The following is a 53,784-nucleotide window of genomic DNA, read 5'->3' as shown; positions in this document are numbered from 1 at the left end:
GGAACCATGTCCGAGAGGTACATCTCAGTCGTCAGGCGCGCGACGTCGTTGGCCTTGTAGAAGCTGTGGATCTGACCGCAAAGGTCCTTCAGGCCGACCTTTTCGTAGCGGGGGTGCTTGGCGATGAACTCCGGCATCACGCGCCATAGCGGTTGATTGCGGTCGTAGTCGTCCTTGAATTGCTGCAGTTCGGTCACGAGGGTGTTCCAGCGCCCCTTGGTGATGCCGATCGTGAACATGATGAAGAACGAGTAGAGTCCGGTCTTCTCGACGATGATCCCGTGTTCGGCCAGGTAGCGGGTCAAGATGCCGGCCGGGATACCCGTGTCGGCGAAATCGCCGTCCACGTCGAGGCCCGGGGTGATGATCGTCGCCTTGATCGGGTCCAGCATATTGAAGCCCGGCGCGAGATCGCCGAAGCCGTGCCACCGGTCGCCCGCTTGCAGCATCCAGTCTTCGCGATCGCCGATGCCCTCTTCGGGCAAATAGTCGGGCCCCCACACCTGGAACCACCAGTCCTCGTCGCCGAACTCGGCATCGACCTTACGCATGGCGCGACGGAATTCGACCGCTTCGGATAGCGATTCCTCGACCAGGGCAGTGCCCGCAGGAGGCTCCATCATCGCAGCGGCGACGTCACACGACGCGATGATCGCGTACTGCGGTGACGTGGAGGTGTGCATCAGGTAAGCCTCGTTGAAGATGTCGCGATCCAGCTTGCGCGTCAGGGAATCCTGCACGAGGATCTGAGACGCCTGCGACAGGCCGGCGAGCAGCTTGTGCGTGGACTGGGTCGAGAAGATCATCGACTTTTCGCAACGCGGACGGTCGGCACCGATCGCGTGGTAGTCCCCGTAGAAATCATGGAAGGCGGCGTGCGGCAGCCAGGCTTCGTCGAAGTGCAGCGTGTCGATTTCGCCGTCGAGCATCTCCTTGATGGTCTCGACATTGTAGACGACGCCGTCATAGGTCGACTGGGTGATCGTCAGGATGCGCGGCTTCTTGTTCACGGCATCGCGGGCGAACGGATTGGCCGCAATCTTCCTCTGGATTGCTTCGGTGCTGAATTCGGCGAGCGGAATCGGGCCGATGATGCCGTAGTGGTTGCGGGTCGGTGTCAGGAACACCGGTATCGCGCCCGTCATGATGATCGAATGGAGGATCGACTTGTGGCAGTTGCGGTCGACGACGACGATATCGCCGGGCGCAACGGTGGTGTGCCACACCATCTTGTTCGAGGTCGAGGTGCCGTTGGTGACGAAATACAGGTGATCGCAGTTGAAGATTCGCGCGGCGTTTCGCTCGGATGCGGCGACCGGGCCGGTGTGATCGAGCAGTTGACCGAGTTCTTCGACGGCGTTGCAGACGTCCGCGCGCAGCATGTTCTCACCGAAGAACTGGTGGAACATTTGGCCGACCGGGCTCTTCAGGAAGGCGACGCCGCCGGAGTGGCCCGGGCAGTGCCACGAATAGGAGCCGTCCGCAGCGTAGTGCGTCAGCGCGCGGAAGAACGGCGGCGGCAGGCTTTCGAGGTAGTTCTTCGCTTCGCGCACGACGTAGCGGGCGATGAACTCCGGCGTATCCTCGAACATGTGGATGAAGCCGTGCATCTCGCGCAGCACATCGTTCGGGATGTGGCGGCTGGTGCGCGTTTCGCCGTGCAGGAAGATCGGGATGTCGGCGTTGCGGAAGCGGATCTCTTCGACGAAGGCGCGCAGGTCGGCGATCGCCTTGTCGGCGGCTTCCGGCGAGGAGAACTCTTCGTCGTCGATCGACAGGATGAAGGCGGAGGCCCGACTCTGCTGCTGCGCGAAAGATCTCAGGTCGCCGTAGCTCGTGACCCCGAGCACCTCCATCGCTTCGTCTTCAATGGCCTGGGCCAATGCGCGGATACCGAGGCCGCTGGTATTTTCCGAGCGGAAGTCCTCGTCGATGATGATGATCGGAAAGTGAAAGCGCATCCCAGTGTTCTCCAACTGCTTGCCTTGCGGCAACGGGCTTCGCCCGCATCATGGTTGCTCCCGGCTCGCCGGAAAGCACAAAGGGCCGTCAGACGGCCCCGTTGATCATTGCCTCCGCACCCCGGCGGTTCGACAGATCGATCAGATCTTCGGCAGCGTGACGCCGGTCTGGCCGAGATACTTGCCGCCCCGGTCGCGATAGGAGGTGGCGCACTCCTCATCGGACTCGAAAAAGAGCATCTGCGCAATCCCTTCATTCGCGTAGATTTTCGCGGGCAAGGGGGTGGTGTTCGAGAATTCCAGGGTCACGTGGCCTTCCCACTCGGGTTCGAGCGGGGTGACGTTGACGATGATGCCGCAGCGCGCATAGGTGGACTTGCCGAGGCACACGGTCAGCACGCTGCGCGGGATGCGGAAATATTCGACAGTCCGCGCGAGCGCAAAGGAGTTCGGCGGAATGATGCAGACATCGCCGACGAAATCGACGAAGTTGCGTGCGTCGAAATCCTTCGGGTCGACGATCGTCGAGTTGATGTTGGTGAAGATCTTGAATTCGTTGGCGCAACGGACATCGTAACCATAGCTGGACGTACCGTATGAGACGATCTTGCCGCCGTCGTTCTGGCGCACCAGCTCGGGGGCGAAAGGCTCGATCATCCCGTGCTGCTCCGCCATACGGCGGATCCACTTGTCGGACTTGATGGACATGGAGTGCGGATTCCTCGTGAACCTGCCCGGAGCGACCGGACGCGAAAAATCCGCGTAGTTTAGGGCATGCGCCGCCGGATCAAAAGCACAAATCGAGCGGCGCCTGTCCATCAGGTGTTCTTGATGACAATGTTGGGGAACTTGTGGGTCATGTCCTTGGCCTTCTCGGCGACGCGGACGGCGACCTTGCGGGCGATTTCGCGATAGATGCCTGCGATGCGGCTGTCGGGATCGGATACGGCCGTCGGCGCTCCGGCATCGGTTTCCTGCCGGATCTTCAGGTCCAGAGGAAGCGCTCCGAGGAAGGGAATATTGTAATCGGAACAAAGCTTCGCCCCGCCGCCGGTACCGAAGATCGGCTCCTCGTGACCGCAATTCGAGCAGATGTGGACGCTCATGTTCTCGATCACGCCGACGATCGGCACGCCGACCTTTTCGAACATCTTGATGCCCTTGCGCGCGTCGAGGAGCGCAATGTCCTGCGGCGTCGTGACGATCACTGCACCGGTCAGCGGCACGTTCTGCGACAGCGTGAGTTGGATGTCGCCAGTCCCCGGGGGCATGTCGACGACGAGGTAGTCCAGGTCCTTCCAGTTGGTTTCGCGCAACAACTGGGTCAGGGCCTGCGTCGCCATCGGGCCGCGCCAGACCATCGGAGTCTCGACGTCGACCAGGAAACCGATGGACATCGTCTGCAGGCCGTGGGCCTCGAGCGGTTCCATGGTCTTTCCGTCGAGCGATTGCGGACGCTGGTCGCCGATACCCAGCATCTGCGGTTGCGAGGGACCATAGATGTCGGCGTCCAGAATGCCGACTCGCGCGCCTTCCGCCGCGAGTGCCAGGGCCAGGTTTGCAGCGGTGGTGCTCTTGCCCACCCCACCCTTGCCGGAAGCGACAGCGATGATGTTCTTGACGCCAGGCAGCAATTTCACGCCCTGCTGCACGGCGTGGGCGACGATCTTGCTGGTCACGTGCGCGTCGACACGCTCGACGCCCGGCAGCGCCGCGACGACGGCGGAGACCATGTCCCGGATCGCCGTGTACTGCGTCCGCGCCGGATACCCCAACTCGACCTCGAAACTGACTTTGCCGCCAGCGACGGAGATATTGCGGATACAACGTGTCGAAACGAGGTCCTTGCCGGTGTTGGGGTCGATGACGGCTTTGAGGGCTTCGGCGATTGACTCGGGGGTCAGACTCATGGCGAACAATCCTTGACGGTCGGGCCCCGCTCCTGGGGCAGTGACATGCATCATACCTAAGGGCGCGCCGGCACTCATCCTTAACGGAAAAAGGGGCATCCGTATGCCGACGAAACGGTAAAATCGCGGTCCCGAAAATTCACGCTCCTTGCAGGAAGTACACGAGCATGCCCCGACTTGCGGCCTTGGCAGCCTGCGCGCTGATCGCGACTCTTTCCGCCTGCGCCACGCCCCCCGCCGCGCCCCGTCCCGCAGCAGCGGTCGATAACGCCGGACACGTCACGCTACCGACACCGAAGGTCGATTGGCCGGCCGAACGAGACCGGATCAAAAGCGCGCTTGGCGGGCGCGCGGACTTATCGCTTGCGGCAGCCTCCGACGAACAGCAACTGCGAATCCTCGTGCCAGGCGCCGATGCCTTTGCACGTGACGAGGCCGCACCGAAAGCCGGACTCAGGACGACGCTCGACAAGATCGCGTCCGTCCTGGCGGTAACGGCGGAGACTGAGATCGTCGTGATCGGACATACCGACAGCCTCGGCAGCGAAACCTACAACCTGCAATTATCGATCCGGCGAGCCGAAGCGGTGGTCGAGTATATTAGGACGCGCGGAATCGCCCTCTCCCGCCTCGTCGCTGACGGTCGCGGCGAAGCGGAACCGATCGCAGACAACGGCAACGAAACGGGTCGCGCCAGGAATCGGCGCATCGAAATTGTCGTGCGTCCGTTCAAATAACCGCCTTGAAGACACCTCGCGCCACGAACTGGGGCCGCGGCTTTGTTAAAATCGCGTTTTCGCTCTCGCAGACTAGCCATGCCCCGGAATATCCTCGTTACGAACGCACTGCCCTACGCCAACGGCGACATCCACCTCGGCCATCTGGTCGGCTACATCCAGGGCGACGTCTGGGTGCGCTATCAGCGCATGCGCGGGAACATGGTGCATTACGTCTGCGCGGACGACACCCACGGCACGCCGATCATGCTGCGTGCCGAAAAGGAAGGAATCACGCCCGAGACGCTGATTGGGCGAGTTCATGGCCAGCACCTGCGCGACTTCACCGATTTCGGCGTCGCATTCGACAACTACCACAGCACGCACAGCCCGGAAAACCGCAGCTATGCCGAGGATGTCTACGCGCGTTTGCAGAAGGCGGGCTTCATCGACACGCGCGCGATCGAGCAGTTCTACGACCCGGTCAAGGAAATGTTCCTGCCGGACCGTTTCATCAAGGGCGAATGCCCCAAGTGCGGTGCAGCGGACCAGTACGGCGACAACTGCGAAGTCTGCGGTGCCGCCTACGCGCCGACGGAACTGAAGAACCCTTACTCGGCGGTTTCCGGTGCAAAGCCGGTGCTGAAGACGTCGGAACATTACTTCTTCCGGCTGTCCGACCCGCGCGCGGTGGCCTTCCTGCGCGAATGGACGCGCGGCACGAGTGCCAGCGGCACTCGGCGTCTGCAGGCGGAAGCGGCGAACAAGATGAAGGAATGGCTGGGCGACGAAACGACCAGCGACGGTGAGAACACGCTGTCGGACTGGGACATTTCGCGCGACGCGCCCTATTTCGGGTTCGAGATTCCGGATGCTGCCGGCAAGTACTTCTATGTCTGGCTCGACGCACCGATCGGCTACCTCGCGAGCTTCCGCAACCTCGCCGACAAGCGCGGCGACATCGTCGTCGATGATTTCGTCGATCCGGCTCGCGCGGGCGCCGCTGGCACCGAGATGGTGCACTTCATCGGCAAGGACATCCTGTACTTCCACGCCCTCTTCTGGCCTGCAATGCTCGAATTCGCGGGTTACCGGACGCCGACGCAATTGTGCGTGAACGGTTTCCTGACTGTCGACGGGGCAAAGATGAGCAAGAGCCGCGGCACTTTCATCACTGCGCGCTCCTACGTCGATCAAGGGCTGAACGCCGAGTGGCTGCGCTACTACTTCGCGACCAAGTCGAACGGCACGATGGAGGACGTCGATCTCAACCTCGACGACATGATTGCGAAGGTGAATTCGGATCTCGTCGGCAAATACGTCAACATTGCGAGTCGCTGCGCGGGCTTCATCAGCAAGCGCTTCGACGGCAAACTGGGTTCGAGCGACGTGGCAGCGACCGCGGCCTTCAAGGAGGCGTTTGAATCCGGCGCGATCGCGCAAGCCTACGAGGAGCGCGACTACGGTCGGGCGATGCGCGAGATCATGCATCTGGCGGACCTCGCGAACCAGTATGTGAACGACAACAAACCCTGGGAGCTCGCCAAGCTGGAAGGCCAGGAAGCGCGACTTCATGTCGTTTGCAGCACCGCGCTGACGCTCTTCCGCGATCTGACGCGCTACCTCAAGCCGGTATTGCCGGCACTCGCGGCGAAGGTCGAAGCATTCCTAGCGATCGAGCCGTTGTCGTGGCAGGAAGGCTGGGCTGCGCTGCCCGCGGGACATTCGATTAACGCATACGCTCATCTGATGACGCGCGTCGAACGGAAGCAGGTCGACGCGCTGCTCGAAGCAAATCGTGAGTCGCTCGCGCCTGCGACAGTCGAAACCAAGGAGGCGAGTTCACAGCAGCGTCATGCCGAGAAGCAACAGCACGAGGTGCAGGCGGCGGAGACCGCGATGTCGCATATCTCAATCGACGACTTCACGAAGGTCGATCTGCGTATCGCAAAGATCGTCAGTGCCGAGCATGTAGAGGGCGCCGACAAGTTGATCCGTCTGCAACTGGATATCGGCGAAGAAAAGCCGCGCCAAGTCTTTGCCGGCATCAAGTCGGCCTACGATCCGGCGACGCTCGTCGGTCGGCTCACGGTCATGGTCGCCAACCTCGCGCCGCGCAAGATGAAATTCGGCATGAGTGAAGGGATGGTGCTGGCTGCCTCCGACCCCGACGGCAAGACCGGCGGGCTCTACATTCTCTCGCCGGACAACGGCGCGACTGCAGGCATGCGCGTGAAGTAGGCTCGCAGCGCAGATGCCCCTCACTCCTCCAAGCGCTGGCTCGTGCAGCAGCGCACAGCACCCGCTCGACTATCCTGCGTTGGCCAGCAATCGTCGCTGCATACCGAGGGATTGAGGAGGCTGTTTGACACGCAGTCGAACTCGGGTTGGTGCTCGCGAGCCTGTTCTTCATCTATCGCATGTCGGATCTGACGCGCATCGAAAGGATCCCGCTTGAAGACTATTATGGAGTGGATGCGTTGGCGCGGGAGGACGGAACCCGAATCATTGCCTACCGCGTCTTCGGCAGCCTCTTTTTTGGAGCGGCGAACAAGCTGGAGAACCTGCTGCTGATGCAGGACGGCCATCCCGACGCGGTCATTCTCGACATGGAAAAGGTCACCAACATCGACACGGCCGGCCTCGACATCCTGCAGACGCTGCACCGCAACCTGCAGAAACGCGGCGCAGAACTGATCCTGTGCGACCTGAATTCGCAGCCGGCATCCATCATCGAACGGTCCGGCTTCGCGGAAACCCTTGGTCGCGCCCGCCTCGCGGGCAACATCACCGACGCACTGTTCCGCGCCCAACGCGCGGACGAACTCGAGCCGGAGCTCTCCTATGCCTGAAGCTACCGCCGTCGCACGACTCGTGATGATTCACGGCCTCGTACAAGGGGTCGGCTATCGAGCCAGCGCGCAGGCCGAAGGCGTGCGACTGGGACTCCGCGGCTGGGTTCGGAACCGTCGCAGCGGTGCGGTGGAGGCACTAGTTGCCGGTCCGGCGTCGAGCGTCGACGCTTTCATTGCCTGGGCGCACCGCGGGCCGTCGATGGCGTGCGTCGAGCGCGTCGAAGTGTCTGCCGGCGAGATGCCGAAGAACGGCGACTTCGACGTTTTCCCCACTCTCTAGCGACCTTCTCGAACAGGAAGAAAAAACGCCGTTCGGGGCAAACCGAACGGCGTTTTCAATTGATGCGACCGGTCAAACCGGTCTCGGCATTACCACCACTTGTAGTAGGCGGAGACCCCGACGAAGTTCACCGTCTGCGACGGATCCTGGCGGATCGTCGTGCCATCGCCTGCGGCGGTGTTGGATAGATACTGCCAGGTCTTCCACGTCCAGTCGTCTGCGAGGCGGCGATCGTAGATGTAGTCGAAACGCAGGCCAGCGTTCTTGCGCAGCGCATACTGGCTGAACAGGCGCAGGGTCGTCGTCCGGTACTTGATGTCCGGCAGATCGCGAGCGCCGGTCGTGCCCTGCTCATTCGCCAGCAGGTATTCCGCCTTATCGTACGAGAACTCCAGGGTTGCACCGACCTGCAGCTTCTCGCTCACCTTCGCGTCACCGCCGATACCGAAGGCATCGGTGCGGTTACGCAACGCAGCAGTCCAGATGTTGAGGGTCGCCAGTTGGGCTACCGTCAGTTCGGTTTGCCCTGCAGCCGGAACAGGCGTTGCTCCGGCTGCGGTCGCCTGCTTCGAACGCGTGTCGGCGCGGGTCGCCCAGGCGTTCAGCTTCGACGACTCATCGAGCGAGTACGTTGCATCGAGCGAGTACAGCGTCGAACTGCCCTTGCGTGCGCCGAGACCAAGGTCGATACGTGCGGCGTAATCGTCACGTGTATCTTCCGCCACGACTTGAAGATTGAGCGACTCGACCGGCGTCCAGTCTGCGCTCAGGCGGACCTTCTCGCGATCGCGATCGGCCAGATGGATCGGCGCGATGAAATTCCGCGACACCGCTCCGTTCAGGAAACGATTGACCAGGAAATCCGAGCCGTTCCGGTCGCTATGGATGTAGGCAACGGCCCCATTCAGGGTCTCAGACATCGCGCGGCGAAGTTCGAGCTTCCAGGAAGCCTCGTCGGTCGACTCCCGGTGGCTGACGACGCGTACGGCAGAAGTGTTGCGCTTCTTCTCCTCGTCCTCGAAGCCGGCAACCAGACGGTAACCGCTGCCGAGGAGGTAATTCGCTTCGACCTTGCCCTGCTGCGTCTGATAGGAGCGTACTTCGTTGGTGCCGTCGTGACTGATGGCGCTTACCGGAGCATCGATGTACTTGAAGGAAGGCGTCTTGTCGTCACGATCCTCGTAGCGCAGGTTGGCAATCAGCGAGAGCTTAGGCGTCGGACGGGTGCTCAGACCGACGAACGCCAGCGTCGTATCAACATGTCCGCCGAGTCGAGTCCGGCCGGAAATGTTCCCGGTCGTCACCGTATCAACGACACCCGGCGGATTATCGATAAAGTCGTCGTTCTGAGTCGCTATCGTCTGAGCAAGCTTGAACGACGCGCGCGTGGTATCGGTGAAGTTGTACCCGCCGTCCACGTAGAACTGGTGCGCCTGATTGCTCGGAGGGAGAGCCATCGGGTTGAGCGGAACCACGCCGGGCGCGATGGTGTTGAAGCCTGCTCCGCCTCCGGTGATGTTGAGAGCCGTATTGTGATTCGAATACTGCGAACCATAGTAGCCGCCGGCCAACTGCAGCTTCGCGTCGGTGAAGGCGATCTTGGCTTCCCACGTCGTGATTCGGCTGTCGATCGGCTCGGCGAGGAAGTTGAACCAGCGGTTGGCGGCTCCGGCTCCAAAACTCGTCCCACGGCCCCAGAGACGCGCGCCGTCCTTCTCCTCGTTCGTGAAGCGGAAAGTCGTGCTCCAGTTCTCGCCGAGGTTCTTTTCAAAGCCGAGCGCGATCTTCTCGCGCTTGGTGTCGAGAATCACATCGCGCTTGTTGGCCGACGATACGTTCAGGTTGTTCGACCCGATACCCTGCAGCCCGGTGTTGATCGTGTACTGGCTGTATCGCGGAATTTCGCGATAGTCGAGCGAGAGTTTCCAGTTGCCCTGCGGTCCATACACGAGCCCGAGCTCGCGGGTGTCCAAGCCGAGATTGCGACCACGCAGCTTGTACCAGGTGCCGGTCGCATCGTCACGCCGCACGATGTCCATATCGACCAGGCCGTATAGACCGCTGTCCTGCAATGCGCGGTACTGGCCGAAGTTGTGGTTGTCCTGGTCGACATAGCCGACACCCAGCCGGACACTGCTTTCCGGACGGGTCAGCATCGTCATGTCGTCGACTTCGTCAGCCGCCATCGACTGCAGCGGGAACACGGCAGCCAGCGCCGCGGCAACGGCCGAAAGGCGGAGGGTCGTGTCAATTGCACGGTTCTTCATGTTCATTCTCCCTCCCATATCAACGGCGGAACGTCCGCTCGTTGCCGGCGTTAACCGGATTATTCGAACCGTGAATCTGCGTATGGCAGTTCAGGCAACCGCGAGCCAAGGTGTTGTTGGTTTGCGGAATGGGGGTACCGGGGAAAGTCAGTGAAGCGATGTTGCCCTGGTGGCTGCCCGGTTCGTGGCACTGTTGGCAGAGGAAGGGCGGACGGGATTTGAGCAGGTTGGCGACGTTCGAGCCGTGCGGGTTATGGCAGATCGTGCAGTCCTCGGTCACCGGCTGATGAGTCCGGATGAACGGGCCGCGCTTTTCCATGTGGCATTGGTAGCAGGTCTGCACCACGCTGTCGCGGTTCATCAGCTTCGGACCGGCGGTGCCGTGCACGTTGTGACAATCGGAACACACAACCGTCCCTTCCTTGATCGGATGGTGGGATTGGCGGTTCACGAGAACGCGCTGCTCCTTGTGGCAGCTGAAGCAAACTTCGGGCTGCGTCGCACGCTCGCGCACCGGATCCTGCGCGGAGTGGATGCGGTGACAGGACGCGCATTCGAGGTCGGCCGCCGCATGGGGGCCGGACTGCCAGTGCATGTTCACGCCGCCCTGGTGGCAGCTCAGACAGGCCTTGTTGCGCTCGGCAACCGGGGTCGTGGACTTCTTGCCGAAGTTCACGGTGGGCTTCGGACGCTCGGTCACGTCCGAGGGCTTGTTGATGTGGGTCGGGCTATCGCCGTGACAGCTGGTACAGGTGCCGGCTTTCGGGTCGGCCATCGTGCCATGGCGGGTCTTCCCGATCGACAGGATGGGCTTGGCTTCCCCTTCGTCGTGGCAACGCGTACAGACGGCGTCGCCGGCCTGGACGCTATCCTTCACTTCGCGGGCCTCGACGGACCCGACGCTCACGCAGGCAAGCAGCGCTACCCCCGCGAGCGATTTCAGCATCCAGTCGCGAACGCTGTTCAGTTTCAACTTCATGTGCTTCTCCCCTTTTTACTGCAATAAAAGGGCTGACGTCGCGCATCCCTCGCTACGTCAGCCCCGATTCCATGCCCGTCGGACTCACGCCCGACAGCCAGACCTTCGCCTATTCAGCCCCTTGCTCCGCGCTCGCGGCGAAGCGCCGCGGATCTCAGCGAGACAAAATCCACTCCACGACATTCTTGACCGCCGCTGGATCGTCGGTCTTCAGCGTCTCGTGATCCTCTTCCTTGCCGTCGACCTTCACCTTGCTCGGTACGGTGACGTGCTTGGTGAGCTTGTCCATTGCTTCGGGCTTGCCGCGGTACTTTTCCGCCGATTCCTTGAACGACGGACCATCCTTCTTCTTGTCGACCGCGTGACAGGTCAGACACTTGCTTTTGCGCACCAGCTTGTCCGCAGCATCCGCGTCCATCGCGGCGGCGGGCAGGCTGTGGACTGCCGCCGCCATTGCCAGGGCAATGACACCAAACCTTTTCATTTCAACTCCTTGTTGGGCTCCGAGCTACCGAATGCCCCTATGTATCGAATTGTTTCTTATACGGACCCGAGTAGCAAGGGGCCATCGTTGCATCCGTGCAACGTCTTGTTAAACGCGGAAGCGGCGAATTTCGTCGCGCAGATCGGCGGCCAGATGCTCGAGGCTTTCCGTCGCGCTGGCGACTCCGTCAATCGAGGTGCTGGCCTTTTGTGCAAGACCGGCGATCATCTCGACGCTGCTCGCAGCAAGACCGCTTGCCTGCATCTGCTCCTCGGTGGCGGTGGCGATGCTCGTCATGCCGTCGGCGACGCGGGTCGCCGAATCCATATTGCTTTGCAAGGCATCGGAAACACGCTGCATCGACTCGCGAATCTGGATGAGGGCAAGCGATCCCTGGGTGATCGCCGCTCGCACCTCTTCCGATCCCGCATTAAGACTGTTCGTGACATCGTCGATGTCGCTCGCCGACCGTGTGGATTTCTCGGCGAGCTTCCGCACTTCGTCGGCGACCACCGCGAAGCCTCGCCCGTGCTCGCCCGCGCGTGCTGCCTCGATCGCGGCGTTCAAGGCAAGCAGATTGGTCTGATCGGCGATCTCCTTGACGCGGGCCGTCAGGTTCGTGATCGCGCTCGTCTTCTCGATGAAGTCGCCCGCCGTGTGCGTCATCTTTCCGACGGCGGCGTCCACCTCGGAGAGCCTGCCGGTCAGCTCGACGACGTCCGTATTGCCACTTTCGGCTCGCGCCAGGCTGTTGCGGGCAAGCTCCGCCACTTCGCCGCTGGCCTGCGCGACCGACATGATGCTCGCCGCCATCTCCTCGACAGCCGACGCCGCCGATGCCGATTTCTCGGACTGCTCTCCGGCCCCGGCGCGAATTTCCGTCGTGCCGCGCTGCAGGTCGCTGGCCGCGCCGGATACCTGGTCGGCAGAGGTGGAAATCTTCCGGATCACGTCCTGAAGCTTCTCCATCATGCGGTTGAAGTAGGTCGCGGCCTGGCCGACTTCGTCCAACGCGGCAACAGGCAGGCGCTGCGTCAGATCGCCTTCGCCATCAGCGATGTCGCGCAGGCGGCTCGAAAGCACTCCCAAGGGACGGGCCACAACCGCCTGCAGAAACACGAAGATCAGCACGATCATCAGGCCGAGGGCGGCGACCGTGCCGCCGATGAGTTTGGTGCGCGCGGCAGAGACGCCGGCAGCCATGCTGTTGAGCGACACCTCCATCGTCACGGCGCCCAGCACGACGCCTTCGGGCGGCTCGTCGTGGCATTCCGTGCAGTCCTTGCCGAGGTAGCTCTTACGATTCGTGTGGGGAAAGACAGCTTTGAGGATCTTGCCCTTGGCGGGGTCGTCGCGGACTTCAAAGAACGGCTGGCCGCTCTCGATTGCAGCCTTTTCATCGGGCCCGACGTTCATTTCGTCTTCGTCGCCGTCGCCAAACTGGTTGATGACGGGCTCGGCGCGAACGACCCGCATGTCGGTCAGCCCCGAGGATTTCTTCACCTGATCGAGATAGATCGCCCGCTTCTTCATCGTCTTGGTGCTCTTCATGAACACCAGCGTGGCCATCGTCATCTGGTTGATGGTTTCTGCGAAATCATGCGACTGGCTGATTGCCATTCGCTCCTGCTCCGCCGAGACCCAAAGCACCAGAGTGGTACCGACGGCGATCAGCAAGCTCCCGATAGCCAAAATCAGGCGCACCCAGATCGGCGAATTCCTTAGTCGTTGCATCATCGCAGCCAAGTCCTGTTCTGTCCGCTGAAGCCGCCTCTCACCGCGACGGCCACAGGGCATTCTTACCCGGTTACTACGGTAACGGACTTGGGGACTTTAGCAAGGGCCGAAATCAAGGAAAAAAAGGTGTCAATTCTTCGCAGATCAACAATAGCGATTTCCTATCGAGCCCATGCAGAAAAGCCAATTTACGGCAGGATGTTGTCGGCGACATAATCGTTGTGTCATTCCACTCATCAGGAGAGTCCGAAAATGGCAGTTCTCGTTGGCAAGAAAGCCCCCGATTTCACCGCGACCACGGTGCTCGGCAACAATGAAATCAAGGACATCACCTTCTCGGAATACACGAAGGGCAAGTACACGGTGCTGTTCTTCTATCCGCTCGACTTCACCTTCGTGTGCCCGTCCGAGCTGATCGCCTTCGATCATCGTCTCGAAGAATTCAAGAAGCGCGGCGTGGAAGTGCTGGGCGTGTCGATCGACAGCCAGTTCACCCACCTCGCCTGGAAGAACACGCCGGTCAACAACGGCGGGATCGGCCAGGTTCAATACGCCCTGGTTGCCGACATCAAGCACGAAATCTGCCGTGCCTATGATGTCGAAGCCGAAGGCGGGGTCGCCTTCCGCGGCTCGTTCCTGATCGATCAAAAGGGCGTCGTGCGCCATCAGGTCGTCAATGACCTGCCGCTCGGCCGCAACATCGACGAAATGATCCGCATGGTCGACGCGCTCCAGTTCACCGAGGAACACGGCGAAGTCTGCCCGGCGGGCTGGAACAAGGGCAAGGCCGGCATGAAGGCGAGCACCAGCGGCGTCGCCGAATACCTGGCGCAGCACGCCGAAACGCTGTAATCCGCAGCTACTACGGCGAACAAGGGCCGCACCCCCGGGGTAGCGGCCCTTTCCTTTTCGGGGCCTCAGTTCGGATAGAGGATATCGACCGACTCGGGCTGCAGCCACTCGCGCAGGCTGTCGAGCAGCGCGTCCTCCAGCCTGACCTTCCACCCGTCGCCCAGGGGAAGTTCGGCTTCGGCTTCCTCGTTGCGGTAGCGCACACGAATCGGGCAACCGCCGTTGCGGTAAGGTGCGAGCAGCGCCTGCAATCGATCAGCGGCCGCGAGCGGGCCGCCGGACGCGCGAACCTCACCATTGACGCTGATCTGCAACGCTTTGGCAAAACGCGACCGAGCCTCGCCCAGCGTCAGCAGCTTGTCGGCGATGATCCGGTAGCCGCCCGTGAAATCGTCGTTGCTGACCTTGCCTTCGACCACCAGCACTTCGTCGATCACGATCTTCCCGCGCTGGTTGTCATAGTTCTCGGAGAACACCGACACTTCACGCACTTGGCTTCCATCGTCGAGGATGACGAAAGCCATCTTGCCGCGCGCGGTCATCTTGATCCGCAGGTCCGTTACTACGCCCGCCATCATGACCAGATCGCGGGACGGCTCGATCTCGGCCAGCGAACGGCGGATGAAGCGACGTACTTCTTTCTTGAATGAGTTGAACGGATGGCCGGACAGGAAGAAGCCGATGGCCGTCTTCTCTTCCTTCAGACGCTCGCGTTCCGTCCACGGGCGGGCGGCGACATATTCGGGCGCGGCGCCCGCGGCCTCCGGGACCATGTCGAACAATCCGCCCTGCATCGCGTTCGCCGCCGCCTGCTCCGCGGCTTCCATCGCGAGGCTGACGGTGGCGATCATGCGGGCACGGTCCCTGTTTCCGCTCGGCTCGATAAGGTCGAACGCGCCGGCGCGGATCAGTGCCTCGATCACGCGGCGATTAACCGCGCGCCGGTCGACACGGGCGCAGAAATCGAAGAGGTCCTTGAACGGGCCGCCCTCTGCGCGGGCAGCGAGAATCGAACGCACCGCGGGCTCGCCCGCCCCCTTCACTGCACCGAGACCGTAGCGGATCGTCTTGCGATCGGTCGGCACGAAGCGGTAGTCGGAGGCGTTGACGTCCGGCGGCAGGATCGTGATGCCGTTGGCGATCGAGTCCTCGAAGAAGATCTTGATCGTGTCGGTGTTGTCCAAATCCGCAGACATCGTGGCGGCCATGAAGGCCGCGCAGTGGTGGGCCTTGAGCCAGGCCGTGTGGTAGGTGACGACGGCGTAGGCGGCGGTGTGCGACTTGTTGAAGCCGTACTCCGCGAACTTCGTCATCAGGTCGAAGAGCTGTTCGGCGAGCGCCGGATCGTAGCCCTTCTGCTTCGCACCGTCCGCGATGGTCTCGCGGTGCTTCGCCATCTCCTCGGGCTTCTTCTTGCCCATCGCTCGACGCAGCATGTCGGCACCACCAAGGGTGTAGCCGCCGATAATCTGCGAGATCTGCATCACCTGTTCCTGATACACGATGACGCCGTAGGTCGGCTCGAGACAGGCTTTCAGGTCGGGGTGGAAGTAATCGATCTCCTGCTGGCCCTTCTTCCGCAGAATGAAGTCGTCGACCATGCCTGAGCCGAGCGGACCCGGCCGGTAGAGCGCGAGTACCGCGATGATGTCTTCGAAGCGGTCGGGCGCGAGCTTCTTCAGCAGCTTCTTCATCCCGTCCGATTCCACCTGGAAGATCGCGGTGGTGTTCGCTTCTTTCAGGATCTGGTAGGCGGCGGGATCGGTGAATGGCAGCGCGGCGAGGTTAGGTTTCTCGCCGGTGAGACGCTCGACGTATTCGACGGCGAGCTCGATGATGGTGAGGTTTCGCAGGCCAAGGAAGTCGAACTTCACGAGGCCGACCGCTTCGACGTCGTCCTTGTCGAACTGCGACACCGGGGTCGCGTCTTCGCCATCCGCGATGTAGAGCGGGCAGAAGTCGGTCAGTTTGCCCGGCGCAATCAGCACGCCGCCGGCGTGCATGCCGACGTTACGCGACAGACCTTCGAGCGGTTCAGCAAGCTTCCACAGCTCCTGCACCGACTCGCCGTCATTGCCATCCTGCATCATCTCGCCGATCTGGGACTCCATCTCGTAGGCCTTCGCGAGCGAGACGGGTTTCGCGCCTTCGATCGGGATCAGCTTGGAGAGGCGGTCGCACAGACCGTAAGGCAGATCGAGCACGCGGCCGACGTCGCGCACGACCGCCTTCGAGGCCATCGTGCCGAAGGTTGCGATCTGCGACACCGCGTCCTTGCCGTAGCGCTCGCGCACGTACTCGATGACGCGGTAACGGTTGTCCTGGCAGAAGTCGATGTCGAAGTCGGGCATCGACACCCGCTCCGGGTTCAGGAAGCGCTCGAACAGCAGCGCGTAGGCGAGCGGATCGAGGTCGGTGATGCGTAAGCTGTACGCGACGAGCGAACCCGCGCCAGAACCCCGTCCGGGGCCGACCGGCACGCCGTTCTGCTTGCCCCAGTTGATGAAGTCCGCGACGATCAGGAAGTAGCCCGGGAAGCCCATCTGGACGATGGTGTCGGTCTCGAACTTGAGGCGCGCTTCGTACGTCGGACGCTGGCGCTCGCGCTCGGCTTCGTCGGGATAGAGTTCCTGCAGGCGCACTTCGAGCCCCGCCTTCGCCTCGGCGATGAGGAAGTCGTCGAGCGTCATGCCTTCCGGCGTCGGGAACTGCGGCAGGAAATTCTTGCCAAGCTGCACCGTGAGCGAGCAGCGACGGGCAATCTCGACCGAATTTTCAAGGGCCTCCGGGAGATCGGCGAAGAGCTTGCACATCTCGTCCTGGCTCTTGAAGTACTGCTCGGGCGTGAAGTCCCGCGGACGGCGCTTGTCGGCCAGCACGTAGCCCTGCGCAATACACACGCGGGCCTCGTGGGCCTTGAAGTCTTCGGCTTTCAAGAACTGGACCGGGTGTGTCGCGACGACGGGGAGTCCAAGCCGACCGGCGAGGTGCACGGCCTGCCGGACATAGACTTCCGTTCCGGGATGGCCTGCGCGCTGCAGCTCGATATAGAAACCGCCGGGAAACAGCGCTGCCCATTCGGTCGCCAGACGGTCGGCGAGTTCGGTGTTGCCGTTCATCAGCGCCTGCCCAATCTCGCCGCGCATCGCGCCCGACAGGCAAAGCAGGTCCGACGCCCCGCCGTCGGCGAACCATTCGCGGCGCATTTCGGCGCGGCCGCGATATTTGTTGTCCAGGTAGGCGCGGGTCAGCAGCTCGCACATCTGCCCGTAGCCCTTGCGGTTGCGGCAGATCAGCAGGACGCGGAAAGGTTTGTCGCGCTCGACGTCGTTGGTGATCCAGGCGTCGACGCCGATCACCGGCTTGATGCCCTTCCCACGCGCCCCCTTGTAAAGCTTGACCATCCCGAAGAGGTTGGCCAGGTCGGAAATGCCAAGCGCGGGCATGCCGTCGGCCGCGGCCTGGGCGATCGCCTGATCGACCTGGACGATGCCGTCGGAAATCGAGTATTCGGAGTGGAGACGGAGGTGGACGAAGCGGGGCTGATGTGGGGCATTCATGGGCGGAATTTTACCCGATGCCCCGTGCGACTCGCCGGTTTTCGGCAGGCTGTTACGGAGTTCCGACCGCTGCCTCGCGCGCCTTGGCGAGAGAAAGCTTACGTGCCTGATCCGCCTCGAGAATCTCCGCCTGCTGCTCGGGCGTGAGGGTAGTGCCGAGATCGACTTCGAGTGCCGAGATCAGGCGCGACGCGGCCGATGTGATGCGGCGTTCGTCCGGCATCGCGCGCCGCACTCTTTCGGACGTGGTGCCGACAATGTGGGCGACATCGGCGACGAAACGGTCCTCGATGCGGCGGCTGGCCGCCGTCAGCGAGGCCGTTCGAGCGGGGTCCATCGCGACGCGACTGGTAGGCTGTGCAGCCACCGGAAACGTCGAAAACCCCGCCAAGGCAAAGACCAGCCACAGCACCGTGGATCGCAACATCGTCGCCTTCATCCTTCACTCACTCCGCCTGCCTCAGGGCACCAGGATCGTCGAACCTGTGGTGCGACGCGCCTCCAGATCAACGTGCGCCTGCGCCGCATCGCGAAGCGCGTATCGCTGATTAACCTCGATCTTCACGCGGTCTGCCCCCACCACTTCGAACAGTTCGTCCGCCATGGCGACGAGATCGGCGCGTTTAGCCGAATAGGTGAACAACGTCGGACGCGTCAAAAAGAGTGACCCCATCTTTGCAAGAATGCCCAGATCGACCGGCGGTACCGGTCCCGAGGCAGCGCCGAACAGCACCATCATGCCCATCGGCCGCAGGCAGGCGAGCGAATCCATGAAGGTGTCCTTGCCGATGGAGTCGTACACGACGGCAACGCCTTCGCCGCCGGTGACCTCCCGTACGCGCTCGGCGAATTCTTCGCGAGTGTAGACGATGGGGTGATCGCATCCATGGGCGCGCGCGAGCGCAGCCTTTTCGTCAGATCCCACGGTCCCGATCACCGTCGCCCCCAGCGCCTTTGCCCACTGGCAGACGATCAGTCCCACCCCACCGGCGGCGGCATGGATCAGGATCGTGTCGCCGGGCTGCACGCGATAGGTTCGCCGCAGCAGGTACTGGGCGGTCAAGCCCTGCAGCATCATCGCCGCGCCCTGATCGAAAGAAATTCCGTGCGGCAGTTTCACCAGCCGGTCCGCCGGCATGTTGCGCACCTCGGCATACGCGCCGATCGGCCCGCCTGCGTAGGCGATCCTGTCTCCGGGAACGAGGTCCGTCACCCCCTCCCCGACCGCGCTCACGACGCCGGCGCCTTCGAGACCGATCCCCGAAGGCAGCGGAACAGGATACAAACCGGTCCGATGATAGGTGTCGATGAAGTTCAGACCGATTGCACGATGCTCGACCTGCACCTCGCCGGCGGCGGGCATCCCGACCTCAACCGACTCCCACTGCAGGACTTCGGGCCCGCCAACCTGATGGAAGCGAATTGCATGCGGCACGGCGGTCTCCTCGAGATGGATGTGAGACTGTCATTGTAATGCGCCGGTTCAGCGCCGGAACAACCAGATAAGAAGACTGATGATTGCCGACACCAGCAGACAGCTGGTGAGCGGGAAATGGAACTCGAAGCCGTCACGCTGGACGTGGATGTCGCCGGGAAGATGGCCCAACGGAAGGCGGGACAGCCAAGGCCAGACAACCCCGACTGCGATCAATGCGACGCCGAGGATGATCAGGAGGCGCTGCATGATTGCACGTTCACCTGTGCGTGCCCAGAACGAATACCGCCGGGCCTGCGGGCCCGGCGGTATTCGACGCTACACTCAGGCGGCGGAACCCGCTGCCAAGCGTTGCTCGTAAGCATCAACCACCGCCACGGCGGTGATGTTGACCAGGCGGCGCACGGTCGCCGACGGGGTCAGGATATGCACCGGCAGGCGCGCACCGAGCAGCATCGGCCCGATCGACACGCCGTCGCTGTTGGCCATCTTCATCATGTTGAAGGAGATGTTCGCAGCGTCGAGGTTCGGCATGACGACGAGGTTCGCTTCGCCGATCAGCGTCGATTCCGGATTCGCCTTGGCACGAATTTCCGGTGACAGCGCCGAGTCACCGTGCATTTCGCCGTCGCATTCGAGGCCCGGCGCGATCTCGCGCAGGATCTCGGCCGCTTCGCGCATCTTGCGGGCGGAGGCCGACCGCGAGCTGCCGAAGTTGGAATGCGACACCAGCGCGACGCGCGGCTCGATACCGAAGCGACGCAGCTCCTCGGCGGCCATGCGAGCGATCTCGGCGACTTCCTCGGCGTTCGGATTCTCGTTCACGTACGGATCGGTGATCGCGATCGTGCGCTTGGGCAGCAGCAGCAGGCTCATCGACGCAAAGAGCTTGGCGCCCGGCTTCAGGCCGATCACGTCCTCGACTTGCTTGAAGTGGTAGTCGTAAGTGCCGAAGGTGCCGCACACCAGCGCATCCGCATCGCCACGACGCAGCACCATGCAGCCGATCAGCGTCGTGTCGCGGCGCATCTTGGCCTTGGCGAGTTCCGGCGTGACGCCGTCGCGGCACAGCATGCGGTGGTATTCCTGCCACAGCTCCTTGTAGCGCGGGTCGGACTCGGGGTTGATGATGTCGAAGTCGCGGCCGGGGACGAGGTTCAGGCCGATCTTCTGGATCCGCATTTCGATGACGCTCGGGCGGCCGATCAGGATCGGACGTGCGATCCCTTCCTCGATGACCACGCGGGCCGCATGCAGCACGCGCTCGTCCTCGCCTTCGGCGTACAGCACCCGCTTGGTTTCAGCGGGGACGCGCTTCGCCGCGGCGAACACCGGCTTCATGACGATGCCGGACTGGTAGACGAAGTCCGACAGGCTCGCCGCGTAGGCGGCCAGATCCTCGATCGGCTGCGTCGCGACACCGGAGTCCATCGCCGCCTTCGCCACGGCCGGCGCGATCTTCACGATCAGGCGCGGATCGAAGGGTTTCGGGATGATGTACTCGGGACCGAAGCGCAGCTCGGCGCCACCGTAGGCCGACGCGACGATGTCGCTCTGCTCGGCCTGCGCGAGTTCGGCGATCGCCTTCACGCACGCCAGCTTCATTTCCTCGTTGATCGTCGTCGCGCCGACGTCCAGCGCACCGCGGAAGATGAACGGGAAGCACAGGACGTTGTTGACCTGGTTCGGGTAGTCCGAGCGACCGGTCGCGATGATGACGTCGGGGCGTGCCTTCTTCGCATCTTCCGGCAGGATTTCCGGGTTCGGGTTCGCGAGCGCGAAGATCAGCGGCTTGTCGGCCATCGTCGCGACCATCTCGGGCTTCAGCACACCGGCCGTCGACAGGCCGAGGAACACGTCCGCACCGACCATCACGTCCGCGAGCGACCGTGCTTCAGTCTTCTGCGCATAGCGGGCCTTGTTGGCCTCCATGTTCTCGTCACGGCCGACGTAGATCACGCCCTTCGAGTCGCAGACGTAGACGTTTTCACGCTTCAGACCCAGGCCGACCATCAAGTCGAGGCAGGCGATCGCCGCCGCACCGGCGCCGGAACAGACAAGCTTGACCTTCGCGATGTCCTTGCCGATGACCTTCAGGCCGTTGATCAGACCGGCGGACGAAATGATCGCGGTGCCGTGCTGATCGTCGTGGAAGACGGGGATCTTCATGCGCTCGCGCAGCTTCTTCTCGATATAGAAGCACTCGGGCGCCTTGATGTCTTCGAGGTTGACGCCCCCGAGCGTGGGCTCGAGCGCGGCGATGATGTCGATCAGCTTGTCCGGATCGTCTTCGGCGAGTTCGATGTCGAACACGTCGATGCCGGCGAACTTCTTGAAGAGGCAGCCCTTGCCTTCCATGACGGGCTTCGACGCAAGCGGGCCGATGTTGCCGAGGCCCAGCACCGCCGTGCCGTTGGTGACGACCGCGACAAGGTTGCCGCGCGAGGTGTATTCACGGGCGTTGCCCGGATCCTCGACGATCGCATCGCATGCCGCGGCGACGCCGGGCGAATAGGCGAGCGCGAGGTCGCGCTGGTTGGTAAGACTCTTGGTCGGAACGACCGAAATCTTGCCGCGCGTGGGTGAGCGGTGATACTCCAACGCCGCGGTGATGAAATCCTGATCCATGTTCTCCCTCTCGAATGGGCGAATTGTTGTGTAGGTGCTGCAGGCGTGATTACGAACCGCAGGACTGTAGGCCCCCGTCCGCAACTCGCCAATTGCGACCATCTGCAGCTTCAAGGGGTATCGCTGCAGACGCGCTGCAAGGATCGGCATACAGCATAAAGGGCACATGCCCGGCTGGCGTAACCAGCGGTCAGGGCCGATCCGGTCGCCTTTGACGAAGCGCAAGTTTAACGCAGGAAGCATCGCATCAGGGTAAACCCGACACTTCCCCACGGTTACAAATTGCGATCGATCGTTGCAATGACGCCTGTCTATCGCAATTTTTTGGCACAATCTCGCGGCACGCTATTGAGGAAAGCAAAGATGCGACGTGTGGTGTTCAACCAAAAAGGCGGGGTCGGAAAATCAACCATCACCTGCAACCTGGCGGCGATCAGCGCGCACCAGGGCATGCGGACGTTGGTGGTAGATCTCGATCCGCAGGGCAATTCGACCCAATACCTGCTCGGCCACTCGGGAGACGCCTTCGATGCGACGCTCGCCGACTTCTTCGACCAGACGCTGAACTTCAAGCTCAACCCGAAGAAGACCGCCGATTTCGTGGTCGAGAGCCCGTTCGAAAGGCTCGACGTCATGCCGTCGCACCCGGCGCTCGAGGACCTGCAGAGCAAGCTCGAATCGCGCTACAAGATCTACAAGTTGCGTGACGCGCTGGACGAACTCGCGCGCGATTACGACCTGGTCTACATCGACACGCCACCCGCGCTGAACTTCTACACGCGCTCCGCACTGATCGCCGCGGACAGCTGCCTGATTCCCTTCGATTGCGACGAGTTCTCGCGCCGCGCCCTGTATTCGCTGCTCGAAAACGTGCAGGAGATCCGGGCCGACCACAATCGTGAGCTCGCGATCGAAGGCATCGTCGTCAACCAGTACCAAGCTCGCGCGGCGCTCCCGCAGAAAGTCGTGCAGGAACTGGTCGATGAGGGCCTGCCGGTGCTGACCCCCTACCTGTCGGCTTCGGTCAAGATCAAGGAATCGCACGAACAGTCGCGCCCGATCATCCATCTCGACCCGAAGCACAAGCTGACGCAGGAATTCGTCGCACTGCACGACGCGCTCGCCCGCAAGTACGGCGCCTGAGACCTCTGCGGCGGCTGTGGCCGCCGCGTCGAGCGCGGCTTAGGCTGGAGTCAGTCGGGCCACGGCCAGCATCAGCCACTTCATGCCGGCCGACCCGAAGTTGATCTGAACGCGCGCGTCGGAGCCGCTGCCTTCGGCCGCAACGATCACCCCCTGGCCGAACTTCGCGTGGGTCACGAGCTGGCCGATACGCAGCCCGCCCAGATCCTGATTCCGCGCCGGGACCGGTGCCGGGCGGGGCGAATAAGCTCCGCGTCCCGGCTCGCCGCCCATGCCGCCCCGCATCCCCATGCCCCGCGGGCTCGGGGGCGACAGCCACTTCGTGAGCGCCTGCGGAATCTCCTCGAGAAAGCGGGAACGCATGTTGTAACGCGTCTGGCCGTGCAGCATCCGGCTCTGTGCGAATGACAGATACAGTCGCTGCCGCGCGCGCGTCACCGCGACGTACATCAAGCGCCGCTCCTCCTCCAGCCCCTCCGTTTCCATTGCGCTGTTTTCGTGCGGAAACAAGCCCTCCTCCAGCCCGGAGAGGAAGACGACGTCGAATTCCAGACCCTTCGACGCGTGCACGGTCATCAACTGCACCGCTTCACTGCCCGGATCAGCCTGATGATCGCCCGCCTCGAGCGACGCGTGCGCGAGAAAATCCGCCAGCAAGGCGTGCGACTGGGCCATCGCTTCCGCATCGGGACTCGCATCCGCGAGGAAATTCGCAGCGGCGTTGATCAGTTCGTCGAGGTTCTCGAGCCGCTCCTGCCCCTCCTTCTCGTTGCGATAGAAGGTCCGCAGCCCACTCGCGTCGAGGGCATGATCGACCAGTTCGGGCAGAGGGAGATTCGCCGTATCCCGGCGCAAATCCTCGACCAGACGCACGAACTGCGCGAGCACCGTGCCAGGCTTGCCGGTCAGGTGCGGCACCGTCGCATACAGACTGGTGTTCCAAGTCCGCGCTGCGTCCTGCAAGGTCTCAAGCGAACGCGCACCGATCCCGCGCGTCGGAAAATTCACGACTCGGCTAAACGCCGTGTCGTCGTCGGGATTTGCGATCAGGCGCAGATAGGCGAGCGCGTGCTTGATCTCCTGGCGCTCGAAGAAGCGCAAGCCGCCGTATACGCGATAAGCGATACCCGACGAAAAGAGCTGGTGCTCCAGCACGCGCGACTGCGCATTGGAGCGATACAACAAGGCGATATCCGATCGACTCGCACCATCCCGCACCAGGGACTGGATCTCTTCGACGATCCAGCGCGCCTCATCGCTGTCGGCGTAGGCTTCGAACACGCGGATCGGCTCGCCGGCGCCGCGCTCCGTCCACAGGTTCTTGCCCAGGCGGCCCGTGTTGTGCCGGATGATCGCGTTCGCGGCATCGAGAATATTGCCGTGCGACCGATAGTTCTGCTCCAGCCGAATCACGCTATCGACGCGGAACTCGCGCTCGAAGTCGCGCATATTGCCGACCTCCGCGCCGCGAAAGCGGTAGATCGACTGGTCGTCGTCGCCCACGCAGAACAGGCAACCCCCACCTTCGCGCCCCTCGTCAGCGAGCAGCTTCAGCCACCGATATTGCAGACGGTTCGTATCCTGAAACTCGTCGACGAGGATGTGCCGGAATCGGCGCTGGTAATGCTTCCGGATCGGCTCGTTGCGCTCGAGCAGCTCGTAGCTGCGCAACAACAACTCCGCAAAATCCACAACAGACTCGCGCTGGCACTGCGCCTCATACTCGATGTAAAGCTCCACGCGGCGCCGTGTGTAGTCGTCCCAGGCCTGAACGGCGTGCGGACGCAAGCCGGCTTCCTTCTGGGCGTTGATGAAGTGCTGCAGCTCGCGCGGCGGGAATTTCTCGTCGTCGACGTTGAGAGTCTTCAGCAGACGCTTGATCGCAGCCAGCTGATCGGCGGAGTCCAGAATCTGGAACAGTTGAGGCAATCCGGCGTCGCGGTGATGCGTGCGCAACAGCCGGTTGCACAGGCCATGAAAGGTACCGATCCACATACCGCGCGCGGTATGACCGAAGTTCAGCGGCAGCATCGCCGACAGGCGTGCCAGCAGCTCCTTGGCAGCCTTGTTCGTGAAGGTGACCGCCAACACCCCCTGTGGATCCACCTGCCCCGTCTGCACCAGCCAAGCGATCCGTGTCGTCAGCACGCGCGTCTTCCCCGAACCGGCGCCCGCAAGAATCAATGAATGACGCGGCGGAAGCGTGACGGCTTGGAGTTGTTCGGCGTTCAGATTGGCAAGCAGATCGGACATGCGTTTTTTCCTCTAGAGCCCGAGATTCTAACCGCGACCGGCATCAACACCGGCATCTGCCCCGCTGTTGCGGCGTTGCAACATACCCCTTGAAGTTGTCTGACCATTGGACTAATTTTCGATTGTGCAAAGCAACACAGGTTTGAGCGGGATCAAGGCAGGTGACACGTGGAAGCATCAAAATCGGCTCCGCCAAACATGACGCACTGCAATAACCGCGCGCACCACCGGCCCAAAAGGCGGACCCGTGCGGCGCAAGATACGGCCGAAAATGGCCGATTGGAGAAGCAAATGATGAAGACCCCCAAGCTACTGCCCTGGTATGCCCGCAAGGCAGGCGTATCGATCGAACGCGCCACCGCCCTGTGGCACAAGGCCGTGCGTGAGGCAACGGCTGAAACCGGGTGGGTTGGCACTTCCGAATACTGGGGCGAAGCGACCAGCTCCTTCCTGCGCCTCCTCGAAGAAGAGCGCGACAGCTTCTGCGCTCCGCACGTCACACCCTTCGTGCGCACCCAAAACCGTCTTTGGCGCCTGCCGCTGACCGCGATGGAAGACATGTTCGCCGCCTTCTCCGCGAACTGGCAGCGCCACGACGGCACGTCGCGCAAAGCGGCCTGAGCCGTCATCCCGAATTCGCGCCCTCCGGGCGCACCCGTCTTCCTCCCTCTCCCTCAGTGGAGATTCAGCATCCGGCGCAAGTCCGGATGCTTTTTTTTGCCCGCACCCGCCCTCGACCCATAGCGCGGCACGCGCGGCCCGACAGGGCTTCGCGCTATACTTGCGCGTTTTCCACGCCTTAAGCCCCTCCCATGCAGGACAAATACACCCCCGCGACGGTAGAAGCCGCTGCCCAACAGCACTGGGAAAGCACCCAAGCCTTCCGTGTCACCGAGGACGCGAACAAGCCCAAGTACTACTGCCTGAGCATGTTCCCCTACCCCTCGGGCAAGCTGCACATGGGCCACGTGCGCAACTACACCATCGGTGACGTGCTCGCCCGCTATCACCGCATGCGCGGCTACAACGTCCTGCAACCCATGGGCTGGGACGCGTTCGGCATGCCGGCGGAAAACGCCGCGATCCAGAACAACGTGCCGCCGGCGAAGTGGACCTACGCCAACATCGACTACATGAAGGGCCAGCTGAAGCGGCTCGGCTTCGCCATCGACTGGTCGCGCGAACTCGCGACCTGCAAGCCCGACTACTACCGCTGGGAACAGTGGCTGTTCACTCGGCTGTACAAGAAGGGCCTGATCTACAAGCGCCTTGGCACCGTCAACTGGGACCCGGTCGACGAGACCGTGCTCGCCAACGAGCAGGTGATTGACGGCAAGGGCTGGCGCAGTGGCGCGGTCATCGAAAAGCGCGAAATCCCGATGTACTACATGAAGATCACCGCGTACGCGGATGAGCTTCTCGACGCGCTCGACGGCCTGTCCGGCTGGCCTGAGCAGGTCAAGCTGATGCAGAAGAACTGGATCGGACGCTCCGAAGGCGTCGAAATCCATTTCCCCTACGACTTGTCGACGGTCGGCAGTTCGGGCGTGCTCAAGGTCTTCACGACGCGCGCCGACACGCTGCTGGGCGCGACCTACGTCGCGGTCGCGGCCGAGCACCCCCTTACGCTTCAAGCCGCGAAGAACAATCCGGAACTCGCCTCGTTCGTCGAAGAATGCCGCCACGGCGGCGTCGCCGAAGCCGATCTTGCGACGATGGAAAAGAAGGGCATGCCGACCGGCCTGCGCGTCGTGCACCCGATCACTGGTGAATACCTCCCGGTGTGGGTCGCCAACTACGTGCTGATGGGTTACGGCGAAGGTGCCGTGATGGCCGTGCCGGCCCACGACGAACGCGATTTCGCCTTCGCGACCAAGTACCGGTTGCCGATCCAGATGGTCGTGCGCTCGACGCGCGATGCCTACGCCGACACGAGCGCGCCGTGGCAGGACGCCTACGCCGAGCACGGTCGCCTGGTGAATTCCGGCAAGTACGACGGCCTGCACTTCCCGGACGCCGTCGACGCGATTTCGGCGGACCTGCAGGCCAAGGGCCTGGGGATGAAGCGTACCCAGTACCGCCTGCGCGACTGGGGCATCTCGCGCCAGCGCTACTGGGGCTGCCCGATTCCGATGATCCATTGCGACGACTGCGGCGACGTGGCCGTGCCGGACGAGCAACTGCCGGTCGTGCTGCCCGAGAATGTCGAAGTCACTGGCCGCGGTTCGCCGCTCGCCAAGATGCCCGAGTTCTACCAGTGCTCCTGCCCGAGCTGCGGCAAGCCTGCGCGCCGCGAAACCGACACGATGGACACCTTCGTCGAGTCATCCTGGTACTTCCTGCGCTACGCCTGCGCCGACAACGCCACTGGAATGGTCGATTCGCGCGTGAACTACTGGGCGCCGGTCGACCAGTACATCGGCGGTATCGAACACGCCATCCTGCACCTCCTGTACTCGCGCTTCTTCACCCGCGCGATGCGCGACGAAGGCATGGTCAACGTCTCGGAGCCCTTCACCAATCTGCTGACGCAGGGGATGGTGGTCGCCGACACCTACTACCGTGAAGCAGCGGGCGGCAAGAAGGATTGGATCAACCCGGCCGACGTGCAGGTCGAGCGTGATGACAAGGGCCGCCTCGTCGGCGCGAAGCTCATTGCCGACGGCCAGCCGGTCGTGATCGGCGGCACCGAGAAGATGTCGAAGTCGAAGAACAACGGCGTCGACCCGCAGGCGCTCGTCGAGCGTTACGGCGCCGACACTGCCCGCCTCTTCATCATCTTTGCCGCACCGCCCGATCAACAGCTCGAATGGTCCGATTCCGGCGTCGAAGGCGCGTACCGCTTCCTGCGCCGCGTGTGGTCCTTCGGCCACGCTTTCGCGACCGAATACAAGGCGGCTCTGCCCGCCAGCCGCAGCCTGGCTTCCGCCAAGCTGCCGGAAAGCTTGGCCGCCGTGCGCCGCGAGATCCACACCTGCCTCAAGCAAGCCAACTACGACTTCGGCAAGCATCAGTTCAACACCGTCGTCTCGGCGGCGATGAAGATCCTCAACGCCCTCGAAAAGGCCGCGCGCGACAACGCCGCCGCCCACGCGGAAGTTGCCGAAGAGGGTCTGTCGATCCTGCTGCGCCTGCTCGCACCGATCACGCCCCACGTCGCGCATGCGCTGTGGACCCAGTGTAGTTTTGCTGGCGACCTGCTGCAGGCCGCTTGGCCGGAGCCGTCCGAGAGCGCGCTCAAGCAAGACGAAATCGAACTCGTCGTGCAGGTGAACGGCAAGCTGCGCGGCAGCGTAAAGGTCGCCGCCGATGCACCGACCGCGCAGATCGAAGCACTTGCGCTGGCCTCGGAAGCCGCGGTGAAATTCATGGAAGGCAAGCCGCCGCGCAAGGTCGTGGTCGTGCCGGGCCGGCTCGTCAACATCGTCGTCTGAGGATGCTCCGGATGTCCCACAGCCGTTCGCGTCGCCGCACGCTCGCTGCACTCGCCGCCCTCGCGACAACGGGAGCGCTGGCCGGCTGCGGCTTCCAGCTCCGCGGCCCGCGGCCGCTGGCATTTTCGAGCATCTACCTGGGCGTGAGCACCCAGAGCGATCTGGGTGCAGCGTTGCGGCGCCGGATTCGCGCCAGCGGCAGCACCACCGTCGAAGACGATCCGGCAAAAGCGGACGTGCGTCTGGAAATCCTGCGCAACGAACGCCACCGCGACATCCTGACACTGACCGGCGCCGGCAAAGTCCGCGAGTACGAACTGACCTACTCGATCGCCTTCCGGCTCGTCGACCGCGCCGGCGCGGAGCGCATTGTACCGACGGTCATCACGGCGAAACGCGAATACAACTTCGACGACTCGCAAGTGCTGGCGAAGGAACAGGAAGAGGCGCTGCTGTACAACGATATGCAGGGGGACCTGGTCGAGCAGTTGGTGCGGCGCTTGGCCGCCGTCAAGTCGTGATCCTGCGCCCGGACCAACTGCCAGGCATCCTCGAGAAACCGCTCGCCCCGCTCTACCTGCTGCACGGCAACGAGCCGCTCCTCGTACTCGAAGCCGCGGACCTCATACGCGCCGCGGCTCGTCGCCAAGGCTACACCGAGCGGGAAACGCTCGTCGTCGGCCAAGGCTTCAAGTGGGATTCGCTGAATGCCGCCGCCGGCAATTTTTCGCTGTTCGGCGGCTCGAAGCTGATCGACCTTCGCATCCCCAACGGAAAACCCGGGCGGGACGGTGGCGACGCACTTCAACGCCACGCACGCAACGCGACCGATGGCGTCGTCACCCTGATCACGCTGCCGGAGCTCGATTGGGCCGCCCGCAAGGCGGCGTGGTTTACGGCGCTTTCTGAAGCCGGGATTGCAGTCGAACTCAATGCCCCCGAACGCGAACGCTTGCCGGAATGGATCGGTACACGACTCGCGCGCCAGAAGCAGAGCGCAGCGCCCGAAGCGCTCGCCTTCATCGCCGATCACGTCGAAGGCAACCTGCTCGCCGCACACCAGGAAATTCTCAAACTCGGACTGCTGCACGGGGAAGGCAGACTGAGCCTTGAGGATGTGCAAGATGCGGTGCTGAACGTCGCACGCTACGACATCGACAAACTCCGCCATGCCGTGCTCGATGGGGACCCGGCGCGCTGCGTCCGACTGCTCGAAGGCCTGCAAGGCGAAGGCGCCGCGCCCCCGCTGGTACTGTGGGCGCTCGCCAACGAAATCCGCACCCTCGCTGCACTCAGCGCCGGCGTCGCTGCCGGTCAGCAACTGGCAGGCTTACTGAAGACGGAGCGCGTCTTCGACGAACGGCGCCGCCAAGCCATCCAGCGCGCACTGCCACGGCTTCCGCCGGCGGCCCTGCGCGCGGCACTGCTGCATGCGGCAAAGATCGATCGCGTCATCAAGGGACTGGCCGCCGGCGACGTCTGGGACGAATTCCAGCAACTTGCCCTGCGCCTCGCGCGACGCTGACCACCGCCGTAACGACGCGTCACAGCTTCACACCCCGGCCCCTCCGCACTGTCCTCTGGCCGCGCAGGCACGTTCGATGTTTTAATCGTCTTTTGATCCGCAACATCGAACGCTCATGGATATCCAGGAATACATGCAGACCTTGGGCCGCCAGGCCCGCGCCGCATCGCGCCAACTGGCGGCGGCGTCGACCGCCGACAAGAACCGCGCGCTGCTCGCGATGGCTGCGGCGATCCGCGAGCGCAGCGCCGAACTTCTGGTCGCCAACGCCCGCGACCTCGAAGAAGCTCGCGCCGCCGGCCTCGAACCGGCCATGATCGACCGTCTTACCCTCAGCGCGACGGGCATCGAAGCGATGGCCACCGGCCTCGAACAGGTCGCCGCCCTGCCCGATCCGGTCGGCGAGATCACGGACGTCAAGCGTCGCCCGTCGGGTATCGAAGTCGGCAAGATGCGCGTGCCGCTCGGTGTCATCGGCATCATCTACGAAGCGCGGCCCAACGTGACGGCCGACGCCGCGGCGCTGTGCCTCAAGTCTGGCAACGCCGCGATTCTGCGCGGCGGCAAGGAAGCGCTGCACTGCAATCAGGCAATCGCGACCTGCGTCCGGGCGGGCCTTACTGCCGCAGGCCTGCCCGAAACCGCCGTGCAGGTCGTGGACACCACCGACCGCGCCGCCGTCGGCCATCTGATCACGATGCCGGAGTACGTCGACGTGATCGTCCCGCGCGGCGGCAAGGGCCTGATCGAGCGCATCTCACGCGAAGCACGCGTGCCCGTCATCAAGCACCTGGACGGCAACTGTCACGTCTACGTCGAAACCCTGGCCGATCCGGACAAGATCAATCCGATCGTCGAGAACGCTAAGACGCAACGCTACGGCACCTGCAATACGGCCGAATCCCTCCTGATCGACCGTGCCGTCGCCAAACGCTTCCTGCCCGACATTGGCCGCATGCTGGCCGGCAAGGGCGTCGAAATGCGCTGCTGCCCCGAATCGCTCGCGATCCTGCGCGAAGCGGGAGTCGAGGCGGACCGCCTCGTCGCCGCAACGGAGCAGGACTGGCATGAGGAATACCTCGCCCCGATCATCGCCGTCAAAGTCGTCGCCGACATCGATGAGGCGATTCCGCACATCAACACCTACAGTTCGGGTCACACGGAAGCCATCATCACCGAGAATCACTCGCGCGCGATGCGCTTCCTGCGCGAAATCGATTCGGCCTCGGTCATGGTCAACGCCTCGACGCGCTTCGCCGACGGTTTCGAATACGGTCTCGGCGCCGAAATCGGCATCTCGACCGACAAGATCCACGCACGGGGCCCGGTCGGCCTCGAAGGGCTGACAAGCCAGAAGTGGATCGTGTTCGGGAACGGCGAAGTCCGTCGCTGAGCCCACCGCCAACCAGGGCACACGGAGGACAGCCTTCGATGACCGAATTCGCCGCAGTCATCGATTTGCCCTTCGGGCATTTCGGCATTCGCACGGGCGATGACGTTGTGCAGGAACTCGTCTTTCTTCCACCCGACGCGAGCCCCAGGTCTCCCGACAATTATCTGGCCGAGCGCGCCGCCCACCAGATCACGCTCTGGATTAAAGATCCGGATCGCCCCTTCGACCTGCCGCTGGCCGAACGCGGCACGGCTTTCCAGCGCCGCGTGTGGGCGGCCATCAGTGCAATCCCGCGCGGTCAACAGCGCCGTTATGGCAGCATCGCCACGGAACTCGGAAGCGCCGCCCGTGCCGTCGGGCAGGCCTGCGGCGCCAATCCGTTTCCGCTGGTGGTACCCTGCCACCGCGTCGTCGCGGCAGGGGGCCTCGGCGGCTTTGCGAATGCCACAGACGGCTACCTGATTACCGCAAAGCGCTGGCTGCTCGAATTCGAAGCAAGGCCATGAGCAGCACCGAAAGCCGACTTCCCACCGAAACCCTTGCCGAGCTCGATGCCTTCAACGATGCAATGTGGCTCGAGCATGGGCTGTCGAAAAACACGCTCGCAGGCTACCGCAGCGATCTCGCGCTATTTGCGCATTGGATGCATCGCCGCGCCGGCGCGCTCAACCAGGCGAAGGCCGCCGACCTGACAGCCTATCTCGCCGAATTCAGTCTTGGCGCCCGCCCTACGAGCCAGCGACGACTCCTGTCGTCATGGCGCCGATATTTTCATTATCTCCTCGCTCAAGGCCGCATCGAGACGGACCCCACGGCTCTGCTGGATCCGCCGATGCACACGGAGCGTTTCCCGAAAACCCTGACCGAAAGACAAGTCGAAAGCCTCCTTGCCGCTCCCGACCTCGACACCCCGATCGGGCTGCGCGACCGCAGCATGATCGAGGTCATGTACGCCAGTGGATTGCGTGTATCGGAACTCGTCGAACTCAAGATCTTTTCCGTCAGCACCAACGACGGACTGGTCAGGATAATGGGAAAGGGAAACAAGGAGCGCCTCGTGCCGCTCGGAGAAGAGGCGCTTGATTGGCTTCGACGTTATCTTCAGGACGCGCGTCCGATATTGCTTGCGCGTCACCGCTGCGACGAGGTCTTCGTCACGCGCTTAGGCGCTGGCATGAGCCGCCAAATGTTCTGGCGCATCATCAAGCAATACGCAACGGTCGCGGGCATTGCCGCGAATCGCATTTCGCCCCATACCTTGCGTCACGCATTCGCGACCCATCTGCTGAATCATGGCGCAGACCTGAGAGTCGTGCAGATGCTCCTCGGACACGCCGACATTTCCACGACGCAGGTCTATACGCACGTCGCACGCGAACGACTCAAGTCCCTGCACGAAATTCATCATCCCCGCGCTTGAGGCCGCCGCATTGGCGTCGCATAATCCGCAGGATCGACTGCGGATTACTCTCATGAGCAAAATGCAACAGCACGCGCCCGAAACGCCGGCGACGCGATTTCTCAAGCAACACCACATCGCTTTTTCTGCCCATCTTTACGAATACGAACCTCACGGAGGAACGGGCGTTTCGTCACGCGAACTAAATGTTTCGGAACACTCCGTTATCAAGACGCTGATAATGGAAGATGAAAACAGCGATCCGCTTGTCGTGCTGATGCACGGGGACCACAAGGTATCCACGAAGGAACTTGCGCGCCAGATCGGACGCAAACGCATCGAACCTTGCGCTCCCGAGGTGGCCAATCGCCACTCAGGCTATCTCGTCGGAGGCACCTCGCCTTTCGGGCTGCGCAAGCGTATGTCGATTCTCATGGAAAAGACCATTCTCGATCTGCCGCTCATCTACATCAACGGCGGCAGGCGCGGCTTCCTCGTCGGCATTCACCCGCACGACCTGATCCGAATTCTCCAGCCACAACTCGTGGAGGTCGCGATTTGATTCGTGACTTTATGCCCTGATTAATCCCCGGAATTGCGAAAAAGATTTTAACTGCCGAATTTTGCTGGCAGAATATCCTAAGCCAATCATGGATCAGAGCGCATCGCGACTCGGCGCCGGTCCGAATTGACGCCGATCTCGCATAACCACATCTAGAAACGGGGATAAAAATGGAAATCGCCAAACTGTCGCTGACCGAATTGCGTCGCCTTCAATCGAAGATCGAAACCGAAATTCGGCGCCGCAGCGACGCTACGCGTCGCGATCTGCTCAAGAAGATGCAGAAGATGGCGGCCGATGAAGGCCTATCCCTGAGCGACTTGCTGCCTAATGCCGCAGCCGAAGAAAAGACGGCTCCGACCAAGGCCAAAGCCAAGGGCAAAGCCGCGGCCAAGAAGACCGGCACCGTTCCGGTAAAATACCGCAATCCGGCCAACCCGTCCGTCGGCTGGAGCGGTCGTGGCCGCAAGCCCCAGTGGGTGATCGACTGGCTGGGGCAAAACAAGCCCTTGGCCGATCTCGAAGCGAAAGCGGAAGCGTGATCCGCGCCGGGCGCGACGCGCCCGGCATCTCGAGTTTTCAGCTCGCCGTCGCGGGAGGAGAAACCCCCTCCTTCCCGCGCTGAATGAATACGCCCACGCGCCGAACGCCTTTCATCACGCCGATCTTGGCAATCCGGATCTTCACCCACGGCGCGCCGAAATCATCGAGCAGCAGCTTGACGACGAACTCCCCGAGCGTTTCGATAAGATTGAAATGCTGCTCGGCCAGCTCCTTGCGGATCCGTTCGATCACGTCCGCGTAGTTGATGGTGTCGGCAATATCGTCGTGCTCGGCGGCGGAATCGGGAACGCCGAAGGTCAGGTTCAGCTCGACCGTCTGCGGCGCAGCCTTCTCGCGCGGATAGATTCCCACGCACGCCTGCACTCGCAGCTCCTCAATGAAAATAAAGTCCATGGCGGTTCCTGATTAGAATCGCGGCAATTCTAGGTGAAAACATGACCCTGCTGCCTCTCTTGCTCGCCGGTTACCTTCTCGGCTCGATTCCGTTTGCGATTGTCTCAAGCCGTTTGTTCGGCTTGGCCGATCCGCGCAAATACGGGTCCGGCAATCCCGGCGCCACCAATGTGCTCCGCAGTGGCAACAAGAGTGCGGCACTGATGACCCTGGTCGGCGACTGCGCCAAAGGGTGGCTCGCCGTATGGGCCGCACAACGCATGGGCTTTGAACCCACGATTGCCGCCCTTGCCGGCCTCGCCGCCTTCCTTGGCCACGTGTTCAGTGTCTTCCTGCGCTTCAACGGCGGGAAGGGGGTTGCCACCGCACTTGGCGTACTCGCCGGCATCAGCGGATGGATCGCATTGACGGCGCTGCTCGTCTGGCTCGCGGTCGCCTTCACCACCCGCTACTCATCCGCGGCAGCGCTTGCCGCTGCCGTCGCAACGCCTATTGCCGGCTATCTGATCCTGGGCCCCACACCGACGATCACGGTACTCCTGCTGATCGCGGGCATCCTGATCTGGCGTCACAGCGCAAATATCCGAAAATTACTCGACGGCACCGAAAGCAAGATCGGCTCGCGCAAGAAAGCCTGACGCCTCACGCTCCGGTCGCAAGCGCATTCGGCGACTTTAATGCTGCAAGCGGCCATCGCGGATATACCCGCACGGCGAAATCGGGACTGACGACCTGACCCGCGTTCAGCCTCAGAGCACCCGCAAAGGCAATCATGGCCCCGTTATCCGTACAAAGCTCGGGCTCCGGATAGTAGACACGCCACTTCCGCCGACGCGCCGCACTGTCCAGCCTTTCGCGCAGACGACGGTTGGCCCCTACACCCCCCGCGACGACGAGCCGCGAGTGCCCAGTCTGCTCCAAGGCTTTCAGCGCCTTCGCGCACAACACCTCGACGACCGCCTCCTGGAAATCCGCCGCCAGATCCGCCACATCTGCAGGATTCCACGCATTGCTGGAGACGACGTTCAATACCGCTGTCTTCAGGCCGCTGAAGCTGAAATCAAGATCGCCCGAGCGCAACATCGGCCGCGGCAGCGCAAAGCGCCCGGACTTTCCGGACTCCGCCAAGCGCGCCAATTGCGGCCCGCCCGGGTAGTCCAGGCCGATCAGTTTCGCTGTCTTGTCAAAAGCCTCACCAGCGGCATCGTCGAGCGATTCGCCCAACAGCGCGTATTCGCCCACGCCGGTCACTTCCATCAATTGCGTGTGCCCGCCCGAGACTAGCAGGGCGACGAAGGGAAACTGCGGGGGATCCTGCGCCAGCAGCGGTGAAAGCAGGTGCCCCTCGAGATGATGAACCGGCAGCACCGGCACCTCCAAAGCCAGCCCCAGCGCCTCCGCATAGCTCGCGCCCACCAGCAACGCTCCGGCGAGCCCGGGACCGGCGGTGTAGGCAATGCCGTCGATCTGCGGCAAACCGCAGCCTGCGGATTCGAGCGTCTGCCGCACAAGAACCGGCAAGAGCCGTATATGGTCACGCGACGCAAGCTCAGGCACGACGCCACCATAGGCCGCGTGCAGATCAATCTGCGAGTGCACCCGATGTCCGAGCAGTCCGGCATCGGTATCGAATACCGCTACGCCGGTCTCGTCGCACGAAGACTCGATTCCCAGCACTCTCATCCTTGCCCCAGTCGCTCTTTTCGCGTGAAGAAAGTCGCATTCTAACGGCCTTGCCAAGGCGAAGCTAAGTTTCTGCTTGGCTTATCCGGGGCCAGTCGATATACTTATCCTCTTTTCCGCCTACAGAATCCACAAGGAAGTTCGCAATGCCGGGTATCCGCGTCAAGGAAAACGAACCGTTTGAGGTTGCCCTCCGCCGCTTCAAGCGCACCATCGAAAAAACCGGGTTGCTGACCGAGCTTCGCGCCCGCGAGTTCTACGAGAAGCCTACCTCGGAACGCAAGCGCAAGTCGGCCGCCGCCGTCAAGCGCACCCAGAAGCGCCTGCGCTCGCAGATGCTTCCGCCGAAGCTCTACTAAGAAGCTTCAGCCACGCCTGACAACCCACACCGGGTGCGGATCTGAAGATTCGCACCCGGTGTGGGTTTGCTTTTCGACACCGGAGTCGCCATGTCTCTCAAACTACGCATTCAGGACGACATGAAGGCCGCCCTGCGCGCGAAGGATAGCGCACGGCTGTCAGCCGTCCGCATGCTGATTGCCGCCATCAAGCAACGCGAAATCGACGAACGCGTCGAGCTCGACGAAGCTGGCGTCATGGCGACGGTTGAAAAGCTCGTCAAACAACGCCGCGACGCGGCCACACAGTACGACGCAGGCAACCGCCCCGAACTCGCAGCTGCAGAGCGCTTCGAGATCGAAGTCCTGTCCGCCTACCTGCCCGCAGCCCTGTCGGACGCCGAACTCGACGCAGCCATCGAGGCCGCCATTACCGAGTGCGGCGCGAGCGGCCCGGCCGACATGGGCCGCGTGATGGGACCGCTGAAGGCACGCCTCGCCGGTCGCGCCGACATGTCGGACGTGTCGCGGCGCGTTCGCGCGCGCCTCGCCTCCTGACCGCTCGCCGCCGAAGCATGGCGGCAGACCGGCCATGATCCCGCAGTCGTTCATTCAGGACCTCCTCGCTCGCGTCGACATCGTCGACGTGGTCGAGCGCCACCTTACCCTGAAGAAGAGCGGCGCCAACTATTTCGCCTGCTGCCCCTTCCACGGCGAAAAATCAGCCTCCTTTTCCGTCAGCCCGAGCAAGCAGTTCTACCACTGCTTCGGATGCGGCGCCCATGGCACCGCGATCAGCTTCCTGATGGAGTACAGCGGCCTGCCCTTCGTCGACGCCGTCAAGGAACTGGCGGGCTACGCAGGGCTGCAAGTGCCGCAATCCCACAGCGGACACGATCGCCAGCCGGCTACGCCCGAGCACGACGAGCTCCTTGCCGCGATCGCGACGGCGGCGCGCTTCTACCGCGACCAGCTGAAGCACGCACCCATTGCCATCGACTACCTGAAGCGTCGCGGCCTGACCGGGGAGATCTGTGTCCGGTTCGGCATCGGTTTCGCACCTGACGACTGGCACGGGTTGCGCAAGATATTTCCGGAGTATGAGCGCAAGGCGCTACTGGACGCCGGCCTCGTCATCGAGAACGACGCCGGACGCCGCTACGACCGCTTCCGCAACCGCATCATGTTCCCGATCCAGGACCGGCGCGGGCGCATCATCGCGTTCGGCGGACGAGTCCTCGATGGCGGCGAGCCCAAATATCTGAACTCGCCCGAAACGCCGCTGTTCGAAAAGGGGCGCGAACTCTACGGCCTGCCCCAGGCGCAAAAGGCGATCCGCGAAGCGGGCCACACGATCGTCGTCGAAGGCTATATGGACGTCGTGGCCCTCGCGCAATTCGGCGTCGGCAACGCCGTCGCAACGCTCGGCACCGCGACCACGCCGCACCACATCAATACCCTGCTGCGCCACGCGCAGCGCATCGTGTTCTGCTTCGATGGCGACGCCGCCGGACGCAAGGCGGCGCGACGCGCGCTCGAATCGTCGCTCGAGGCGCTACGCGACGACGTCACGCTCGCCTTCCTGTTCCTACCCGAAGAGCACGACCCGGACTCCTTCGTGCGCGCGTTCGGCGCGCCGGCGTTCAGCGAGGCCGCCGCATCGGCAATGCCGCTGACCACCTTCCTGCTCAACGAACTGCGCACCGACTGTCCGCTCGATACCGCCGAAGGCCGCGCGCGACTGGTGCATGAGGCGAAGCCGCTCGTCACGCGGGTCGCAGCCCCGATGCTGCGACTGCAACTGATCAAGGCCATCGCGGAAGCCAGCGAATTCAGCCAAGCCGAGGTCGAGACGGCCTTCGGACTCAAATCCGAAACACCCAGGCGCCCGCCCCCAGACTTCCGCCAGGACATGGAGTTCGGCAGCCCCCGGCGTGCGCCCTACCCGCCCCGCGACCGCCCGAGGCCCCGCGGTCGCCAGCGACCGCCCTCCGCCATCGACACCCTGCTACGCCTCGTCCTGCATCACCCGACCTGGGCAGCGCGACTTCCGGTGGACCTGGTGCCGGATGACACAGCCGGCGCGAAAGCCCTGGTCGCGATCATCGACACGATGAGCACAGGCGACCTGGTGACAAACGGGGGACTTGGAGCGCTGGTCGAGCAGTTCCGGGATACCCCTCACAGCGAGACGATTGCACGAGTGGCCGGGGAACTGGTGGATGCCGAATTTGACGAAGCTGTTATCGAAACAATTTTTGAAGATACGTTGCGAAAGCTGCACGCAGACGCGATCGCCCGTGAAATCGGCGAACTGACGCTGCGCGAACGCTCAAGCGGCCTCTCGCCGGTGGAGCGCGGCCGACTTGCCGAGCTGTTAATGGAAAAAAGAAAGCTCGTCAACCTCGGCAAAGTCAGTAACGTTTAGTATAATCGTCGATTACCCCAATTCATCGTTCGCCCGATTCAAGGAGTGCCATGGCTCGCGAAAAAGTCAAGGATTCGCGGAAGGATATCCCGAAAGGACGGGCCTCCAAAGCCAAAGACAAAGCCGTACTGATCGAGGAAGGAGCGCCTGCCGGGGCGCTCGACGCGGAGGTTCGCAAGACCCGCCTGAAGACTCTGATCTCGCTCGGCAAGGAACGCGGCTACCTCACCTACGCAGAAATCAGCGATCACCTGCCCGACGACGTTGCCGACGCCGAGCAGATCGAAGGCATCATCGCGACCTTCAACAACATGGGCATCCGGGTCTTCGACGAAGCGCCGGCTGCCGAAGACCTGCTCATGTCGGACGCCGTCCCGAGCACGGTCGATGAAGATGTCGCGGAAGAAGAAGCCGAACAGGCGCTGTCGTCGGTCGATTCCGAATTCGGGCGCACCACCGACCCCGTCCGCATGTACATGCGTGAAATGGGTACGGTCGAGTTGCTGACCCGCGAAGGCGAAATCGAAATCGCAAAGCGCATCGAAGACGGCCTGCGTCACATGGTCCAGGCAATTTCCGCCTGCCCGACCACGATCACCGAAATGCTCCAGATCGTGGACAAGGTCGCCGGCGACGAAATGCGGATCGACGAACTCGTCGACGGCGTGATCGACCCCAACGCCGCTGCCGAGGAAGAAGCCGCGGCGATGGCCGAGGTCGATGACGAAGGTGCCGAAGACGAAGAAGGCGGCGACGACGCCGGTGACGACGACGACGAAAGCAGCGACGAAGAGAAGGAAGCTGCTGCCAACGCCGCGACGCTCGCGCAGCTGAAGGCTGACGCGCTCGCGCGCTTCGCCGTCATCCGCAAGTTCAACGACAGCAAGCTCGAAGCGCTGGCGAAGAACGGCTCGCAGGATCTCAGCTATCTCGCGCTTCAGCAGCAGATCTCCGACGAACTGCTCAACATCCGCTTCACCGCGAAGGCCATCGAACGCCTGTGCGACACCGTGCGCCACATGGTCGAGCAGGTGCGCAGCCACGAGCGTCAGATCCTGCAACTGTGTGTCGACCGCGCGGGCATGCCGCGCACGCACTTCATCAAGGTCTTCCCGGGCCGCGAAGTCGACCTGAACTGGCTGAAGGACGAGATCGGCGTCGGCAAGAGCTACGCCGAAGGCCTGATGCGCGTACATCCGGCCGTGCTCGAAGAGCAGCAGAAGCTGATCGACTTGCAGTCGCGTATCGGCATCTCGCTCAAGGAGTTGAAGGACGTCAATCGGCAGATGTCGACGGGCGAAGCCAAGATGCGCCGTGCCAAGCGCGAGATGACCGAGGCCAACCTGCGCCTCGTGATCTCGATCGCGAAGAAGTACACCAACCGTGGTCTGCAGTTCCTCGACCTGATTCAGGAAGGCAACATCGGCCTGATGAAGGCGGTGGACAAGTTCGAATACCGCCGCGGCTACAAGTTCTCGACTTACGCGACATGGTGGATCCGGCAGGCCATCACCCGCTCGATCGCCGACCAGGCACGGACCATCCGGATCCCGGTTCACATGATCGAGACGATCAACAAGATGAACCGCATCAGCCGGCAGATTCTGCAGGAAACCGGCCAGGAGCCCGATCCGGCGACGCTCGCCGAAAAGATGGACATGCCCGAGGAGAAGATCCGCAAGATCATGAAGATCTCCAAGGAGCCCATCTCGATGGAAACGCCGATCGGCGACGACGACGATTCGCATCTGGGCGACTTCATCGAGGATCAGGCGACGCTCGCGCCGGCCGACGCCGCGATGTATTCCAGCCTGCGCGAAGCGACCGGCGAAGTGCTCGACTCGCTCACCGCCCGTGAAGCGAAGGTGCTGCGCATGCGTTTCGGCATCGAAATGAATACCGACCACACCCTCGAGGAAGTCGGCAAGCAGTTCGACGTCACCCGCGAACGCATCCGCCAGATCGAAGCCAAGGCCCTGCGCAAGCTGCGTCACCCGAGCCGCTCGGAACGCCTGCGTAGCTTCCTCGACAGCGACGCCTGATCTCTGGCCCGTTCCCCGCGGACGGGCAACCGCTTTTCGGGCCCATAGCTCAGTCGGTTAGAGCAGGCGACTCATAATCGCTTGGTCGCGGGTTCAAGTCCTGCTGGGCCCACCAGCACCCAGGAACGCCAACCTTTCGAGGTTGGCGTTCTGCTTTTCGGGGCCTCGCATGCCCGATTCTCCTGACTCGGCGCAACTTCAAATATGTGACATACCCTCGCCGCGGTCCGCGAGCGACGAGTTCTGCAAGTACGCCTTCCCCACAAGCGGCGGGAACAAGGTAGCGCAGCGTCATTTCAGCTGACTTCCGCAGACGGCTGAACGAGACGGTCGCCCTCCTCCTCATCGACGGGAGTGACGGTCACACCGACCTTCAGCGTATGTTCGCCCCCGCCCTGAATCACGCCGCGAATCGGTGAGACGTCGACGAAATCGCGGCCCCAGCCGATGACGAGGTGGCGCTCGTCGGCGAGGCAGTTGTTGGTGGGGTCGAATTCGATCCAGCCATGGGCTGGGACATAGACGGCGACCCACGCGTGGGACGCGTCGGCGCCGAGCATGCGCGGCTGGCCGGCCGGGGGGTCGGTGCGTAGGTAGCCGGAGACGTAGCGTGCGGCGAGTCCCATCGAACGCAGACAGCCGACCATCAGGTGGGCGAAGTCCTGGCAAACGCCGCTTTTGCGTTCGAGGACTTCGAGTACGGTCGTACCGACCTCGGTCGCTTCGGGGTCGTAGTGGAATTCGTCGTGGATCCGCGCCATCAGATTCAGTGTGGCGTCGACGAGCGGCCGCTTGGCGGAGAAGGACGGTGCCGCGTACTCCTCCAGTTCGCGCTTGACGCGCACTCCAGGCGATTCGAAGCGCATGCGCTCGGCCTCGACGAGCTCGTCGGACAGCGGGCGGGCCTGATAGCAGAGGAGCGTGGTGACATCTTCCCAGCGGTCCTGGTCGTCGAGCTTGCCGAGCCATGGACGCGGAGCGACGCGAAGCGAAATCTCGCTCTCGACGTGCAGGTGGTCGTGCGGGACGGCGAGTTCAATGCAGCTGACCGGATTGCCGAAGGCGTCGCTCACTTCGAGATGCGAGGTCGGCGCCGGATCAACACGCAGCGCGTGCGCCTCGATACGCTGCCATGGGCAGTGGCGCGGCACGAGGTGCAGCAGGTGGTGCGCCAGCTGCACCGGCATCGCATAGTCGTAGAGGGTGGAGTGAAGAACGTGGTACAGCATGTTCAGGTGGAGAGTACGCGCGAGCTCGGCGCGACGTGGGTGAAGAAGCGTTCCGCGATGCGGTTGGACAGCGTCCCGGCCGCGATGTGGAGCAGGCGCAGTTGTGCCACGAGTTCCGTGCATCCGCCGCAGTTCGCGCAAGCTTGCTCGTCCGGACGACAATCCTTGCGCCCCAGTTCGAGGTCCTCCAGTGGGAAGGCGCGCAGCATGTTCGAAATGTCGCGGAAGTCCGAAAGGCCGCAATCTGCGTCTGGTGCGTGGAGGAACTCCCGTAGCAGCGACTCCAGGTAGCGCTGAAGCATGTCGACCTGAAAGATCACCGAATGCGGATTGTCCGCGTCGAAGACGATGAGGTCGAGTGTCGGCAGGATGTCGGGCGTGCGCAGGTAGCGCTGACGATAAGTTTCGGCGCAGTCGGCGAGTTGCAGCAGCGCCTCGATGCCTGCAGGTTGGCCGCTGCAGCCGTCGAGGAAATGGGCGACTATCTGACACCGGCTTTGCAGGCGTTCGATGCGGCGGCCAAGGACGAGAAAACGCCAGCCGGCATCGCGCACCATGTCGTCCATGGCGAAGCCGGAGAGCTGCACACAGGAAAGCAGCACGCGGTCCAGTGTCGAAGGCAAGCTTGCCATGGAGACGTCTGCCAAGGGGTCGACGCCCTTCGCGTCGGGACTGCGGCGGCGCAGGATGTCGTGCATGCGGTTTAGCGAGTGCCAATGGTCGAGCGACAGGCGATCGCGGACCTGGGTAGCGGCCCATAGTGTCCGCCGCAGGGTGCTGGCCAGGCTGCCGGGATTGCGCTCGTCGTGCACGCCCTCGATCAGCCGGCGCAGTACCGAGCGTCCCTTCGCCGGCGGCAGCAACCAGAAGAGTTCGCAATAGCGGAGCGCGGCGGCGAGTTGCCCCGGTTCGTCGGTCACAAGCAGCGGCGGTTCCGTCACCGCGCCCTTTTGCGACAAGGACGATTCGCCCTCCAGATTGAGTCGCTCGCACGCGAGACGCAGCAGCCGGGCGCTGTTTTCGACACGTTCGCCGTAGCGGCCGAGCCAGAAGAGATTCTCGACGGCGCGGCTTGCGATCTGCGAATTGGCGCGGACGATGTCGCGCGCGCCGAGTTCGCCCTTAAGCAGGGAGAATTGGCTGACGGGCTTTTCGGACAGGACCCAGGTGTCCTTGGAGGAGCCGCCGCGCTGCATCGACAGGATATCGACCTTGCCGCTGCCTGCCACGCGGGTCAGCCCGCCGGGCATCACGCGCCAGCCTTCGGGCGTCGCGACGGCATACACGCGCACGCCGATCGCACGCGACAGCAGGCGGCGATCGAGCGACCGCGAGGCGCCCGAAAGCACAGGCGCCTGCGAGAGTTGGACGATTTCCTGGCCGACGTAGGCATGGGGGCGCTGACGCAGGCGTTCGGCCCAACGGGCGCGCTCGGCGAGGGAAATGTCGCGGCCGAACACGGGCTCCATGCGTTGCGAGGGATAGGCGGGCTTGATGACGAGGGAGCCGAGGTGCTCGATCACGTAATCGAGGGCCGGCGATTCCCCGCACCACCAGGTCGCGACGGCGGACATCAGGAGCGGTTCGCCGAGGAGGTGCTCGGCGAGCTTCGGCAGGAAGGCGAGCAAGCCCGCGGATTCGAGCACACCGCTGCCGAGCGCGTTCGCGATCAGCACGCGGCCACTACGGGCTGCCTGGACCAGGCCGGGCACGCCAAGCGAGGATTCGCCGCGCAATTCGAGCGGATCGGCGTAGTCGTCGTCGAGGCGGCGCAGGATGACGTGCACGCGGCGCAAGCCGGCGAGCGTCTTCACATAGACGGTATTGCCCCGCACGGTGAGATCCTGCCCTTCGACGAGCGGAAAGCCGAGGTAGCGTGCGAGATAGGACTGCTCGAAATAGGTCTCGTTGTACGGGCCGGGGCTGAGCAGCACGATGAGGGGCGTCTCGCCGGCGTCGACCGGAGCCCACCGGGCGAGACTGTCCTGCACATGGCGAAAGAAGTCGGCGAGATGGAGGACGCGCTGGTCGCGGAACTGGTCGGGGAACAGGCGCGAGACGATCAGGCGGTTTTCGAGCGCATAGCCGGCACCCGACGGTCCCTGCGTACGATCCGCAATCACCCACCATCGGCCGTCGGGAGAACGGGCGAGGTCGGCGGCGTAGACATGCAGAAAATGATCGGACGGCGGAACCGTGCCGAGGCAGGGCCACAGGAAGCCGTTGTGGCCATAGACCAGCGCCGCGGGGAGCGCTCCGGTGCGGATCAGGTTCTGCGGTCCGTAGAGGTCCGCCAGCACGCGGTCGAGGAGATGCGCCCGTTGCGCGACGGCGGCTTCGATGTGCGCCCACTCCTCGGTCGGCAAAATGAAAGGCAGCGGGTCGACCGTCCAGGGCCGGTCGGTCCCCTGCGGGTCGGCGTAGACGTTGTAGGTGGTACCGTTCTCGCGGATGCGCTCGGCGACGAACTGCTGGCGCGCCCGCATCTGCTCCGGGGTCGACGCCCCGAGCGCATCGACGAGCGGCGCCCAGTGAGGCCGCAGCACGTCCCCCGCGCCGAGGAGTTCGTCGTAACGAGCCGTCGGGCGGGCATAGAGCGAGAACAGCGAATGCGGCATCTGGCCTCGGGCGCCAACCTATGGTGATGCTCGCAAGTCTAGCGTGAATGGGAAGGCGGAGTTGCGCTCCGCAGGTTCGATCCGCGACAGAGCCCCGCCCGGCGTGTGTCCGATGCGGAAGAAGCGCGCGAGACGACGCGATTCGGCCTCGAAGGCGTTCACCGGGAAGGTGTCGTAGTTGCGGCCGCCAGGATGGGCGACGTGATATTGCGCGCCGCCCAGCGAACGCTTCATCCAGGTGTCGACGACGTCGAAGGTGAGCGGCGCATCCACGCCGATCGTCGGATGGAGGCAGGAGGCGGGCTGCCAGGCACGGTATCGGACTCCTCCGACCGCTTCGCCGACCGTTCCGGTCCGTTGTAATGGCAACGCCCGGCCGTTCACCGCGAGTACATAGCGATCCGGCGGCATGCCGTTCACCTTGACCTGGAGGCGTTCGACCGAGGAGTCGACGTAGCGCACCGTCGCGCCGGCGGCACCCTCCTCGCCCATCACATGCCAGGGCTCAAGCGCGTGACGCAACTCGATTTCCATGCCGCGCACGGCGAAGTCGCCGATCTTGGGGAAGCGGAACTCGAAGTGCGGCGCGAACCAGTCGGCCTGGATCGGCAGGCCGAAATCGTTCATCTCTGCGACCACGTCCTCGAAGTCCTGCCGGACGAAATGCGGCAGCATGAAGCGGTCGTGCAGTTCGGTGCCCCAGCGCACGAGGCGGTCGGGCGCGTAAGGCTGCTGCCAGAAGCGTGCGACGAGGCCGCGCAGCAGGAGCTGCTGCGTGAGCGACATGCGTGCGTGGGGCGGCATCTCGAAGGCGCGCAATTCGAGCAGACCGAGGCGGCCGGTCGGGCCATCCGGCGAATAGAGCTTGTCGATGCAGAACTCGGCGCGGTGGGTGTTGCCGGTGACGTCGATCAGGAGGTTGCGCATCAGGCGATCGACGAGCCAGGGCGGACAGTAGCCGTCGCTGCCAATCCGGCGCTCCATCTCGCGGAAGGCGATCTCGATCTCGTAGACCGAGTCGTTGCGTGCCTCGTCGATACGCGGCGCCTGCGAGGTCGGGCCGATGAAGAGTCCCGAGAAAAGGTAGGACAGCGACGGGTGGTTGTGCCAGTAGCTGACAAGGCTGCGCAGCAGATCGGGGCGGCGCAGGAAGGGTGAGTCGTCCGTCGTCGCACCGCCGAGGACGAAGTGGTTGCCGCCGCCGGTGCCGGTGTGGCGACCGTCGAGCATGAACTTCTCGGTCGACAGGCGCGACTCACGCGCGGCCTCGTAGAGGTGGGTCGTACGCTCGACGAGCTCATCCCAGTCGTTGGCGGGGTGGATGTTGACCTCGATCACGCCGGGGTCAGGCGTGATGCTGAAGTGTGCGAGGCGCGGGTCGGACGGCGGTTCGTAGCCTTCCATGATCACGGGCTGGCCGAGCGCCTCGGCGGTGGCTTCGACGGCGGCGACGATCGCGAGGTAGTCGTCGAGGGAGTCGGTCGGCGGCATGAAGACATAGAGGTTGCCTTCACGCGGCTGCGCGCACATCGCGGTGCGTGTGAGCCAATCTGCCGACTCCTTGGCGCGCGGAGCCCGATCCGACGTCGTGGGGGCGGCAGCGGCGCGTCCGCCACCGTTCGGCAATACCGTCTGTGCGACTTGGAGCGGGCCGGGGTACTGGGCCTGCTGGCGCAGCACGGAGTAGTTGGCGAGCGGCGGGAACTGTTGCGCCGGGTCGGGCGCGTGGATGTACGGATAATCGGCCTTGCGGACCCAGGGCTGCGAATCGAGCGGCAGACGGTAGCCGATCGGTGAGTCGCCGGGGGTCAGATAGCAGCGCTCGTCGCGCAGGAACCACAGCCCCGTCACCCAGGTGCCCGAGGGGCTGCGTGCGATCGGCAGCACCGAGCCGACGGCGTTCGGTAGGCCGTGCTCGAACACCCGGCGCAGGCGCTCGCGCTCGAGCGGGTCCTCGAGACGCGAATCGAGGGGATCGACATTGACCGGCAGGCGGCCTTCGCGCCACAGGTAGTAGAAGGTGTCCTCGAAGGCTTCGAAGACGTATTGCGGGTCGAGTGCGAGGCGTCCGGCAACTCCGCGCAGGAAGCGGTTGGCAATCGCGGGATCGGCGCCCGAGGACTTGCCCTCGTCGGCGTAGAGTTCCGGTTTGCTCCAGATCGGCTCGCCGTCGCGGCGCCAGTAGGCGTTGAGCGACCATCGCGGCAGCTGCTCGCCCGGATACCACTTGCCCTGGCCGAAGTGCATCAATCCCTGAGCACCATATTTCTCCCGCAGACGGTGGTAGAGATCGGTCGCGAGCAGGCGCTTGGTCGGCCCGAGCGCGGTCGTGTTCCACTCGTCGCCGTCCGGGTCATCGACCGAGACGAAGGTCGGCTCGCCGCCCATCGTCAGGCGCACGTCGGCGGCGTCGAGCTGACGGTCGATCGCGTGGCCGAGCGCCTCGATGCGAGCCCAGGTTTCCTCCGAGTACGGCTTGGTGACGCGCGGCGCTTCCCAGATGCGTTCGACCTTCATCGTGTGCGCGAACTCGCACTCGCACTCCTCGATGAGGCCGGTGATCGGCGCAGCGGAGGACGGCTCCGGGCTGCACGCGAGCGGGATGTGACCTTCGCCGGCGAAGAGGCCGGAGGTCGGATCCAGCCCCACCCACCCCGCCCCGGGCAGATAGACCTCGCACCACGCGTGCAGGTCGGTGAAGTCGGCTTCCGGTCCCGAGGGACCATCGAGCGATTTGACGTCCGCCGTGAGCTGGATCAGGTAGCCGGACACGAAGCGCGCCGCCAGCCCGAGGTAGCGCAGCAACTGCACCAGCAGCCAGGCCGAATCGCGGCACGAGCCGCTGCCTGTCACGAGCGTCTCCTCCGGCTTCTGCACGCCAGGTTCGAGGCGGATCAGGTAGTCGATGTCCGTCTGCAGCCGTGCGTTGAGCTCGACGAGGAAAGGCACTGTGCGCTTCTTGTCGCGCGGGATCGTCGCCAGGTAGGCCGTGAAGCGCTCGCCGATCGCCCCACCGACCGGCAGCTTGTGCAGGTAAGGCGCGAGCTCGACCCGCTGTTCCTCGTTGTACGAAAAGGGGTAATGCTCGGCTTCGGGTTCAAGAAAGAAGTCGAAGGGGTTGAGCACCGCCATCTCGGCGACGAGATCGACCTCGACGCGGAACTCGCGGGTCTTGTCCGGGAAGACCAGGCGAGCGAGGTAGTTGCTCTGCGGGTCCTGCTGCCAGTTGATGAAGTGCTTCTCCGGCAACACCTTCAGGGAATAGGACAGGATGCGCGTGCGGCTGTGCGGGCACGGGCGCAGTCGCACGATCTGCGGACCGACATTGATCGGACGATCGTAGCGGTAGTGGGTGACGTGATTGAGGGCAACATGGATCGACACGACTCTTTCTCCGTTATTCGTATTGCGCGCTTCTCTGCGCGCTTGTGCGACTCGTCGTCGAGGGGCACCGGCACCCGCAGTGCCCGCGAGCGTGGCTGCTACACCCAATCGGGATTCGGCAATTCGGCAAACGCCTCGCGCAGGCGCTCCCCCCATTGGCTGCGGATCTGCTGGTAATAAGCGTTCTCGAAGGTGATCGACACATGGGACTTGATCGCCAGCGCGTCGCGCTCGACGACGCACAAGTCGAGCGGCAGACCGACCGACAGGTTGGAGCGGATCGTCGAATCCATCGACACCAGCGCGCACTTGGCCGCGTCGGACAGCGAGGTCCCGTACTTCACGACGCGGTCGATGATCGGCTTGCCGTATTTCGACTCGCCAATCTGGATGTAGGGAGTGTCCTCGGTCGACTCGATGAAATTGCCGGCTGCATAGACATTGAAGAGCCGCGGCCCCTCACCGAGGATCTGGCCGCCCACGACCATCGACGCGTTGAACTCCACTCCGAACTCGCTCAGGGCCTCGGCATCGCGCCGATGCACCTCGCGCATCACCTCTCCCACGTGGCGCGCCACCTCGAACATGTTCGGAGCCTTGAAGAGATTGGTCGAATCCGCCAGCGCCAGCCGCTCGGTGAGGATGTTGCCCACCGACTGGCTGATCGACAGGTTGCCCGAGGTAAGCATCACGATCACCCGCTCGCCCGGCCGCTGCCACGTGCGCATCTTGCGGAAGGTGTTGATGTGGTCGACCCCCGCATTCGTGCGCGAATCGGACAGGAAAACGAGCCCGGCCTGCAGACACATCCCTACACAGTAAGTCATGGTGTGTGCTCGCTAAATATCGACGCCCGAGCGAGTCAGGCGCCGACGAGAAAGTCCTCGCTGATGCGGCCGCCCAGGTCGCCGATGCGCAGAATGAAGTCGTCCAGCCACGCGTGCAGCCCCTTCGCGTAGATGTCCTCCATGCGGCCGTAACGGAGCGAGGCATACAGCTGTCCGGCGCGGCGAACCGTCTCGTCCGAACGGTTGTTACGCACGCGGTCGAGCACCGACACCACGCCCTCCATGCACGAGTGCAGCGAGCGCGGCAGATCCTCGCGCAGGATCAGGAGTTCCGCGACGCGTTCGGGCGTGATCACGTCGCGGTAGACCTTCCGATACACCTCGAAGGCCGACACCGAGCGCAACAACGCACCCCAGTGATAGTAGTCGCTCGCGGCCACCAGATCGTCACCCTGGCTCTGGCTCTGGCTCTGGCTCTGGCTCTGGCTCTGGCTCTGGCTCTGGCTCTGGCTCTGGCCCTGGCCCTGGCCCTGGCCCTGGCCCTGGCCCTGGCCCTGGCCCTGGCCCTGGCCCTGGCCTTGCGCCGCTGCCGACAGGCTGTGGTACTTCACGTCGAGGATGCGTGCCGTGTTGTCGGCGCGCTCGAGCAGAGCACCCAGGCGGATGAAATGGAAGGCCTCGTCGCGCAGCATCGTGCCGAACATCGCCCCGCGCAGCAGCGACGCCCGCTGCTTAACCCAGTCGAAGAAGGCCGCTACGCCCGCCTCGTAGATCGATTCGAAGCTCTGCGTGCGCAGATATAGCCAAGTCTCGTTGATCGTCTCCCACATCTCCGCGGTCAACGTGCCGCGCACCGCATGTGCGTTCTCACGGGCTGCGCGCAGGCAACTGTAGATCGACGACGAGTGTGTCTCGTCGCGCACCATGAAATGCAGCACCTTGGCGGCGGTGATCTCGTCATGCCGCTTGGCGTAGGCGTCTTCGAGGCTGTTCAGCACGATGATCGCTTTCCAGCTGGCGCGCGCGCTTTCCTCGTCGTGCGGCACGAGCGACATCTGATAGGTGACGTCGAGCAGGCGGGCGAGGTTCTCGGCGCGCTCGGAGTAACGGGCCATCCAGAAAAGGTGATCGGCAGTACGGCTCAGCATTTTTCGGGCTCCAGGACGGCATTCGCGGGGATGACGAAACGCGACCACTCAGCGCTGCGGTTCGGCATGGCCGTTCTCCAGCACCCAGGTGTCCTTCGTTCCACCGCCCTGTGAGGAATTCACCACGAGCGAGCCTTCACGCAACGCGACCCGCGTCAGGCCACCCGGCACCAGCGAAATCTCCTTGCCCGACAACACGAAGGGTCGCAGGTCGATGTGCCGCGGCGCGACACCACTTTCCACATAAGTCGGGCAGGTCGACAGCGCGAGCGTCGGCTGCGCGATATATTTTTCCGGATGCGCGACGAGTACGGCACGGAACTCCTCGATCTCCGCCTTCGTCGCCGCCGGCCCGACCAGCATCCCGTAGCCGCCGGCGCCATGGACCTCCTTCACCACCAGTTCCGGCAGGTGATCCAGCACGTAGCGCAGGTCGTCCTTTTCGCGACAGCGATAGGTCGGCACGTTATTCAGGATCGGCTCCTCGCCGAGATAGAAACGGACCATCTCACCGACGTAGGGATAGATCGACTTGTCGTCCGCGACACCGGTGCCGATCGCGTTGCACAGCGTCACCCGGCCCGAGTGATAAGCCTTGAGCAATCCCGGCACGCCGAGCATCGAATCGGCACGGAAGGCGAGCGGATCGAGGAAGTCGTCGTCGATGCGACGATAGATCACGTCCACGCGCTTCGGCCCCAGCGTCGTGCGCATGTAGACCGATTCGTTCTCGATGAAGAGGTCGCGCCCTTCGACCAGCTCGACGCCCATCTGTTGCGCGAGGAAGGAGTGTTCGAAATACGCCGAGTTGAAGGCGCCTGGAGTCATCACGACGACCGTCGGATCATCGACGCCGGTGGGCGCAACCGCGCGCAGGGTCTCGAGCAGCAGGTCGGGATAATGCTCGACCGGCGCGATCTTCTGCTGCGCGAAGAGCTCGGGGAAGAGCCGCATCATCATCTTGCGGTCTTCGAGCATGTAGGACACGCCCGACGGCACGCGCAGGTTGTCCTCAAGCACGTAGAACTCCCCTGCCCCGGCGCGCACAACGTCCACGCCGGCGATATGCGCGTAGATCCCGTTCGGCACCTTGAAGCCCTTCATCTCCGGCCGGAACTGCCCGTTGCGGAGCACTTCGTCGGCGGGAATCCGCCCGGCGCGCAGGATGTTCTGGTCGTTGTAGATGTCGTCCAGGAACATGTTGAGCGCGCGGACCCGCTGCTTCAGGCCGGCGCGCAACGTCTTCCACTCGGCGTTCGGGATGATGCGCGGAATGGTGTCGAAGGGGATGAGGCGCTCCGTCCCCGCCTCTTCGCCATATACCGCGAAGGTGATACCCAGACGGCGGAAAGCCAGATCCGCTTCCGCGCGCTTGCGCGCCATCACCTCGGGCGGCAAGGCTTTTGCCCAGGTTTCGAACGGTACATAGTGCGGTCGCGTCTCCGCGGCTCCACCGTGCATTTCATCGTAGAAAACCGGCGCCATGATATATCGATCCTGTAACAATTGATCGGACATCAGCGAAGACCGTGCCAAGCAAAATTACTGTTCAAAAACAGACATTTTGTAGGAAACCGGTCAAACCCGGATACGACAACGCACGGCAAAGGTGCTTATGACGCACCAATGGAGTGCGCCTTTCCGAATTGTGGAAACGTAACGCACCGCCTTGGCCCGTGACTCGAGAGCGACCGCCGAACGTGCCGGAAGGTCGAGCCCGAGCCGCGAAACCAGTACCACCTATCAGAAGAATGGTAGCGGAGCGTCGGCAAAAGCAGAAATGCAAAAGGCCACCCGAAGGTGGCCTTTTGCGTGAACCTGGTGCTGTTGAGAGGAATCGAACCCCCGACCTACTGATTACGAATTTGTGGGCCCCTAGTACTATCCTGTTCGATGAAACTCTATAAACGTAGACAAAGCAATGCCTTATGCGCATACTAACCTTAATCAAGTTAGACAAAAAATCATCATTTATAACCGTAAACGTAACCCCGAGGTAACCCCAATGTAACCGCAAGGTAACCCCAAATAACGAGAAACGGACCTGATTCCTACCAGGCAGCCCGCAGGCAGCCGTAACACAACCAACCACGTAACCAGCTGGCCATCAGAACGTAACCAGATGGTTACCAAAACGTAACCGCGTAAGGCCGCACCATGACTGACAAGGACCCGACACGCATCTCGTTCTCGAAGGAGCGCCTGGCGGCACTACCGCCTGCCGAGCGGGGCAAGCGGGTGACCTATCACGACGCCAAGATTCCCGGCTTACAGTTGCGGGTGACTGGGAAGGGGGTCAAGACCTTTTGCGTCTACCGGCGGCTGAAGGCCGGTCAGCCCGAGCGGATCACGCTGGGCCGCTTTCCGGCAATGACGGTGGAACAGGCCCGTAAGGCCGCGTCTGCCGTGGTTGCGGAGATTGAAGCGGGAGCGAACCCCGCCGAAGCCCGACGCGCTCATCGGGGCGAGCCGACGGTGCAGGAGGTCTTTGACACCTACGTCGCGCACAAGCGCAAGCGCGACGGCTCCCCTCTCAGCGAGCGGAGCAAGGCGGAATACCAGCACATTGCCCGGCTGCACTTGGAGAAGATCATGCCGATGAAGCTGTCGGCCGTGGGGCACGAGCGAATCGCGCAGCTGCATCGCAGGATCGGCGAGAACGCGCCCTACGCGGCGAACCGCACCAAGGCGCTTCTTTCCGCCCTGTTCAACTACGCACGCGACCAGCGGCTGTATTCGGGTGAAAACCCGGCGGCGGGGCTGCGGGGGTTTGCCGAGGAATCGCGGGATCGGTTCGCACTGCCCGACGAGTTGCCACACCTATTCAATGCCATCGCGCAATCCCCGCAACGCGATTTTTTCCTGTTGGCACTCCTCACCGGTGCGCGCCGCTCCAACGTCCAAGCAATGGCTTGGCGCGACGTCGATCTAGACCGGGCATTGTGGCGGATCGGCAAGACGAAGAACGGCACGCCGCAGAATGTTCCCCTGACTGCCGAGGCGGTCGCTGTGCTGCGGGCGCGCAAGGAAGTCGTGAGCGGCTCGCCTTTCGTGTTCCCCGGCACTGGCAAGACCGGGCACCTGATGGAGCCGAAAAAGGCATGGGGCGCGATCAAGCGTTCTGCCAGCTTATCGCGGCTGCTCGATGCGATGCAGGCGACGGGGCTGCTGGATCAGGAGGCGCGGACCGCTGCCGATAAGCTCGCGCTCGAAAATCTCACCAAGGCGGAATCGCGTTATCACGACTTGGCGGGCGAAGCGGACATGAAGCCCGCGGACTATACGATGCGCGACATCCGGATTCATGACCTCCGACGCACGCTGGGGAGCTGGCAAGCGATGACCGGCGCTAGCCTGGCGATCATCGGAAAAAGCCTGAATCACAAGAGCCAGCAGGCAACCGCGATCTATGCACGGCTCGACATCGATCCGGTTCGCCGGTCGGTGACAACGGCGACCACGGCGATGCTAGAGGCGGCGGGGCTGAAACAAGGCGCCGACATTGTGTCGCTGGAGCGCAAAAAGCGCGTGACCTGAAAAAAGAGTCTGCCGCGGACTTGAACAGAACTGGAATGACCAGCACGACTATCGCACCAACCATCCACGGATCAACAGAATAAATCCAATGATGGAAATATCACCGCGGGAAGCCTTCGAAAACGATTTCATGTGCCTTGGGACGCTCATTGCGAGAGGCGTTTCTCATGCCACGTTAGCTACGGCTATTGAAAATCACGGCATCTATGGCTGGGACCAGTACGGGCGGTTTAGGCAGGCACGCGGTCGTGAGAAGGAA

General features: G+C 63.2%; 42 protein-coding genes, 1 tRNA gene and 1 pseudogene (1 of these 44 cut by a window edge). 23 read left to right on the top strand and 21 right to left on the bottom strand.

Going from position 1 to position 53,784, the window contains the following annotated elements; all coding sequences use genetic code 11:
* The 3 genes from VJ673_RS11790 to apbC all read right to left on the bottom strand — a co-directional run.
* The coding region (locus tag VJ673_RS11790) for an Orn/Lys/Arg decarboxylase N-terminal domain-containing protein (RefSeq protein WP_324126295.1) at positions 1 to 1,961 on the bottom strand (1,961 nt) is incomplete at its 3' end.
* A 141-nt stretch (positions 1,962 to 2,102) separates the two neighbouring features.
* The gene (dcd, locus tag VJ673_RS11785) at positions 2,103 to 2,669 is read right to left on the bottom strand and encodes a dCTP deaminase (RefSeq protein WP_015434927.1); all 567 of its coding nucleotides are present in this window, start codon (positions 2,667 to 2,669) and stop codon (positions 2,103 to 2,105) included.
* Between the two features lie 110 nt (positions 2,670 to 2,779).
* A complete protein-coding gene (apbC, locus tag VJ673_RS11780; RefSeq protein ID WP_324126294.1) occupies positions 2,780 to 3,871 on the bottom strand; it encodes an iron-sulfur cluster carrier protein ApbC in 1,092 nt (363 codons plus the stop codon).
* 167 nt (positions 3,872 to 4,038) lie between these two features.
* Between apbC and VJ673_RS11775 the strand changes: the two genes are divergently transcribed.
* The 4 genes and pseudogenes from VJ673_RS11775 (at position 4,039) to VJ673_RS11760 (ending at position 7,722) form a co-directional block, all read left to right on the top strand.
* A complete protein-coding gene (locus VJ673_RS11775; RefSeq protein ID WP_324126293.1) occupies positions 4,039 to 4,608 on the top strand; it encodes an OmpA family protein in 570 nt (189 codons plus the stop codon).
* A 78-nt stretch (positions 4,609 to 4,686) separates the two neighbouring features.
* Positions 4,687 to 6,828: a methionine--tRNA ligase gene (gene metG, locus VJ673_RS11770; protein ID WP_324126292.1), complete on the top strand. Its 2,142-nt coding sequence runs from the start codon at positions 4,687 to 4,689 to the stop codon at positions 6,826 to 6,828.
* Between the two features lie 131 nt (positions 6,829 to 6,959).
* Positions 6,960 to 7,439 (top strand): annotated as a pseudogene (locus tag VJ673_RS11765) (STAS domain-containing protein); the annotation flags it as partial.
* Entirely contained in the window at positions 7,432 to 7,722 is a 291-nt protein-coding gene (locus VJ673_RS11760; protein ID WP_324126291.1) for an acylphosphatase, read from the top strand. The pseudogene VJ673_RS11765 and the gene VJ673_RS11760, both read left to right, overlap by 8 nt.
* An 89-nt stretch (positions 7,723 to 7,811) precedes the next feature.
* Here the strand turns inward: VJ673_RS11760 and VJ673_RS11755 are convergent, their stop codons facing one another.
* The 4 genes from VJ673_RS11755 to VJ673_RS11740 all read right to left on the bottom strand — a co-directional run bounded on the left by VJ673_RS11755 (position 7,812) and on the right by VJ673_RS11740 (position 13,189).
* A complete protein-coding gene (locus VJ673_RS11755; protein WP_324126290.1) occupies positions 7,812 to 9,989 on the bottom strand; it encodes an MtrB/PioB family decaheme-associated outer membrane protein in 2,178 nt (725 codons plus the stop codon).
* A 19-nt stretch (positions 9,990 to 10,008) separates the two neighbouring features.
* Positions 10,009 to 10,968 carry a DmsE family decaheme c-type cytochrome gene (locus tag VJ673_RS11750; RefSeq protein ID WP_324126289.1) on the bottom strand — a complete coding sequence of 320 codons (960 nt, stop codon included), beginning with the start codon at positions 10,966 to 10,968 and terminating at the stop codon, positions 10,009 to 10,011.
* Between the two features lie 154 nt (positions 10,969 to 11,122).
* Positions 11,123 to 11,452: a c-type cytochrome gene (locus VJ673_RS11745; protein WP_324126288.1), complete on the bottom strand. Its 330-nt coding sequence runs from the start codon at positions 11,450 to 11,452 to the stop codon at positions 11,123 to 11,125.
* 108 nt (positions 11,453 to 11,560) lie between these two features.
* The gene (locus tag VJ673_RS11740) at positions 11,561 to 13,189 is read right to left on the bottom strand and encodes a methyl-accepting chemotaxis protein (protein WP_324126296.1); all 1,629 of its coding nucleotides are present in this window, start codon (positions 13,187 to 13,189) and stop codon (positions 11,561 to 11,563) included.
* Between the two features lie 252 nt (positions 13,190 to 13,441).
* On the opposite strand from VJ673_RS11740, the gene VJ673_RS11735 reads away from it, so the two are divergent.
* The gene (locus VJ673_RS11735; RefSeq protein WP_324126287.1) at positions 13,442 to 14,041 is read left to right on the top strand and encodes a peroxiredoxin; all 600 of its coding nucleotides are present in this window, start codon (positions 13,442 to 13,444) and stop codon (positions 14,039 to 14,041) included.
* Positions 14,042 to 14,106: 65 nt separating this feature from the next.
* On the opposite strand, the gene dnaE is transcribed toward VJ673_RS11735, so the two are convergent.
* The 5 genes from dnaE to VJ673_RS11710 form a co-directional block, all read right to left on the bottom strand.
* Positions 14,107 to 17,601 carry a DNA polymerase III subunit alpha gene (dnaE, locus tag VJ673_RS11730; RefSeq protein ID WP_324126286.1) on the bottom strand — a complete coding sequence of 1,165 codons (3,495 nt, stop codon included), beginning with the start codon at positions 17,599 to 17,601 and terminating at the stop codon, positions 14,107 to 14,109.
* Positions 17,602 to 17,653: 52 nt separating this feature from the next.
* On the bottom strand, positions 17,654 to 18,028 hold the full coding sequence (locus VJ673_RS11725; RefSeq protein ID WP_324126285.1) for a hypothetical protein: 375 nt from the start codon (positions 18,026 to 18,028) through the stop codon (positions 17,654 to 17,656).
* A gap of 33 nt (positions 18,029 to 18,061) precedes the next feature.
* The gene (locus VJ673_RS11720; RefSeq protein ID WP_324126284.1) at positions 18,062 to 19,036 is read right to left on the bottom strand and encodes a quinone oxidoreductase family protein; all 975 of its coding nucleotides are present in this window, start codon (positions 19,034 to 19,036) and stop codon (positions 18,062 to 18,064) included.
* 48 nt (positions 19,037 to 19,084) lie between these two features.
* The gene (locus tag VJ673_RS11715; RefSeq protein ID WP_324126283.1) at positions 19,085 to 19,285 is read right to left on the bottom strand and encodes a DUF2905 domain-containing protein; all 201 of its coding nucleotides are present in this window, start codon (positions 19,283 to 19,285) and stop codon (positions 19,085 to 19,087) included.
* A gap of 75 nt (positions 19,286 to 19,360) precedes the next feature.
* The gene (locus VJ673_RS11710) at positions 19,361 to 21,664 is read right to left on the bottom strand and encodes an NADP-dependent malic enzyme (RefSeq protein ID WP_324126282.1); all 2,304 of its coding nucleotides are present in this window, start codon (positions 21,662 to 21,664) and stop codon (positions 19,361 to 19,363) included.
* A 363-nt stretch (positions 21,665 to 22,027) separates the two neighbouring features.
* Between VJ673_RS11710 and VJ673_RS11705 the strand changes: the two genes are divergently transcribed.
* On the top strand, positions 22,028 to 22,807 hold the full coding sequence (locus tag VJ673_RS11705) for a ParA family protein (protein ID WP_324126281.1): 780 nt from the start codon (positions 22,028 to 22,030) through the stop codon (positions 22,805 to 22,807).
* Positions 22,808 to 22,846: 39 nt separating this feature from the next.
* On the opposite strand, the gene VJ673_RS11700 is transcribed toward VJ673_RS11705, so the two are convergent.
* Positions 22,847 to 25,060 carry a UvrD-helicase domain-containing protein gene (locus tag VJ673_RS11700; RefSeq protein ID WP_324126280.1) on the bottom strand — a complete coding sequence of 738 codons (2,214 nt, stop codon included), beginning with the start codon at positions 25,058 to 25,060 and terminating at the stop codon, positions 22,847 to 22,849.
* 291 nt (positions 25,061 to 25,351) lie between these two features.
* Between VJ673_RS11700 and VJ673_RS11695 the strand changes: the two genes are divergently transcribed.
* From VJ673_RS11695 to VJ673_RS11655, 9 genes are all read left to right on the top strand, one after another.
* Positions 25,352 to 25,681, top strand: coding sequence for a hypothetical protein (locus VJ673_RS11695; RefSeq protein ID WP_324126279.1), 330 nt, complete (start codon positions 25,352 to 25,354; stop codon positions 25,679 to 25,681).
* 191 nt (positions 25,682 to 25,872) lie between these two features.
* Complete coding sequence (gene leuS / locus VJ673_RS11690; protein ID WP_324126278.1) at positions 25,873 to 28,494, top strand: leucine--tRNA ligase; 2,622 nt, start codon at positions 25,873 to 25,875, stop codon at positions 28,492 to 28,494.
* Between the two features lie 11 nt (positions 28,495 to 28,505).
* Complete coding sequence (locus VJ673_RS11685; RefSeq protein WP_324126277.1) at positions 28,506 to 29,015, top strand: LPS-assembly lipoprotein LptE; 510 nt, start codon at positions 28,506 to 28,508, stop codon at positions 29,013 to 29,015.
* Positions 29,012 to 30,019 (top strand): DNA polymerase III subunit delta, encoded by a 1,008-nt coding sequence (gene holA, locus VJ673_RS11680; protein ID WP_324126276.1) that lies wholly within the window; start codon positions 29,012 to 29,014, stop codon positions 30,017 to 30,019. Before VJ673_RS11685 ends, holA begins: the two co-directional genes overlap by 4 nt.
* A 115-nt stretch (positions 30,020 to 30,134) precedes the next feature.
* Positions 30,135 to 31,412, top strand: a complete 1,278-nt coding sequence (locus VJ673_RS11675; RefSeq protein WP_324126275.1) for a glutamate-5-semialdehyde dehydrogenase — start codon at positions 30,135 to 30,137, stop codon at positions 31,410 to 31,412.
* Positions 31,413 to 31,450: 38 nt separating this feature from the next.
* Positions 31,451 to 31,918 (top strand): methylated-DNA--[protein]-cysteine S-methyltransferase, encoded by a 468-nt coding sequence (locus tag VJ673_RS11670; RefSeq protein WP_324126274.1) that lies wholly within the window; start codon positions 31,451 to 31,453, stop codon positions 31,916 to 31,918.
* Entirely contained in the window at positions 31,915 to 32,832 is a 918-nt protein-coding gene (gene xerD / locus VJ673_RS11665; protein WP_324126273.1) for a site-specific tyrosine recombinase XerD, read from the top strand. The genes VJ673_RS11670 and xerD overlap by 4 nt, the downstream gene beginning before the upstream one ends.
* Positions 32,833 to 32,884: 52 nt before the next feature.
* Entirely contained in the window at positions 32,885 to 33,373 is a 489-nt protein-coding gene (gene ybaK, locus VJ673_RS11660; RefSeq protein ID WP_324126272.1) for a Cys-tRNA(Pro) deacylase, read from the top strand.
* Between the two features lie 170 nt (positions 33,374 to 33,543).
* Positions 33,544 to 33,915 (top strand): H-NS histone family protein, encoded by a 372-nt coding sequence (locus VJ673_RS11655; protein WP_324126271.1) that lies wholly within the window; start codon positions 33,544 to 33,546, stop codon positions 33,913 to 33,915.
* A 37-nt stretch (positions 33,916 to 33,952) separates the two neighbouring features.
* On the opposite strand, the gene VJ673_RS11650 is transcribed toward VJ673_RS11655, so the two are convergent.
* Positions 33,953 to 34,330, bottom strand: a complete 378-nt coding sequence (locus VJ673_RS11650) for a dihydroneopterin aldolase (protein ID WP_324126270.1) — start codon at positions 34,328 to 34,330, stop codon at positions 33,953 to 33,955.
* 41 nt (positions 34,331 to 34,371) lie between these two features.
* Here VJ673_RS11650 and plsY point away from each other — a divergent pair, with 41 nt between their 5' ends.
* Positions 34,372 to 34,968: a glycerol-3-phosphate 1-O-acyltransferase PlsY gene (plsY, locus tag VJ673_RS11645; protein WP_324126269.1), complete on the top strand. Its 597-nt coding sequence runs from the start codon at positions 34,372 to 34,374 to the stop codon at positions 34,966 to 34,968.
* Between the two features lie 4 nt (positions 34,969 to 34,972).
* Here the strand turns inward: plsY and tsaD are convergent, their stop codons facing one another.
* Positions 34,973 to 36,013, bottom strand: coding sequence for a tRNA (adenosine(37)-N6)-threonylcarbamoyltransferase complex transferase subunit TsaD (gene tsaD, locus VJ673_RS11640; RefSeq protein ID WP_324126268.1), 1,041 nt, complete (start codon positions 36,011 to 36,013; stop codon positions 34,973 to 34,975).
* Positions 36,014 to 36,159: 146 nt separating this feature from the next.
* On the opposite strand from tsaD, the gene rpsU reads away from it, so the two are divergent.
* The 5 genes from rpsU to VJ673_RS11615 all read left to right on the top strand — a co-directional run bounded on the left by rpsU (position 36,160) and on the right by VJ673_RS11615 (position 40,936).
* Entirely contained in the window at positions 36,160 to 36,372 is a 213-nt protein-coding gene (rpsU, locus tag VJ673_RS11635) for a 30S ribosomal protein S21 (RefSeq protein ID WP_324126267.1), read from the top strand.
* Between the two features lie 90 nt (positions 36,373 to 36,462).
* Positions 36,463 to 36,909, top strand: a complete 447-nt coding sequence (locus VJ673_RS11630) for a GatB/YqeY domain-containing protein (protein ID WP_324126266.1) — start codon at positions 36,463 to 36,465, stop codon at positions 36,907 to 36,909.
* A 34-nt stretch (positions 36,910 to 36,943) separates the two neighbouring features.
* On the top strand, positions 36,944 to 38,779 hold the full coding sequence (gene dnaG, locus VJ673_RS11625; protein ID WP_324126265.1) for a DNA primase: 1,836 nt from the start codon (positions 36,944 to 36,946) through the stop codon (positions 38,777 to 38,779).
* A gap of 50 nt (positions 38,780 to 38,829) precedes the next feature.
* On the top strand, positions 38,830 to 40,821 hold the full coding sequence (gene rpoD, locus VJ673_RS11620; RefSeq protein ID WP_324126264.1) for an RNA polymerase sigma factor RpoD: 1,992 nt from the start codon (positions 38,830 to 38,832) through the stop codon (positions 40,819 to 40,821).
* A 38-nt stretch (positions 40,822 to 40,859) separates the two neighbouring features.
* Positions 40,860 to 40,936: transfer RNA gene (locus tag VJ673_RS11615), tRNA-Ile, on the top strand.
* A 181-nt stretch (positions 40,937 to 41,117) separates the two neighbouring features.
* Here VJ673_RS11615 and VJ673_RS11610 read toward each other — a convergent pair.
* The 6 genes from VJ673_RS11610 to VJ673_RS11585 form a co-directional block, all read right to left on the bottom strand.
* Positions 41,118 to 42,050 carry a transglutaminase family protein gene (locus tag VJ673_RS11610; protein WP_324126263.1) on the bottom strand — a complete coding sequence of 311 codons (933 nt, stop codon included), beginning with the start codon at positions 42,048 to 42,050 and terminating at the stop codon, positions 41,118 to 41,120.
* A 2-nt stretch (positions 42,051 to 42,052) separates the two neighbouring features.
* The gene (locus VJ673_RS11605) at positions 42,053 to 44,668 is read right to left on the bottom strand and encodes a circularly permuted type 2 ATP-grasp protein (RefSeq protein WP_324126262.1); all 2,616 of its coding nucleotides are present in this window, start codon (positions 44,666 to 44,668) and stop codon (positions 42,053 to 42,055) included.
* A gap of 18 nt (positions 44,669 to 44,686) precedes the next feature.
* A complete protein-coding gene (locus VJ673_RS11600; RefSeq protein WP_324126261.1) occupies positions 44,687 to 48,052 on the bottom strand; it encodes a transglutaminase family protein in 3,366 nt (1,121 codons plus the stop codon).
* 98 nt (positions 48,053 to 48,150) lie between these two features.
* Entirely contained in the window at positions 48,151 to 48,879 is a 729-nt protein-coding gene (locus tag VJ673_RS11595; protein ID WP_324126260.1) for a proteasome-type protease, read from the bottom strand.
* Between the two features lie 35 nt (positions 48,880 to 48,914).
* The gene (locus tag VJ673_RS11590; RefSeq protein ID WP_324126259.1) at positions 48,915 to 49,988 is read right to left on the bottom strand and encodes an alpha-E domain-containing protein; all 1,074 of its coding nucleotides are present in this window, start codon (positions 49,986 to 49,988) and stop codon (positions 48,915 to 48,917) included.
* A 48-nt stretch (positions 49,989 to 50,036) separates the two neighbouring features.
* Positions 50,037 to 51,473 (bottom strand): circularly permuted type 2 ATP-grasp protein, encoded by a 1,437-nt coding sequence (locus VJ673_RS11585; protein ID WP_324126258.1) that lies wholly within the window; start codon positions 51,471 to 51,473, stop codon positions 50,037 to 50,039.
* Positions 51,474 to 52,145: 672 nt separating this feature from the next.
* Between VJ673_RS11585 and VJ673_RS11580 the strand changes: the two genes are divergently transcribed.
* Complete coding sequence (locus VJ673_RS11580; RefSeq protein WP_324126257.1) at positions 52,146 to 53,525, top strand: tyrosine-type recombinase/integrase; 1,380 nt, start codon at positions 52,146 to 52,148, stop codon at positions 53,523 to 53,525.
* 88 nt (positions 53,526 to 53,613) lie between these two features.
* Positions 53,614 to 53,784: the beginning of a hypothetical protein gene (locus tag VJ673_RS11575; RefSeq protein WP_324126256.1), read on the top strand. It continues 399 nt past the right edge of the window; only the first 171 of its 570 coding nucleotides appear in the window; the start codon lies at positions 53,614 to 53,616; the stop codon falls past the right edge of the window.

The sequence above is a fragment of the Aromatoleum sp. genome (assembly GCF_035254505.1).
In the GTDB taxonomy this organism is placed as follows: Bacteria; Pseudomonadota; Gammaproteobacteria; order Burkholderiales; family Rhodocyclaceae; genus Aromatoleum.
The sequence above is the reverse complement of the archived record's forward strand: the minus strand, read 5'-3'. Positions and strand labels throughout refer to the sequence as shown.

Excerpts from the sequence above, each read along its gene's own strand:
- dcd (WP_015434927.1), bottom strand. The coding sequence starts at position 2,669 with ATGTCCATCAAGTCCGACAAGTGGATCCGCCGTATGGCGGAGCAGCAC.
- apbC (WP_324126294.1), bottom strand. The coding sequence starts at position 3,871 with ATGAGTCTGACCCCCGAGTCAATCGCCGAAGCCCTCAAAGCCGTCATC.
- VJ673_RS11775 (WP_324126293.1), top strand. The coding sequence starts at position 4,039 with ATGCCCCGACTTGCGGCCTTGGCAGCCTGCGCGCTGATCGCGACTCTT.
- metG (WP_324126292.1), top strand. The coding sequence starts at position 4,687 with ATGCCCCGGAATATCCTCGTTACGAACGCACTGCCCTACGCCAACGGC.
- VJ673_RS11760 (WP_324126291.1), top strand. The coding sequence starts at position 7,432 with ATGCCTGAAGCTACCGCCGTCGCACGACTCGTGATGATTCACGGCCTC.
- VJ673_RS11755 (WP_324126290.1), bottom strand. The coding sequence starts at position 9,989 with ATGAAGAACCGTGCAATTGACACGACCCTCCGCCTTTCGGCCGTTGCC.
- VJ673_RS11750 (WP_324126289.1), bottom strand. The coding sequence starts at position 10,968 with ATGAAGTTGAAACTGAACAGCGTTCGCGACTGGATGCTGAAATCGCTC.
- VJ673_RS11745 (WP_324126288.1), bottom strand. The coding sequence starts at position 11,452 with ATGAAAAGGTTTGGTGTCATTGCCCTGGCAATGGCGGCGGCAGTCCAC.
- VJ673_RS11740 (WP_324126296.1), bottom strand. The coding sequence starts at position 13,189 with ATGATGCAACGACTAAGGAATTCGCCGATCTGGGTGCGCCTGATTTTG.
- VJ673_RS11735 (WP_324126287.1), top strand. The coding sequence starts at position 13,442 with ATGGCAGTTCTCGTTGGCAAGAAAGCCCCCGATTTCACCGCGACCACG.
- dnaE (WP_324126286.1), bottom strand. The coding sequence starts at position 17,601 with ATGAATGCCCCACATCAGCCCCGCTTCGTCCACCTCCGTCTCCACTCC.
- VJ673_RS11725 (WP_324126285.1), bottom strand. The coding sequence starts at position 18,028 with ATGTTGCGATCCACGGTGCTGTGGCTGGTCTTTGCCTTGGCGGGGTTT.
- VJ673_RS11715 (WP_324126283.1), bottom strand. The coding sequence starts at position 19,285 with ATGCAGCGCCTCCTGATCATCCTCGGCGTCGCATTGATCGCAGTCGGG.
- VJ673_RS11710 (WP_324126282.1), bottom strand. The coding sequence starts at position 21,664 with ATGGATCAGGATTTCATCACCGCGGCGTTGGAGTATCACCGCTCACCC.
- VJ673_RS11705 (WP_324126281.1), top strand. The coding sequence starts at position 22,028 with ATGCGACGTGTGGTGTTCAACCAAAAAGGCGGGGTCGGAAAATCAACC.
- VJ673_RS11700 (WP_324126280.1), bottom strand. The coding sequence starts at position 25,060 with ATGTCCGATCTGCTTGCCAATCTGAACGCCGAACAACTCCAAGCCGTC.
- VJ673_RS11695 (WP_324126279.1), top strand. The coding sequence starts at position 25,352 with ATGATGAAGACCCCCAAGCTACTGCCCTGGTATGCCCGCAAGGCAGGC.
- leuS (WP_324126278.1), top strand. The coding sequence starts at position 25,873 with ATGCAGGACAAATACACCCCCGCGACGGTAGAAGCCGCTGCCCAACAG.
- VJ673_RS11685 (WP_324126277.1), top strand. The coding sequence starts at position 28,506 with ATGTCCCACAGCCGTTCGCGTCGCCGCACGCTCGCTGCACTCGCCGCC.
- VJ673_RS11675 (WP_324126275.1), top strand. The coding sequence starts at position 30,135 with ATGGATATCCAGGAATACATGCAGACCTTGGGCCGCCAGGCCCGCGCC.
- VJ673_RS11670 (WP_324126274.1), top strand. The coding sequence starts at position 31,451 with ATGACCGAATTCGCCGCAGTCATCGATTTGCCCTTCGGGCATTTCGGC.
- xerD (WP_324126273.1), top strand. The coding sequence starts at position 31,915 with ATGAGCAGCACCGAAAGCCGACTTCCCACCGAAACCCTTGCCGAGCTC.
- ybaK (WP_324126272.1), top strand. The coding sequence starts at position 32,885 with ATGAGCAAAATGCAACAGCACGCGCCCGAAACGCCGGCGACGCGATTT.
- VJ673_RS11655 (WP_324126271.1), top strand. The coding sequence starts at position 33,544 with ATGGAAATCGCCAAACTGTCGCTGACCGAATTGCGTCGCCTTCAATCG.
- VJ673_RS11650 (WP_324126270.1), bottom strand. The coding sequence starts at position 34,330 with ATGGACTTTATTTTCATTGAGGAGCTGCGAGTGCAGGCGTGCGTGGGA.
- plsY (WP_324126269.1), top strand. The coding sequence starts at position 34,372 with ATGACCCTGCTGCCTCTCTTGCTCGCCGGTTACCTTCTCGGCTCGATT.
- tsaD (WP_324126268.1), bottom strand. The coding sequence starts at position 36,013 with ATGAGAGTGCTGGGAATCGAGTCTTCGTGCGACGAGACCGGCGTAGCG.
- rpsU (WP_324126267.1), top strand. The coding sequence starts at position 36,160 with ATGCCGGGTATCCGCGTCAAGGAAAACGAACCGTTTGAGGTTGCCCTC.
- VJ673_RS11630 (WP_324126266.1), top strand. The coding sequence starts at position 36,463 with ATGTCTCTCAAACTACGCATTCAGGACGACATGAAGGCCGCCCTGCGC.
- dnaG (WP_324126265.1), top strand. The coding sequence starts at position 36,944 with ATGATCCCGCAGTCGTTCATTCAGGACCTCCTCGCTCGCGTCGACATC.
- rpoD (WP_324126264.1), top strand. The coding sequence starts at position 38,830 with ATGGCTCGCGAAAAAGTCAAGGATTCGCGGAAGGATATCCCGAAAGGA.
- VJ673_RS11610 (WP_324126263.1), bottom strand. The coding sequence starts at position 42,050 with ATGCTGTACCACGTTCTTCACTCCACCCTCTACGACTATGCGATGCCG.
- VJ673_RS11605 (WP_324126262.1), bottom strand. The coding sequence starts at position 44,668 with ATGCCGCATTCGCTGTTCTCGCTCTATGCCCGCCCGACGGCTCGTTAC.
- VJ673_RS11595 (WP_324126260.1), bottom strand. The coding sequence starts at position 48,879 with ATGACTTACTGTGTAGGGATGTGTCTGCAGGCCGGGCTCGTTTTCCTG.
- VJ673_RS11590 (WP_324126259.1), bottom strand. The coding sequence starts at position 49,988 with ATGCTGAGCCGTACTGCCGATCACCTTTTCTGGATGGCCCGTTACTCC.
- VJ673_RS11585 (WP_324126258.1), bottom strand. The coding sequence starts at position 51,473 with ATGGCGCCGGTTTTCTACGATGAAATGCACGGTGGAGCCGCGGAGACG.
- VJ673_RS11580 (WP_324126257.1), top strand. The coding sequence starts at position 52,146 with ATGACTGACAAGGACCCGACACGCATCTCGTTCTCGAAGGAGCGCCTG.